Source organism: Pseudomonas sp. 13B_2.1_Bac1 (assembly GCF_025466155.1).
Classification (GTDB): domain Bacteria; phylum Pseudomonadota; class Gammaproteobacteria; order Pseudomonadales; family Pseudomonadaceae; genus Aquipseudomonas; species Aquipseudomonas aylmerensis.
Window position 1 is genome coordinate 1 of sequence record NZ_JANLOH010000023.1, and the last position, 55624, is coordinate 55624.

General features: G+C 62.0%; 56 protein-coding genes and 2 pseudogenes (1 of these 58 cut by a window edge). 36 read left to right on the forward strand and 22 right to left on the reverse strand.

All coding sequences use genetic code 11. From position 1 onward, the window contains the following. Positions 1-73 precede the first annotated feature (73 nt). Entirely contained in the window at positions 74-547 is a 474-nt protein-coding gene (locus NTD80_RS04940; RefSeq protein ID WP_003176072.1) for an Lrp/AsnC family transcriptional regulator, read from the reverse strand. A gap of 143 nt (positions 548-690) precedes the next feature. On the opposite strand from NTD80_RS04940, the gene kynU reads away from it, so the two are divergent. Together kynU and NTD80_RS04950 are read left to right on the forward strand one after the other, a co-directional pair. Further along, positions 691-1941, forward strand: a complete 1251-nt coding sequence (gene kynU / locus NTD80_RS04945; protein ID WP_262132402.1) for a kynureninase — start codon at positions 691-693, stop codon at positions 1939-1941. 136 nt (positions 1942-2077) lie between these two features. Continuing rightward, entirely contained in the window at positions 2078-3484 is a 1407-nt protein-coding gene (locus NTD80_RS04950) for an amino acid permease (RefSeq protein WP_106802638.1), read from the forward strand. Here the strand turns inward: NTD80_RS04950 and NTD80_RS04955 are convergent. Further along, positions 3430-4320: a LysR substrate-binding domain-containing protein gene (locus tag NTD80_RS04955; RefSeq protein WP_262132403.1), complete on the reverse strand. Its 891-nt coding sequence runs from the start codon at positions 4318-4320 to the stop codon at positions 3430-3432. The two genes, NTD80_RS04950 and NTD80_RS04955, sit on opposite strands and share 55 nt — an antisense overlap. A 120-nt stretch (positions 4321-4440) precedes the next feature. Here NTD80_RS04955 and NTD80_RS04960 point away from each other — a divergent pair, with 120 nt between their 5' ends. The 5 genes from NTD80_RS04960 (at position 4441) to NTD80_RS04980 (ending at position 9662) form a co-directional block, all read left to right on the forward strand. After that, entirely contained in the window at positions 4441-5205 is a 765-nt protein-coding gene (locus NTD80_RS04960; protein WP_262132405.1) for a sulfite exporter TauE/SafE family protein, read from the forward strand. A 122-nt stretch (positions 5206-5327) separates the two neighbouring features. Then, on the forward strand, positions 5328-5918 hold the full coding sequence (locus tag NTD80_RS04965) for an NAD(P)H-dependent oxidoreductase (RefSeq protein ID WP_262132408.1): 591 nt from the start codon (positions 5328-5330) through the stop codon (positions 5916-5918). 30 nt (positions 5919-5948) lie between these two features. Next, on the forward strand, positions 5949-6845 hold the full coding sequence (locus NTD80_RS04970) for a LysR family transcriptional regulator (RefSeq protein ID WP_262132414.1): 897 nt from the start codon (positions 5949-5951) through the stop codon (positions 6843-6845). A 103-nt stretch (positions 6846-6948) separates the two neighbouring features. After that, the gene (locus NTD80_RS04975; RefSeq protein ID WP_262132416.1) at positions 6949-7842 is read left to right on the forward strand and encodes an NAD-dependent epimerase/dehydratase family protein; all 894 of its coding nucleotides are present in this window, start codon (positions 6949-6951) and stop codon (positions 7840-7842) included. Positions 7843-8216: 374 nt separating this feature from the next. Then, positions 8217-9662, forward strand: coding sequence for a SulP family inorganic anion transporter (locus NTD80_RS04980; protein WP_262132417.1), 1446 nt, complete (start codon positions 8217-8219; stop codon positions 9660-9662). Positions 9663-9685: 23 nt separating this feature from the next. Here the strand turns inward: NTD80_RS04980 and NTD80_RS04985 are convergent, their stop codons facing one another. Beyond that, complete coding sequence (locus NTD80_RS04985; protein WP_262132418.1) at positions 9686-10066, reverse strand: lysozyme inhibitor LprI family protein; 381 nt, start codon at positions 10064-10066, stop codon at positions 9686-9688. Positions 10067-10314: 248 nt separating this feature from the next. Between NTD80_RS04985 and NTD80_RS04990 the strand changes: the two genes are divergently transcribed. From NTD80_RS04990 to NTD80_RS05005, 4 genes are read left to right on the forward strand one after another with little or no spacing between them, the layout of a single operon-like run. Continuing rightward, on the forward strand, positions 10315-11664 hold the full coding sequence (locus NTD80_RS04990; protein ID WP_106802642.1) for a gluconate:H+ symporter: 1350 nt from the start codon (positions 10315-10317) through the stop codon (positions 11662-11664). 12 nt (positions 11665-11676) lie between these two features. Beyond that, entirely contained in the window at positions 11677-12537 is an 861-nt protein-coding gene (locus tag NTD80_RS04995) for a MurR/RpiR family transcriptional regulator (RefSeq protein ID WP_065908458.1), read from the forward strand. A 1-nt stretch (position 12538) separates the two neighbouring features. Further along, positions 12539-14002 carry an N-acyl-D-amino-acid deacylase family protein gene (locus NTD80_RS05000; RefSeq protein WP_262132421.1) on the forward strand — a complete coding sequence of 488 codons (1464 nt, stop codon included), beginning with the start codon at positions 12539-12541 and terminating at the stop codon, positions 14000-14002. A gap of 29 nt (positions 14003-14031) precedes the next feature. Beyond that, positions 14032-14400: a glyoxalase superfamily protein gene (locus tag NTD80_RS05005; RefSeq protein ID WP_213552604.1), complete on the forward strand. Its 369-nt coding sequence runs from the start codon at positions 14032-14034 to the stop codon at positions 14398-14400. 233 nt (positions 14401-14633) lie between these two features. Here the strand turns inward: NTD80_RS05005 and NTD80_RS31295 are convergent, their stop codons facing one another. Beyond that, entirely contained in the window at positions 14634-15497 is an 864-nt protein-coding gene (locus NTD80_RS31295; protein ID WP_371920688.1) for a methyl-accepting chemotaxis protein, read from the reverse strand. Positions 15498-15536: 39 nt separating this feature from the next. Beyond that, a pseudogene (locus NTD80_RS31300) lies at positions 15537-16553 on the reverse strand (methyl-accepting chemotaxis protein); the annotation flags it as partial. 276 nt (positions 16554-16829) lie between these two features. Here NTD80_RS31300 and NTD80_RS05015 point away from each other — a divergent pair. Continuing rightward, positions 16830-17447 (forward strand): FKBP-type peptidyl-prolyl cis-trans isomerase, encoded by a 618-nt coding sequence (locus NTD80_RS05015; protein ID WP_065908463.1) that lies wholly within the window; start codon positions 16830-16832, stop codon positions 17445-17447. Positions 17448-17567: 120 nt separating this feature from the next. On the opposite strand, the gene NTD80_RS05020 is transcribed toward NTD80_RS05015, so the two are convergent. The 3 genes from NTD80_RS05020 to NTD80_RS05030 all read right to left on the reverse strand — a co-directional run bounded on the left by NTD80_RS05020 (position 17568) and on the right by NTD80_RS05030 (position 19465). Then, positions 17568-17825, reverse strand: coding sequence for a hypothetical protein (locus NTD80_RS05020; RefSeq protein ID WP_003194088.1), 258 nt, complete (start codon positions 17823-17825; stop codon positions 17568-17570). A gap of 159 nt (positions 17826-17984) precedes the next feature. Further along, positions 17985-18326 (reverse strand): zinc ribbon domain-containing protein YjdM, encoded by a 342-nt coding sequence (locus tag NTD80_RS05025; protein ID WP_065908466.1) that lies wholly within the window; start codon positions 18324-18326, stop codon positions 17985-17987. A 170-nt stretch (positions 18327-18496) separates the two neighbouring features. Further along, a complete protein-coding gene (locus NTD80_RS05030) occupies positions 18497-19465 on the reverse strand; it encodes a polyprenyl synthetase family protein (protein WP_065908467.1) in 969 nt (322 codons plus the stop codon). 239 nt (positions 19466-19704) lie between these two features. On the opposite strand from NTD80_RS05030, the gene rplU reads away from it, so the two are divergent. From rplU to NTD80_RS05065, 7 genes are all read left to right on the forward strand, one after another. Next, the gene (gene rplU / locus NTD80_RS05035; RefSeq protein ID WP_007950961.1) at positions 19705-20019 is read left to right on the forward strand and encodes a 50S ribosomal protein L21; all 315 of its coding nucleotides are present in this window, start codon (positions 19705-19707) and stop codon (positions 20017-20019) included. 34 nt (positions 20020-20053) lie between these two features. Beyond that, positions 20054-20311, forward strand: coding sequence for a 50S ribosomal protein L27 (gene rpmA / locus NTD80_RS05040; RefSeq protein ID WP_003205738.1), 258 nt, complete (start codon positions 20054-20056; stop codon positions 20309-20311). 194 nt (positions 20312-20505) lie between these two features. Beyond that, positions 20506-21729 (forward strand): Obg family GTPase CgtA, encoded by a 1224-nt coding sequence (cgtA, locus tag NTD80_RS05045; RefSeq protein ID WP_010206489.1) that lies wholly within the window; start codon positions 20506-20508, stop codon positions 21727-21729. A gap of 111 nt (positions 21730-21840) precedes the next feature. Further along, positions 21841-22959: a glutamate 5-kinase gene (proB, locus tag NTD80_RS05050; RefSeq protein ID WP_005791305.1), complete on the forward strand. Its 1119-nt coding sequence runs from the start codon at positions 21841-21843 to the stop codon at positions 22957-22959. Positions 22960-22974: 15 nt separating this feature from the next. Beyond that, positions 22975-23439: a CreA family protein gene (locus NTD80_RS05055; RefSeq protein ID WP_048722903.1), complete on the forward strand. Its 465-nt coding sequence runs from the start codon at positions 22975-22977 to the stop codon at positions 23437-23439. Between the two features lie 101 nt (positions 23440-23540). Next, on the forward strand, positions 23541-24023 hold the full coding sequence (locus NTD80_RS05060) for a glutathione peroxidase (protein ID WP_262132429.1): 483 nt from the start codon (positions 23541-23543) through the stop codon (positions 24021-24023). A gap of 484 nt (positions 24024-24507) precedes the next feature. Then, on the forward strand, positions 24508-25611 hold the full coding sequence (locus NTD80_RS05065; RefSeq protein ID WP_262132431.1) for an NADH:flavin oxidoreductase: 1104 nt from the start codon (positions 24508-24510) through the stop codon (positions 25609-25611). Here the strand turns inward: NTD80_RS05065 and NTD80_RS05070 are convergent. Together NTD80_RS05070 and cysZ are read right to left on the reverse strand one after the other, a co-directional pair. Then, a complete protein-coding gene (locus NTD80_RS05070) occupies positions 25580-26782 on the reverse strand; it encodes a glycosyltransferase family 4 protein (protein ID WP_262132513.1) in 1203 nt (400 codons plus the stop codon). The two genes, NTD80_RS05065 and NTD80_RS05070, sit on opposite strands and share 32 nt — an antisense overlap. Before the next feature lie 54 nt (positions 26783-26836). Further along, the gene (gene cysZ, locus NTD80_RS05075) at positions 26837-27601 is read right to left on the reverse strand and encodes a sulfate transporter CysZ (RefSeq protein WP_065908480.1); all 765 of its coding nucleotides are present in this window, start codon (positions 27599-27601) and stop codon (positions 26837-26839) included. Positions 27602-27895: 294 nt separating this feature from the next. Between cysZ and trxB the strand changes: the two genes are divergently transcribed. After that, positions 27896-28858 carry a thioredoxin-disulfide reductase gene (gene trxB, locus NTD80_RS05080; RefSeq protein ID WP_262132433.1) on the forward strand — a complete coding sequence of 321 codons (963 nt, stop codon included), beginning with the start codon at positions 27896-27898 and terminating at the stop codon, positions 28856-28858. A 188-nt stretch (positions 28859-29046) separates the two neighbouring features. Here trxB and NTD80_RS05085 read toward each other — a convergent pair whose 3' ends face one another. The 6 genes from NTD80_RS05085 to NTD80_RS05110 all read right to left on the reverse strand — a co-directional run bounded on the left by NTD80_RS05085 (position 29047) and on the right by NTD80_RS05110 (position 32056). Beyond that, positions 29047-29385 carry a HopJ type III effector protein gene (locus tag NTD80_RS05085; protein ID WP_262132435.1) on the reverse strand — a complete coding sequence of 113 codons (339 nt, stop codon included), beginning with the start codon at positions 29383-29385 and terminating at the stop codon, positions 29047-29049. Beyond that, positions 29378-29674, reverse strand: a complete 297-nt coding sequence (locus tag NTD80_RS05090; protein ID WP_065908484.1) for a DUF1244 domain-containing protein — start codon at positions 29672-29674, stop codon at positions 29378-29380. Before NTD80_RS05090 ends, NTD80_RS05085 begins: the two co-directional genes overlap by 8 nt. A 65-nt stretch (positions 29675-29739) precedes the next feature. Beyond that, entirely contained in the window at positions 29740-30144 is a 405-nt protein-coding gene (gene folX / locus NTD80_RS05095) for a dihydroneopterin triphosphate 2'-epimerase (RefSeq protein ID WP_065908486.1), read from the reverse strand. A gap of 2 nt (positions 30145-30146) precedes the next feature. Further along, on the reverse strand, positions 30147-30707 hold the full coding sequence (gene folE / locus NTD80_RS05100; protein WP_025858052.1) for a GTP cyclohydrolase I FolE: 561 nt from the start codon (positions 30705-30707) through the stop codon (positions 30147-30149). 20 nt (positions 30708-30727) lie between these two features. Then, the gene (gene folM, locus NTD80_RS05105) at positions 30728-31438 is read right to left on the reverse strand and encodes a dihydromonapterin reductase (protein ID WP_262132439.1); all 711 of its coding nucleotides are present in this window, start codon (positions 31436-31438) and stop codon (positions 30728-30730) included. 57 nt (positions 31439-31495) lie between these two features. After that, on the reverse strand, positions 31496-32056 hold the full coding sequence (locus NTD80_RS05110) for an antibiotic biosynthesis monooxygenase (RefSeq protein WP_262132440.1): 561 nt from the start codon (positions 32054-32056) through the stop codon (positions 31496-31498). 212 nt (positions 32057-32268) lie between these two features. Between NTD80_RS05110 and NTD80_RS05115 the strand changes: the two genes are divergently transcribed. Beyond that, positions 32269-33225, forward strand: coding sequence for a MerR family transcriptional regulator (locus NTD80_RS05115; protein WP_262132441.1), 957 nt, complete (start codon positions 32269-32271; stop codon positions 33223-33225). A gap of 2 nt (positions 33226-33227) precedes the next feature. On the opposite strand, the gene NTD80_RS05120 is transcribed toward NTD80_RS05115, so the two are convergent. Continuing rightward, positions 33228-33833, reverse strand: a complete 606-nt coding sequence (locus NTD80_RS05120; protein ID WP_065908496.1) for a hypothetical protein — start codon at positions 33831-33833, stop codon at positions 33228-33230. Between the two features lie 57 nt (positions 33834-33890). After that, complete coding sequence (locus NTD80_RS05125; protein ID WP_262132444.1) at positions 33891-34358, reverse strand: PAS domain-containing protein; 468 nt, start codon at positions 34356-34358, stop codon at positions 33891-33893. A gap of 128 nt (positions 34359-34486) precedes the next feature. Here NTD80_RS05125 and NTD80_RS05130 point away from each other — a divergent pair, with 128 nt between their 5' ends. After that, positions 34487-34942 carry a flavodoxin gene (locus tag NTD80_RS05130; protein ID WP_065908500.1) on the forward strand — a complete coding sequence of 152 codons (456 nt, stop codon included), beginning with the start codon at positions 34487-34489 and terminating at the stop codon, positions 34940-34942. Here NTD80_RS05130 and NTD80_RS05135 read toward each other — a convergent pair. Further along, entirely contained in the window at positions 34923-35819 is an 897-nt protein-coding gene (locus tag NTD80_RS05135; RefSeq protein WP_201145859.1) for a LysR substrate-binding domain-containing protein, read from the reverse strand. The two genes, NTD80_RS05130 and NTD80_RS05135, sit on opposite strands and share 20 nt — an antisense overlap. Positions 35820-35931: 112 nt before the next feature. Here NTD80_RS05135 and NTD80_RS05140 point away from each other — a divergent pair, with 112 nt between their 5' ends. From NTD80_RS05140 to NTD80_RS05175, 8 genes are all read left to right on the forward strand, one after another. Further along, positions 35932-36318, forward strand: a complete 387-nt coding sequence (locus NTD80_RS05140) for a CidA/LrgA family protein (RefSeq protein ID WP_262132448.1) — start codon at positions 35932-35934, stop codon at positions 36316-36318. Then, positions 36308-36994: an LrgB family protein gene (locus NTD80_RS05145; protein ID WP_065908506.1), complete on the forward strand. Its 687-nt coding sequence runs from the start codon at positions 36308-36310 to the stop codon at positions 36992-36994. The genes NTD80_RS05140 and NTD80_RS05145 overlap by 11 nt, the downstream gene beginning before the upstream one ends. A 150-nt stretch (positions 36995-37144) precedes the next feature. After that, positions 37145-37927 carry a class II aldolase/adducin family protein gene (locus NTD80_RS05150; RefSeq protein ID WP_262132449.1) on the forward strand — a complete coding sequence of 261 codons (783 nt, stop codon included), beginning with the start codon at positions 37145-37147 and terminating at the stop codon, positions 37925-37927. Next, positions 37927-38832 carry an alpha/beta fold hydrolase gene (locus NTD80_RS05155; RefSeq protein ID WP_065908510.1) on the forward strand — a complete coding sequence of 302 codons (906 nt, stop codon included), beginning with the start codon at positions 37927-37929 and terminating at the stop codon, positions 38830-38832. Before NTD80_RS05150 ends, NTD80_RS05155 begins: the two co-directional genes overlap by 1 nt. A gap of 148 nt (positions 38833-38980) precedes the next feature. After that, positions 38981-39892, forward strand: coding sequence for an SDR family oxidoreductase (locus NTD80_RS05160; protein WP_065908512.1), 912 nt, complete (start codon positions 38981-38983; stop codon positions 39890-39892). Between the two features lie 497 nt (positions 39893-40389). Continuing rightward, positions 40390-42156 carry a DUF1302 domain-containing protein gene (locus NTD80_RS05165; protein ID WP_065908514.1) on the forward strand — a complete coding sequence of 589 codons (1767 nt, stop codon included), beginning with the start codon at positions 40390-40392 and terminating at the stop codon, positions 42154-42156. 24 nt (positions 42157-42180) lie between these two features. Next, the gene (locus NTD80_RS05170) at positions 42181-43548 is read left to right on the forward strand and encodes a DUF1329 domain-containing protein (RefSeq protein WP_213552614.1); all 1368 of its coding nucleotides are present in this window, start codon (positions 42181-42183) and stop codon (positions 43546-43548) included. Positions 43549-43770: 222 nt separating this feature from the next. After that, complete coding sequence (locus NTD80_RS05175) at positions 43771-46272, forward strand: LuxR C-terminal-related transcriptional regulator (RefSeq protein WP_262132453.1); 2502 nt, start codon at positions 43771-43773, stop codon at positions 46270-46272. On the opposite strand, the gene NTD80_RS05180 is transcribed toward NTD80_RS05175, so the two are convergent. Next, on the reverse strand, positions 46269-47144 hold the full coding sequence (locus tag NTD80_RS05180) for a helix-turn-helix domain-containing protein (protein ID WP_106802656.1): 876 nt from the start codon (positions 47142-47144) through the stop codon (positions 46269-46271). The two genes, NTD80_RS05175 and NTD80_RS05180, sit on opposite strands and share 4 nt — an antisense overlap. Before the next feature lie 138 nt (positions 47145-47282). Between NTD80_RS05180 and NTD80_RS05185 the strand changes: the two genes are divergently transcribed. Continuing rightward, positions 47283-48185: a DMT family transporter gene (locus NTD80_RS05185; protein WP_262132455.1), complete on the forward strand. Its 903-nt coding sequence runs from the start codon at positions 47283-47285 to the stop codon at positions 48183-48185. A 37-nt stretch (positions 48186-48222) separates the two neighbouring features. Here the strand turns inward: NTD80_RS05185 and norR are convergent, their stop codons facing one another. Continuing rightward, positions 48223-49767, reverse strand: a complete 1545-nt coding sequence (gene norR / locus NTD80_RS05190) for a nitric oxide reductase transcriptional regulator NorR (protein WP_262132457.1) — start codon at positions 49765-49767, stop codon at positions 48223-48225. Between the two features lie 146 nt (positions 49768-49913). On the opposite strand from norR, the gene hmpA reads away from it, so the two are divergent. Together hmpA and NTD80_RS05200 are read left to right on the forward strand one after the other, a co-directional pair. After that, positions 49914-51095 (forward strand): NO-inducible flavohemoprotein, encoded by a 1182-nt coding sequence (gene hmpA, locus NTD80_RS05195; RefSeq protein ID WP_262132458.1) that lies wholly within the window; start codon positions 49914-49916, stop codon positions 51093-51095. A gap of 213 nt (positions 51096-51308) precedes the next feature. After that, positions 51309-51815: a disulfide bond formation protein B gene (locus tag NTD80_RS05200; RefSeq protein ID WP_065908531.1), complete on the forward strand. Its 507-nt coding sequence runs from the start codon at positions 51309-51311 to the stop codon at positions 51813-51815. Positions 51816-52287: 472 nt separating this feature from the next. Here the strand turns inward: NTD80_RS05200 and NTD80_RS31230 are convergent. Beyond that, positions 52288-52578: pseudogene (locus NTD80_RS31230) on the reverse strand (hypothetical protein). Positions 52579-52605: 27 nt separating this feature from the next. On the opposite strand from NTD80_RS31230, the gene cyoA reads away from it, so the two are divergent. The 3 genes in view from cyoA to NTD80_RS05215 are tightly spaced (at most 3 nt apart) and all read left to right on the forward strand, a layout consistent with a single transcriptional unit that may run on beyond the window. Continuing rightward, complete coding sequence (gene cyoA, locus NTD80_RS05205) at positions 52606-53547, forward strand: ubiquinol oxidase subunit II (protein WP_053132079.1); 942 nt, start codon at positions 52606-52608, stop codon at positions 53545-53547. Between the two features lie 3 nt (positions 53548-53550). Next, a complete protein-coding gene (gene cyoB / locus NTD80_RS05210) occupies positions 53551-55569 on the forward strand; it encodes a cytochrome o ubiquinol oxidase subunit I (protein WP_065908533.1) in 2019 nt (672 codons plus the stop codon). Positions 55570-55572: 3 nt separating this feature from the next. Next, positions 55573-55624, forward strand: the 5' end (the start) of a protein-coding gene (locus tag NTD80_RS05215) for a cytochrome o ubiquinol oxidase subunit III (protein WP_010206435.1). It continues 575 nt past the right edge of the window; only the first 52 of its 627 coding nucleotides appear in the window; the start codon lies at positions 55573-55575; its stop codon lies off the right edge, out of view.

The following is a 55624-nucleotide window of genomic DNA, read 5'->3' on the forward strand; positions in this document are numbered from 1 at the left end:
GGGGGGGGGGGGGGCGGCCGCCCCCCCCCCCCCCCCCCACCCCAGCTCCCACAGTTGATGTGGGGTGTTCGTGCTATTTGCGCACTACCAAATCCAGCACCTCATCCCGGTCCTTGATCTTCTGCAACACGATCTCCGAGCGAATATCCATCACCCCCGCCGTGCGGTTCAGGTGGTTCACGATGAAGTCCGAAAAATGCTTGAGGTTGCGTGCCTGCACCCGCAGCACATAGTTGCTGGCGCCGGTGATCACATAGGCACTGGCGACCTCCGGCCAGCCTTGCACCTTCTTGATGAACGTCTCGTGCCAATCCTCCACATCCTGGCGCAATGACAGGTGGACGATGGCCTCCAGTTCAATCCCCAACTGCTCGGCATTCAGGACCGCGCGGTAGCCGCTGATGATTCCCTCGCTCTCCAGCAGGCGCAACCGGCGCAGGCAGGCGGAGGGCGACAGGGCGACCTTTTCCGCCAGTTCCTGGTTGCTGATACGCCCATCCTGTTGCAGAAAATGCAGGAGGCGAAGGTCGGTGGCGTCAAGAATCATGGTTAGAATAAATCCGCGTATTTGGAGGTTAAATTCGAATTTCCTACAGCTTAATTAGCCTGTTACCTACCACTTTGCACGAAAATTCTCTAAAGCTTCGTTCATTATTTGGTCCATATTCCCTATAAAAACCAGGACAGCCCATGACCCTTCGAAGCCATTGCCAAGCCCTAGACGCCCAGGACCCCCTGGCGCCGCTGCGTCAACAGTTCGCCTTGCCGGCGGGCGTGATCTATCTCGACGGCAACTCCCTCGGTGCACGCCCGGTGGCCGCGTTGGCGCGGGCGCAGGCGGTGATCGCCGAAGAGTGGGGCAACGGCTTGATTCGCAGTTGGAACAGCGCGAGCTGGGCGGATCTGTCGCAGCGCCTGGGCAATCGCCTGGCACCGCTGATCGGTGCGCGCGACGGCGAAGTGGTGATCACCGATACCACTTCGATCAACCTGTTCAAAGTGCTCAGCGCGGCGCTGAGCGTGCAGCGCCAGCGCACGCCGGCGCGCAAGGTGATTGTCAGCGAAGCGAGCAACTTTCCCACCGACCTGTATATCGCCGAAGGCCTTGCCGAACTGCTGCAACAAGGCTATTCGCTGCGGCTGGTCAACAGCCCCGAGGAGCTGCCCGAAGCCATCGACCAGGACGTGGCAGTGGTGATGCTCACCCACGTCAACTACAAGACGGGCTACATGTACGACATGCAGGCACTCACCGCCTTGAGCCATGAGTGCGGCGCGTTGAGTATCTGGGACCTGGCGCACTCGGCGGGCGCGGTGCCCATCGACCTGCACGCGGCGGGGGCTGATTACGCGATTGGCTGCACCTACAAATACCTGAACGGCGGCCCGGGCTCCCAGGCGTTTGTGTGGGTGAATCCGGAGTTGGTGGATGTGGTGCGCCAGCCATTGTCGGGCTGGTTCGGGCACACTCGGCAGTTCGCCATGGAGTCGACCTACGCGCCCAGCAGCGGCATTGCACGCTACCTGTGCGGCACGCAGCCGATCACTTCATTGGCCATGGTGGAATGCGGCCTGGAAATTTTTGCCCAGACCGACATGGCCAGCCTGCGCGCCAAGTCGCTGGCCCTGACCGACCTGTTTATCGACCTGGTCGAAGCCCGTTGCGCCGCCCACGACCTGGTGCTGATCACCCCGCGTGACCACGCCCGGCGAGGCAGCCATGTGAGCTTCGAACACCCTGAAGGCTACGCGGTGATCCAGGCGTTGATCGCCCGTGGCGTGATCGGCGATTATCGCGAGCCGCGCATCATGCGCTTTGGCTTTACCCCGCTGTACACCAGCTTTACCGAGGTGTGGGACGCCGTGGAGATTCTCGGTGAAATCCTCGACAACGCCACATGGGACCAGGCGCAATTCAAAGTCCGCAACAGCGTTACTTAAGGGCAACACCTTTCACATGTGGGAGCTGGCTGGCCTGCGATGGCGATGGTGAATTCACCGACGTCATCGCAGGCCAGCCCGCTCCCCCAGGGTCCAACACGGCAGTAACCATCACAATAATAAAGGGGCACCCCACGTGACCACGCCAGACAACGGCTTTGCAGAGATTACCCACCGCGAACTGGGCCTCAGGCGCCAGCTCACTTCCGGCCAGATGAGCATGATCGCCATCGGTGGCGCGATCGGTACCGGGCTGTTCATGGGCAGCGCCTATGCCATCGGCTATGCCGGGCCGAGTGTGCTGATCAGCTACGCCATCGGCGCGCTGATCACCTTGCTGCTGATGGGCTGCCTGGCCGAGATGACGGTGGCCCATTCCACCTCCGGCTCGTTTGGCGCCTACGCCGAGTTCTACGTCAGCCCGCTGGCCGGATTCCTGGTGCGGTATGCCTACTGGGCGGCGATTGTGCTGGCGGTGGGCGCCGAGGTCACGGCGGTGGCGATGTACATGAAGTACTGGTTCGCCAACGTACCGGAGTGGGTATGGATCGTGTCGTTTTCCAGCGTGCTGATCCTGCTCAATGCGATCAGCGTGAAGACTTTCGGCACCTTCGAATACTGGTTCTCGACTATCAAGATCAGCGCCATCGTCGCCTTCATCCTCCTCGCCGTCTACGTCGTGTTCGGTTCCGGCAACCCGGAATATGGCGTACAGAACTACACGGCTCACGACGGCTTTTTCCCGCATGGCCTGAGCGGCATGTGGATCGCGGTGATCGTGTCGATCTTCAGCTACCTCAGCGTGGAGATGATCGCCGTCGCCGCCGGTGAAGCGGCTGACCCGGAACAGGCGGTGAAAAAGGCCTTTCGCGCGACCATCGTGCGGCTGGTGGTGTTCTACCTGCTGACCCTGGCGCTGATGCTCGCCATCGTGCCGTGGAACCAGGCGGGCCAGACCCAGAGCCCATTCGTCACGGTGATGCAGACCATCGGCATTCCCGGGGCGACCGGGGTGATGAATTTCGTGATCCTGATCGCGGCGCTGTCGGCGATGAACAGCCAGCTCTACATCACCACGCGGATGATGTTCAGCCTGTCTCGCGCAGGTTTTGCGCCCAAGTCAATGGGCGCCCTGAGCAAGAGCGGTATTCCGTTGAATGCGCTGTTGCTGTCCAGCTCGGGCATCGCGCTGGCGACCTTGCTTAACGTGGTGTACCCGGAAAGCTCGTTCACCCTGATGATGGCGATCTCGATGTTTGGCGCGATCTTCACCTGGTTCATGATCTTCCTCACGCACCTGTTCTTCCGGCGCTATCGCCAGCGCCATGGCGGCGCGAAGCTGTCGTTCGAACTGCGCCTGTTTCCCTACAGCACCTTGCTGGGCCTGGTGCTGATGGGCGCGGTGATGATCACCACGTACTTCACCGACGCATTCAAGATGACCCTGGTGTTTGGCGTGCCGTTCCTGCTGATCCTGTCGGCGGTGTATTACGGGTTTTTCCGCAAGGGCAGGGCCAAGGCATCGAACAAGGCCCTGGCGTAACCCGGCAGTTGTTCGAACGAGCGTGCGCATAACAGCAATCGACGACAGGCCCAGTCCTCCTTGAGCGGCTGGGCCTTGAAGCGGCGCTCCAGCGGCCAGCGTTCCAGCGCAGCCTGGGGCACGATACCCAGCCCGGCGCCGCCGGCGACCATGCGAATCAGCCCATCAAAGCCATCGGCGCGAATGCGCGTCTGCAAGCGAAAACCCGCGTGCAGCGCCTGCTCCTCCAGGTACACCGCGAGTGCGCTGTTGGCGGCCAGGCCTACGTAGTCGTATTGCAGGCTGTCGATGAAACTCGCCGTGGTCAACGGATGATCGAGGGGCATGATCAGCACCAGCGGGTCGTCGCGAAACGCCAGCGTCTGCAAACCGTGGGTGTCGACCGCATCAGAGATGATTCCCAGGTCGGCCGTGCCTTGGCGCAAGGCCTGGGTGATGCGCAGGCTCGGCAGCTCCTGCAGGTCGATATCCAGGTTGGCGTGTTCGCGCAGGAAACCCGCCAGCAGTTCCGGCAGGTATTCGCTGAGCGCGGTGGTGTTGCACAACAGGCGCACCTGGCCTTTGACGCCATTGGCGTATTCCGCGAGGTCCTGTTGCAGGTGGTCGGCTTGTTGCAACAGCAGGCGCGCGTGGCGGGCCAGGGCTTTGCCGGCCGGCGTTGGGGTGACGCCACGGCGGCCGCGCTCGAGAAAGGCGATGCCCAGCGAGGCCTCCATCGCCCGGATGCGCGCGCTGGCCGCCGCCAGCGACAGATGACTGCGCACGGCGCCGGCGGTGATGTTGCCGGTGTCGAGGATGTGCAGGTAAAGGCGCAGGTCGACCAAATCAAAGTGCATGGCGGGTATTCTCGGGTGATTGGCTTGCCAGCGATGGCGTCATCAGCCTCCTTCAAAACAAGAGGCTGCCTCAGTATATGGCGAATTTTCCGTCGCATCGAAACCCCTCACAATCGCCCCATGAATACCTTCCTGACCTTCTACCAAAACCTCGGCCCAGCCCTGACGCTGCTGGTGATCGGCACTTTCGTGCTGGCCGGCACCGTCAAGGGGGTGATCGGCCTCGGCCTGCCCACCGTCGCCATGGGCATGCTCGGCCTGGCTATGCTGCCGGCGCAGGCTGCGGCATTGCTGATCATTCCCTCGACAGTCACCAATCTCTGGCAACTGGCCTTCGGCGGGCACCTGAGCGCGTTGCTCAAGCGTCTGTGGCCGATGCTGTTGCTGATTTTTCTCGGTACCGGGCTCGGCAGCGTGTGGCTGGGCATGGACGGCGGCCATTGGGTGGTGCGTGCGCTCGGCGGGGCCTTGCTGGTGTACGCATTGAGCGGGCTGTTTTTGCCCACGCTCAAGGTCAAGCCCGAGACCGAACGATGGCTTGGCCCGCTGTGTGGGCTGATCACGGGGGTGATCACCTCGGCCACCGGTGTGTTTGTGATTCCGGCTGTGCCGTACCTGCAGGCATTGGGTTTGAACCGCGATGAGTTGGTGCAGGCGCTGGGCCTGTCGTTCACGGTTTCGACGCTGGCGCTGGCCGCCGGTTTGGCTTGGCGCGGCAGCCTAGGTGGGGGCGAAATCAACGCCTCGATGTTGGCGTTGTTCCCGGCGCTGCTGGGGATGTGGTTGGGCCAGACGCTGCGCCAGCGCATCAGCGCGGTGGTTTTCAAACGCGTATTTTTCATCGGCATGGCGCTGTTGGGAGGCCACCTGCTGATTAGCGGATAATTCACGAGTACGCAGTTATTCGTGCGCATGGGTCAAATGTATTTTGCTGCACCACCGCTTATTCCCAGGGTTGCGAGTCGCTAGTCTGCCGCCAGACATTTCTAACCCCTTGGATCCCTACGATGAAAAAAGTCCTCCTGCTCAACGGCGGTAAAAAGTTCGCCCACTCCGATGGTCGCTACAACACCACCCTGCACGACGCCGCCGTGGCCGTGCTGGACCGTGGCGGTATCGACGTCAAGGTCACCCACATCGACGAAGGCTACGATGTCGCCGAAGAAGTGGCCAAATTCCTCTGGGCCGACGTGATCATCTACCAGATGCCCGGCTGGTGGATGGGCGCACCGTGGATCGTCAAAAAGTACATCGACGAGGTCTTCACCGAAGGCCACGGCAGCCTGTACGCCAGCGACGGCCGCACCCGTTCCGATTCGTCGCAGAAATACGGCAGCGGCGGCCTGATCCAGGGCAAGCAGTACATGCTCTCGCTGACCTGGAACGCGCCGCAGCAAGCCTTTGACGACCCGAGCGATTTCTTTGAGGCCAAGGGTGTCGACGCGGTGTACTTTGCGTTCCACAAGGCCAACGAGTTCCTCGGCATGACTGGCCTGCCGACCTTTCTGTGCGTAGACGTGATGAAACGCCCGGCCATCGAGGCCGACGTGGCGCGCTACGAGCAGCACCTGGCGCAGGTGTTCAACCTCTCGGTGTAAGCTGGCAGGAATCGATAAAGAGGACAGCCTGTGAAAGCCCGATCCGATGAGCTCCAGATCTTTGTCAGCGTGATTGAATGCGGTTCGATTTCCGCCGCGGCGGAGCAGGTCGGGCAGACGCCCTCGGCGGTCAGCCGCACCCTGTCGCGCCTGGAAGCCAAGCTCGACACCACGTTGATCAACCGCACCACGCGGCGCATGGACCTGACCGAGGAAGGTAAGTACTTCTTCGAGCAGGCCAAGGTGATCCTGGCGCAGATGGAGGAGCTGGAAGAGCGCTTGTCATCACGTCAGAAAAACCCGGCCGGGCGCCTGCGCATCAATGCTGCCGTACCGTTCATGCTGCATGGGATTGTGCCGTACATCGACGAGTTTCGCCGTTTGTACCCGGATATCCAGTTGGAGCTGAACAGCGATGACTTGATCATCGACCTGCTGGAACAGAGCACCGACATCGCCATTCGCATCGGCGTGCTGGCCGATTCGACCCTGCATGCGCGCGCCCTCGGCTGGTCGCCGCTGCATATCCTCGCCAGCCCTGAATACCTCAAGCAGCACGGTGCTCCGGCGACGGTGGCCGAGCTGGCCAACCACACGTTGCTGGGGTTCACCCAGACCGAAACCCTCAACCACTGGCCTTTGCGCCATGTGGAGGGCGACCGCTGGCTGATCCAGCCGGGGATTGCTGCGTCGAGTGGTGAAACCCTGCGTCACCTGGCGTTGGCAGGGCAGGGGATTTGCTGCCTGTCGAATTTCATGACCCTGGAAGACATCAGCGCCGGGCGCCTGGTGCCGGTGCTGGAAGCGTTCAATACCGGTTATCGCCAGCCGATCCACGCGGTGTTCTACCGCAACTCGCAACTGGCGCTGCGCATCCAGTGCTTCCTGGACTTCATCCAGGCCAAATTGGCGCGCTATGCCCGTTGATTCGTGACCTGCGCGCAAGAGTGAATTGGGCATCAGGGGCTTATTCGCCAGGGAGGGGTCCGTAACAATGGGCCCATCACTTACCCAGTCAGGAGCACACTCCATGAACGTATTCATCACCGGCGCTGCAGGTTTTATCGGCGGCTCCATCGCCACGGGCCTGGTCAAGGCCTGCCATCACGTTACCGGCCTGGTGCGCAGCGCCGAGCAAGCGGCTGAAATGAGCGCCCTGGGCATTACCCCAGTCATCGGCACCCTGGATGACGCCGGCGTATTGACCGAGCAGGCCAAGCGCGCCGATGCGGTGATCAACGCCGCGAGCAGCGACCATCGTGCTGCCGTGGAAACCTTGCTGGCCGCGTTGAAAGGTTCGAACAAGCCATTCCTGCACACCAGCGGTTCGAGCATCGTCGGTGATGCATCCGGCGGCAAGGCCAGTGATGTCATCTACTTTGAAGACAACCTGCCGGCGCCGACGATCGACAAGGCCGCGCGCGTGGCCATCGACAACCTGATCCTGGCGGCCGCCAACGACGGCGTGAACTCGGCGGTGATCTGTAACACCTTGATCTACGGGCACAGCCTGGGTGTGAAGCGTGACAGCGTGCAATTGCCACGCTTGCTCAAGCAGGCCCGCAAGAGCGGCGTGGTGCGCCACGTGGGGACCGGGCAGAACATCTGGTCCAACGTGCACATTGACGACGTGGTGGCCCTGTATTTGCTGGCGCTGACCAAGAACGTGCCGGGCACCTTCTACTTTGTGGAAAGCGGCGAGGCGGCGTTTATCGACATGACCACCGCGATCGCCGCCGCCCTGAACCTGGGCCAGCCGCAGGATTGGCCATTGGCCGAGGCTGAAGCCGAGTGGGGCTATGAAATGGCCAACTATGGCCTGGGCTCCAACAGCCGCGTGCGCGGCAAACACGCGCGTGAACTGCTGGGCTGGGCGCCGAAGCGTACGTCGGTGGTGGAGTGGATTCGCCACGAGATGGTCTGAGTTTTCTGCCGCTCAACTTGTGGCTGTAGCTGTAGTTGGGCGGGCGGCCGGGCTTTTTTGTGGCGAGCGGGCTTGCCCCGCGTTGGGCTGCGAAGCGGCCCCATCCCAGCCACCGCCTATATTCCGACAGATATGCGCTGAATGGCTTGGGGGGCTGCTTCGCAGCCCGACGCGGGGCAAGCCCGCTCGCCACATCCACACGAAATTGCCTATCACAACAAGCCCGTCTGCCATACAGGCGTGCTTGTCAGAACGACTCTGTTTGTCACAACCGGCCCGTTCCCCTCCGGGGATTGCCTGCCTGAAAAATCTGGTTCTGCCGCGTTCAATTCCGTACCATTCCCGGCCTTATCCCCGCAATGCCCTGGTACCTCATGAACCTCACCCGTCTGCGCGCCGATGCCCTGGCCGGCCTCACCACGTCTTTTGCGTTGCTGCCCGAATGCATCGCCTTTGCCCTGGTCGCCCACCTCAACCCGCTGATGGGCCTCTACGGCGCCTTTATCATCTGCACCCTCACGGCGCTGTTTGGCGGCCGGCCCGGCATGGTGTCGGGGGCGGCGGGCTCGATGGCGGTGGTGATCGTCGCGCTGGTGGTGCAGCACGGCGTGGAGTACCTGCTGGCGACGGTGCTGCTGGGTGGGCTGATCATGGTCGCGTTCGGCCTGTTGCGCCTGGGCAAGCTGGTGCGCATGGTGCCGCACCCGGTGATGCTGGGGTTCGTCAACGGCCTGGCGATCATTATTGCGCTGGCGCAACTGGAACACTTCAAAAGCGGTGACACCTGGCTCAGCGGTACGCCGTTGTATGTGATGACCGGCCTGGTGCTGGTGACCATGGCCATCGTCTACCTGCTGCCGCGCCTCACGCGCGCCGTGCCGCCGGCCCTGGTGGCGATTCTCGGCGTTGGCCTGGCGGTGTACCTGCTCGGCCTGCCGACCCGCACCCTCGGCGACATGGCCCACATCGCCGGCGGCCTGCCGACCTTTGCCCTGCCGCAGATCCCCTGGACCCTGGAAACCCTCGGCATCATCGCGCCCTACGCGTTCCTGATGGCCATGGTCGGCCTGCTGGAAACCCTGCTGACCTTGAACCTCACCGACGAAATCACCGAAAGCCGTGGCTACCCCGACCGCGAAAGCGTGGCCCTGGGGGCGGCGAATATGGTCTCGGGCCTGTTCGGTGGCATGGGCGGTTGCGCGATGATCGGGCAAACCGTAATCAACCTCAGTTCTGGCGGGCGCGGGCGTTTTTCCGGGGTGTTCGCCGGGGTGATGATCCTGTTGTTCATTCTGTTTCTGTCGCCGCTGATCGAGCGGATCCCGCTGGCGGCGCTGGTGGGGGTGATGTTTGTGGTGTCCCAGCAGACCTTCGCCTGGGCGTCGCTGCGGGTCATCAACAAAGTGCCGTTCAATGACGTGCTGGTGATTCTCGCGGTGACGGTGATCACCGTGTTCACCGACCTGGCCACCGCCGTGCTGTGCGGCATCGTGATTGCCGCGCTGAATTTTGCCTGGCAACAGGCGCGGGAGTTGTATGCCGATGAGCACCTGGAGGCCGACGGCAGCAAGCTCTATCGCCTGCACGGCACCTTGTTCTTCGCCTCGACTACGCCATTCCTGAACCAATTCGATCCAGCCAACGACCCGGCCCAGGTGACGCTGGACTGCCGTCACCTGAGCTTTGTCGACTATTCAGCGATTGCCGCGCTGATGACCCTGCGCGAGCGCTACACCAAGGCCGGCAAGCACCTGCGAGTGCTGCATTTGTCCGAGCGCTGCAAGAAGCTGCTCAAGCGCGCCAAGGTCCATCACGATTAACCTGCCGGCTTCTAAAAGGGGAGTTATGGCCCGACCAGGTCTTCGAGTTCCTGGGCGCGGGTCTGGGTCATGTCCAGCACACAGCCGGAACCATTGACCTGGTCGATCGTGCCGCCGGTGGCACTGCCCGCGAAGGCGCAATTGGCGTCGCGGTATTTTATCCACAGGCGCTGCACGTCCTGCAGTTGCTGTTGGCGCGCGCCTTCCTGGGCGGCGAGGGCGGTCTTGTAGGCGCGGTTCAGGCGATCGTCCTGCACCTTGGCTTCCTTGGCGTTGCAACCGACCATGTCGGCGGTCGTGTTGGCGCCGTCCATGCATTTTTTCAGCGCCGCGTTATCGGCGGCCGAGGCAGCGCCGCACAAGGTCAGAAACAGCGCGCCGGCGGCGAGGGAGGTGCGAATCATGGTCGATTTTCCTGGGCATGAGTGGATGCGCATTCTATGACTCAACGCCCGCCCCTGAGTTTCCGGCAGTTGCTGATCTTCATGTAAGAACACACCTTGAATTTTCATGCGTGCGTGTCGGGCATATCCCAACGCGACAGCACGTGTCTGTGGGCGAAAATTACTTTCATAAAATTTGAAAATGCTCTTCGGTAATGATTTATGAGTTTCACAACCAATTCGACGTGACCCTTTCCGAGGAGTACCGCATGGCCGCATTACCGGGCTTCGGGCTATTGGCATACGCTGCCATTGCCATCATTGCCTTGATCGTGCTGATTGCACGTTACCGACTCAACCCGTTTATCGTCATCACCCTGGTGTCCATCGGCCTCGCGCTGATGGCCGGGATGCCGGCGGACACCATCATGGGGTCTTATGAGGCGGGTGTCGGCAAAACGCTGGGGCACATCGCCCTGGTGGTGGCGCTCGGCACCATGCTCGGCAAGATGATGGCCGAATCCGGCGGCGCCGAGCAGGTGGCGCGCACGCTGATCAACCGTTTCGGCGAGCGCAATGCCCACTGGGCCATGGTGTGCATCGCCTTCCTGGTGGGGCTGCCGCTGTTTTTCGAGGTCGGTTTTGTGTTGCTGGTGCCGATCGCCTTTACCGTGGCGCGGCGGGTGGGGGTGTCGATCCTGATGGTCGGGCTGCCGATGGTCGCCGGCTTGTCGGTGGTGCATGCGCTGGTGCCGCCGCACCCGGCGGCGATGATGGCGGTGCTGGCCTATAACGCATCGGTGGGGCAGACCGTGCTCTACGCGATCCTCATCGGCATCCCGACGGCGATCATCGCCGGTCCTGTGTATGCCAAATTCATCGTGCCGCGTATTCACCTGCCGGCGGAAAACCCGCTGGAACGCCAGTTCATCGAGCGCGAGCCTCGCGAGCGTTTGCCGAGTTTTGCACTGACCATGGGCACCATCCTGTTGCCGGTGGTGCTGATGATGATCGGCGGTTGGGCCAACGTCATTTCCACCCCTGGCACCGGGTTCAACCAATTCCTGCTGTTTATCGGCAACTCGGTGATCGCCCTGCTGGTGGCGACCCTGGTGAGCTTCTGGACCCTGGGCCTGGCGCAAGGCTTCAACCGCGAGTCGATCCTCAAGTTCACCAATGAATGCCTGGCGCCGACCGCGAGCATCACCTTGCTGGTGGGCGCGGGCGGTGGCCTGAACCGGATCCTCGTGGATGCGGGCGTCACCAATGAAATCCTTGGCCTGGCCCATGCGTTCCAGTTGTCGCCGCTGGTGATGGGGTGGCTGTTTGCAGCCCTGATGCGCATTGCCACGGGTTCGGCCACGGTGGCCATGACCACCGCATCCGGTGTGGTTGCGCCGGTTGCCCTGGGAATGGGTTATCCACACCCTGAATTGCTGGTGCTGGCCACCGGTGCGGGTTCGGTAATCTTTTCCCACGTCAACGACGGCGGCTTCTGGCTGATCAAGGAATACTTCAATATGACGGTGATCCAGACCTTCAAGACCTGGACCGTATTGGAGACCCTGATATCGGTGGTCGCCTTCGGTCTCACGTATGGTCTGTCCTGCATTTTGTAACCCGGAGACCCCATGGACATCCTCTACCAGATCCGCGCCCGCCAGGATTCCTTCAGCGCCGGCGAAGGGCGTATCGCCAGGCTGATGCTTGAGGATGTGGCATTTGCCGCGTCGGCCAGCCTGGAAGAGTTGTCCCAGCGGGCCGAAGTCAGCACCGCAACCTTGTCGCGGTTTGCGCGCAGTGTCGGCTGTCGCGACTTGCGCGATCTGCGCCTGCAGCTGGCCCAGGCCAGTGGTGTCGGCAGTCGCTTTCTGGACCCGGCGGGGCTGCCCGAGCAGTCGGCGTTTCATCGGCAGATACTCGGCGATATCGAAACGACGTTGCGTCAGCATTTGTCGGGGTTCAACCAGGCGAGTTTTGTCGATGCGGTCAACCTGCTCGGCAAGGCGCGGATGATTCACGCCTTCGGCATGGGCGGCCCGTCGAGCCTGTGCAGCGACGAGTTGCAGGTGCGCCTGGTGCGCCTGGGGTACCCGATTGCTGCCAGCCATGACCCGGTGATGATGCGGGTCACGGCCGCGACGCTGGGGCCCGAACAGGCACTGATCGTCTGCTCGCTGACCGGCCTCACGCCCGAGTTGCTGGAAGTGGTGAAGCTGGCGCGCAACTATGACGCGCGCATCGTCGCTATCACCCTGGCCGATTCTCCGCTGGCCGAGTTGGCGGATGTCCTGCTGCCGCTGCAACCGGCCGAAACCAGTTTTATCTACAAACCCACGGCGGCGCGCTACGGAATGCTGCTGGCCATCGACCTGCTCGCCACCGAGCTGGCGCTGGCCATGCCGGACGACAACCAGGAACGCCTGCGCCGGATCAAGCTGGCCCTGGACGATTATCGCGGCGGCCCTGACAGCCTGCCGCTTGGAGACTGATATGAAGTACGACACGCTGATTCGCCAGGCGCTGATCATCGATGGCAGCAACACCGAAGGCTATGTTGCCGATGTGGGGCTGCGCGACGGGCGCATCGAAACGATCGGCGATTTGTCGGCAGCATACGCCGAGCATGAAATCGAGGCCGCGGGCCGGGTGCTGGCACCGGGTTTCATCGACGTGCACACCCACGATGACACGGTGGTGATCCGCCATCCGCAGATGCTGCCCAAGCTCAGCCAGGGTGTGACCACGGTGATCGTCGGCAACTGTGGCATCAGTGCGTCGCCGGTGAGCCTGCGCGGCGCGCCGCCGGACCCGATGAACCTGTTGGGCACGCGTGAAGCCTTCGCCTATCCGCGTTTTATCGATTACCGCCTGGCGGTGGAAAACGCTCACCCGGCCGTCAACGTCGCTGCGCTGATCGGCCACACGGCGCTGCGCAGCAACCATATGGACGATCTGCACCGCACCGCCACGTCCGGTGAAATCGCGCACATGCGGGCGCAGTTGCAGGAAAGTCTCGAAGCCGGCGCGCTGGGCTTATCCACAGGCCTGGCCTACGCCAGTGCGTTCAATGCCGAGACCGATGAAGTGCTGCAACTGAGTGAAGAACTGACGGCCTTCGGTGCGGTGTACACCACCCATCTGCGCAGCGAATTCGAGCCGGTGCTGGAGGCGATGGACGAGGCTTTCCTGATCGGCCGGCATGCCAAGGCGCCGGTGATCATTTCCCACCTCAAATGCGCCGGTGCCGGTAACTGGGGGCGTAGTCCACAGCTGTTGGCGGCGCTGGAGCTGGCGGCGAAAACCCATCCGGTGGGCTGTGATTGTTATCCCTATGCGGCGAGTTCTTCGACCCTGGACCTCAAGCAAGTCACCGATGCGTTTCGCATCACCATCACCTGGTCCACGCCGCATCCGGAGATGGGCGGGCGTGACTTGCAGGACATCGCTGCCGAGTGGGACGTTTCGCTGATGGACGCGGCGCGTCGCCTGCAACCGGCAGGGGCGGTGTACTACGGGATGGATGAAGCGGATGTACGACGCATCCTCGCGCATCCGCTGTCGATGGTGGGGTCGGACGGCTTGCCCGAAGACCCGTTTCCGCACCCGCGTTTATGGGGCGCGTTTCCACGGGTGCTGGGGCATTTCAGCCGCGACGTGGGGTTGTTTCCACTGCACACGGCGGTGCACAAAATGACCGGCTTGTCGGCGGCGCGTTTTGGCCTGGCTGAGCGCGGTGAAATCCGTGAAGGGTATTGGGCTGACCTGGTGTTGTTCGATCCCTTGCGAGTGCGCGATGTGGCGGACTTCAAAGCCCCGCAACGTGCCGCCGAGGGCATTGACGGTGTGTGGGTCAATGGCGTGCTGAGCTACAGCGACGGGCAGGCCAATGGTCAGCGGCCGGGACGGTTTTTGGCGCGCAGCGGGGATTTGCGTGGCGGGTTTTCGTCTCTATAGTGGTCGATCTCATACACGGAGCGAGCGCAATGCACTTAGGAAAAGTCACCCCCATCCTGCGGATCTTCGACGAGGCCAAGGCGTTGGAGTTCTACGTCGATTTCCTCGGGTTCAAGGTGGATTGGCAGCATCGCTTCGAAGCGAATTTCCCGCTGTATTTGCAGGTGTCGTTGGGCGACTGCGTGCTGCATCTGTCCGAACACCACGGCGATGCTTCGCCCGGCTCGGCGGTGCGGATTCAGGCGCAGGGCGTGGACGCGTACCAGCAGCAATTGCTGGCCAAGGATTATCGGTATGCCAAGCCTGGGGTTGAAGCAACGCCTTGGGGCTCGCGGGAGATGAGCATCAGTGACCCATTTGGCAATCGGCTGGTGTTTGTCGAGGAAGGCGAGGGCTGATCGGTCAATCGCAGGCAATAAAAACCGCCTGGGTAGGCGGTTTTTTTTGCAATCCCAGTGAGTGGCCGGGGTTGCTATCTAAAAAGACGCAATCGACCCGCAGACGGATACTAGGCCGGTTATGTATTCACGCCACTAATCACGTGTGGACATTCCTGCGGGACAGCTTCGATGACCTGTAAGGTCTGAGAAGTGGAGCCGCCTCGGCTTAAACCGAGGCGGCTTTTTGTTGCTTAAACCCGGAAGTGACTGACCATCTGCTGCAATTGGCTGCCCAAACGCGCCAGCTCGACGCTGGACTTGGCCGTCTCGTCGCTCGCCGTTGCAGTCTGTTCCGACACATCACGCACGTTGACAATGCTGCGGCTGATCTCTTCCGCAACGGCGCTCTGCTGTTCGGCGGCGGCGGCGATCTGCTGGTTCATCGACTGGATATTCGACACCGTGCGGGTGATGTTCTCCAGCGATACGCCGGCCTTGCGCGTCAGCTCGACGCTGCTGTCGGTGAGGCTGCGGCTGTTGTTCATCACATTGGCGACTTGCTGGGTGCCGTTCTGCAAACCGGCCACCAGGCCTTCGATTTCCTCGGTGGATTTCTGTGTGCGCTGGGCCAGGCCACGCACTTCATCGGCCACCACGGCAAAGCCGCGACCGGCTTCACCGGCACGCGCCGCTTCAATCGCGGCGTTGAGGGCGAGCAGGTTGGTTTGTTCGGCTACGGCCTTGATCACGTCCATCACGCTGCCAATCTTGTTGCTCTCTTGCTGCAGGTGCGTCATCGCGTCGGTGGAGCGCGCCACTTCGGTGGCCAGGCGCTCGATCTGGGCGATGGCTTCCGCCACGACCTTGTCGCCTTCGCGGGCCTGGCCGTCGGCTTCGGAAGCCGCCTGGGAGGCTTGCTCGGCGTTGCGCGCCACTTCCTGCACGGTGGCAGTCATTTCATGCATCGCGGTGGCGACCTGGTCGGTCTCGATCTTCTGGCTGTTGACGCCGGCGCTGGTCTGCTCGGTCACGGCCGACAGCTCTTCGGCGGCGCTGGCGATCTGGGTGACGCCATCACGAATGCCGCTGATCAGCTCGCGCAGGGTCGTGCCCATGCGCTGGATGCCTTGTTGCAACACGCCCAGTTCATCGCGGCGGGTCACCTGGATGTTGTGGCTCAGGTCGCCGGAAGCGATGCGCTCCACCACGGCCAGGGTTTCCTGCAAGGGGCGGGTGATCTGGCGGGTGATCACCAGGGCGGCAATGACACCGACCAGCAGCGCCAGCAACGTGCTGATCAATTGCAGGCTGCGGGCCTGGGCGCTTTCGGCGTCACGGCGATCCAGCTGGATGTCGTACAGCTTGTCGCTGATGGTGACAATGTCGGCGCCTTGGGTGGTCATTTCGGCGCGGGCGGCAACGATGTTGGCGTTGGCAGCCTTGTAGTTCTGCACGGCGCTGCGGTAGTCGCCCAGGGCGGTTTCTAGCGCGCTCAACGCGCTTTGCTGGCCGGCCCCGAAAACGGCGCTGAGGCCCTTCAGGCCGTTGATGGCTTTTTCGATTTGTGCGGCGGCGCGGGCTTCGGTCTCCGCGTTGACGTTGCCGGTATAGCCGCGCACTTCATAGCGGGCCAACTGGAATTGCATCTTGGCATCGGCGACGGCCTGGAACTGGGCCAGGTGCTCGGAGCTGTCCGGGGCTTGCTTCACGCTGGTTTCCAGCGCGTTGATTTGTGCATTGGCGATGTCGGCCTTTTCGCCCATCAGCTGGCGAGAGGCATTGCCGTTACGGTAGGCCTCGCGCATTTTGTTCAACGACTGCTGGTAGGCGGTGATGATGTTTTTCTGCTCGGTGAGCAGCTTGCGGTTTTCCGGGCTCTTGAAGCTGTCCAGCAGTTTCTGCTGCTGAGCCGTGAACGCGTCCAGGTTGGTCTGTACGTTCTGGGCCACGGCTTCGTCGCCGTTGGCGAGCATGTACTGCAGGCGCACGATCCGCAGTTTGGTCAGCGACGCATTGAGCTGGGTGATGTCGCTCATCCAGTTGCTGCGGTCGATCAGGCCGCCCAGGCTGGTCCAGCCGGTCAGGGCCAGGATCGACGTGAGGACCAGCACCAGGCCGAAGCCCAGGCCGAGTTTGAGATTGACGCTAATGTTGCCGAACCAGCTGTTCATCGAATGCTCCGCAAAAATTGATGTCTGTCTGCTGGACGGTGTTGTTCTTTGAGCCAGCCAAGTTGTGTAGGGCTGTATCGGCGGGGGGCAAGGAATCTGAACCTTTATTCGTAAGCCGATAGGCACCGCCGCCGCATAACCGACCAGCGGCGCTCGGTCGGCGGGCTGCGCGCGGCTGATCCCGGACTGACATCTGTGCTAGTCTGCTGGCCCTTTTAGTTTCGGGCAGTGCAGGAAAACAGTGTTTTCAGCCCTGCCCTACAGCGGAGCCTCTTCATGTCCGAAGTTAATCTGTCCACCGACGAAACCCGCGTCAGCTACGGTATCGGCCGTCAGTTGGGCGACCAACTGCGCGACAACCCGCCACCGGGCGTCAGCCTGGACGCAATCCTGGCTGGCCTGACCGACGCGTTCGCCGGCAAGCCAAGCCGCGTTGACCAGGAGCAAATGGCTGCGAGCTTCAAAGTCATCCGCGAAATCATGCAAGCCGAAGCCGCTGCCAAGGCTGAAGCCGCTGCAGGTGCCGGCCTGGCATTCCTGGCGGAAAACGCCAAGCGTGACGGCATCACCACCCTGGCTTCCGGCCTGCAATTTGAAGTGTTGACCCAAGGTGACGGCGCCAAGCCGACCCGTGAAGACCAAGTGCGTACCCACTACCACGGCACGCTGATCGACGGCACGGTGTTCGACAGCTCCTACGAGCGCGGCCAGCCTGCAGAATTCCCGGTGGGTGGCGTGATCGCCGGCTGGACCGAAGCCCTGCAACTGATGAATGCCGGCAGCAAATGGCGCCTGTACGTGCCGAGCGAACTGGCTTACGGCGCTCAAGGCGTTGGCAGCATCCCGCCGCACAGCGTTCTGGTGTTCGACGTCGAGCTGCTCGACGTTCTGTAAGACCTGCTTTATGTGGGAGCCGGGCTTGCCCGCGATGCAGACGACTCGATCCGAGCTGTTATCGAGTGGATGCTATCGCAGGCAACCCAGCTGCCACACAGGGCCTGTGTGTTGGCTGGTTCATGGATGGAACTTGCCATTGAGTTCCGTGGCCGGGCGCAACGCTCGGGCATAGCAGAACAGAAACAGATTGCGCACCACTTCCTTGAGTACACCGGGTTCACTCGAACTCAGGCCATTCACGTCCAGGTCGCCCTGGTCCTGCAGTTCATTGAGTGCCTCTTCTTCCAGCACCGCACAGACTTCGCCGGTTTCCCGATGCAGGATCCGCAGGTAAGGGTGTGGACGATCCAGCCAGGCATCTATCAAATAAGTCATGGTCGTTCTCCTTGATGAGTTTCAATGAGAATAATTCTTATTCGTAGAATAGCAAGTGCCTATTGGCGGTTTCCGTTTTTTTCTGTGTGGATATTGCGTTCGATCAACGCAGAGGGCGAAACGCCATCCCGCGGCGGGCGCGGGATGGGGGCAGCAGATTCAGACTTTGCGCACGAACTCGGACTTGAGTTTCATCGGGCCAATGCCGTCGATCTTGCAATCGATATCGTGATCGCCGTCGCACAGGCGGATGTTCTTGACCTTGGTGCCGACCTTGACCACCAGGGACGTGCCCTTGACCTTGAGGTCCTTGATCACGGTGATGGTGTCGCCGTCCTGCAGGACGTTGCCCACAGAGTCTTTCTTCACGGTTTCATCGCCCGCCACTTCGGCCTCGCCACTGGCGGACCATTCATGGGCGCATTCCGGGCAGACCAGCTGGGCGCCGTCTTCGTAGGTGTATTCGGAATTGCATTTCGGGCAGGGTGGCAACGTGCTCACTAAAGCTCCTTGAAAGTCAGGGATGGCTAAAAGTCGCACATTATATAGGGATTTGTAGGGGGGAGGGGACGATGTGGTCTTAATGTGGGAACTGGCTTGCCTGCGATGACTGCAGTGAATTCACTACCGCTATCGCAGGCAAGCCAGTTCCCACATCAAGTGCGGCGCAATCAGTGCGTCCGCGCGACCGCGAACTCACTCAGCTCAACCAGGGCATCCCGGTATTCGCTGGCCGGAAGGGCTTCCAGGCATTTGATCGCACGGGCCACGTAGTCACGCGCCAATTGCGCGGTGTACTCGAGGGAGCCGGAGGCTTCCACGGCGACGCGGATGGCCTCCAGGTCCTCGATCCCGCCTTTCTGGATCGCCTTGCGCACCAGGGCGGCCTGTTCCGGCGTGCCTTCGCGCATGGTGTAGATCAGCGGCAAGGTCGGCTTGCCCTCGGCCAGGTCGTCACCGACGTTCTTGCCCAGGGTCTCGGCGTCGCCCTTGTAGTCGAGCAGGTCGTCGACCAGCTGGAACGCCACGCCCAAGTGATCCCCGAAGGTGCGCAGGGCTTCGGCCTGTTCGGCCGTCGCGCCACACAGGGCGGCGGCGCTGTGGGTCGAGGCTTCGAAGAGCATCGCGGTCTTGCCGCGAATCACTTCCATATAGGTTTCTTCGGTGGTGCTGGCGTCGCGGACCTTGGACAGCTGCAACACTTCGCCTTCGGCGATGATGCGCGTGGCCTGTGAAAGAATCTTCATCACCGGCATCGAGCCCAGCTCGACCATCATTTCGAACGAGCGCGAGTACAGGAAGTCGCCCACCAGCACGCTCGGGGCGTTGCCCCACATCGCATTGGCGGTCTCACGGCCACGGCGCATGCCGGACATGTCGACCACGTCGTCATGCAGCAGGGTGGCGGTGTGCAGGAACTCGATAGTGGCGGCCAGCAGGCGCACGTCATCGCCTTCGCGACCCAGGGCCTTGCCGCACAGCAACACTAATAAAGGACGCAGGCGCTTACCGCCCGCCGACGTAATATAGTCGCCAATTTTGGAGACCAGCGGCACTTTAGACGTCAGCTGCTGCTTGATGATGCCGTCGACGGCGCTAAAATCGTCCGCGACCGCGCGGTAGAAAGCTTGGGGTTGCATCAGCGACAGTCGCTCCAGAAGGGTTGCGCGGCATGCTAGGACCCTGACCCCCGGGTGTCAAGGCGCGATAGGCGGCCACTTGCAACGTATCAAAGCCTTGCGTACAATCGCGCACCCTGAACTTCCTGGGCAGCACCTGCCTTACGCAATTGCATTCGGGACGTCCATCCCATGCAGCCATGCCAGCCAATACCTCTTCTTATAAAGCGCTGGGTGAGCAGGATTATCGGAGAAATACCATGTCGTACGCAGTAATTGTTACTGGTGGCAAGCAATACAAGGTCGCCCCAGGTGAATACCTGAAGATCGAAAAACTGGAAGTCGCTACCGGCGAATCCGTTACTTTTGATCGCGTTCTGTTGGTCGCCAATGGCGATGACGTGAACATCGGCGCTCCAGTTGTTGCTGGCGCTACCGTTGTGGCTGAAGTGATCTCCCAAGGTCGTCACGATAAAGTCCGCATCATCAAGTTCCGTCGTCGTAAGCACCACATGAAGCGTATGGGCCACCGCCAGTGGTACACCGAGATCAAAATCACCGGTATTCAGGCTTAATTTCAGCCTAATTCCTCACTAGGAGAATTGACTCATGGCACACAAAAAAGCTGGTGGTAGTACCCGTAACGGTCGCGACTCAGAAGCCAAACGCCTTGGCGTGAAGATGTATGGCGGCCAGGCTATCAAAGCGGGCAACATCATCGTGCGTCAGCGCGGCACCCAATTCCACGCTGGCTACGGCGTTGGTATGGGTAAAGATCACACCCTCTTCGCTAAAGTCGAAGGCGTGATCAAGTTCGAAGTAAAAGGCGCCTTCGGTCGTCGTTACGTAAGCGTTATCGCAGCTTAATTGCGAGACCGCTGGAAAAGCCCTGTCTTGCGACGGGGCTTTTTCGTTTGTGGGGTGAGTCTCTTGCAAAGCTGTTTGTAATGGGCGAGAGCAGCTGGATGTGTGGTCGTTGCTTGAGGTCGCTGCGCTCATTTTTGCAAGAGTCTTATGTCTTGGTTTTTTAAGCTCGTCCGTGCGGCGAGAGGCGTTTTGTTATGAAGTTCGTTGATGAAGTTTCCATCCGAGTAAAAGCAGGCGACGGCGGTAACGGTTGCATGAGTTTCCGTCGCGAAAAATTCATCGAAAACGGTGGTCCAAACGGCGGTGACGGCGGTGACGGCGGTTCCATCTACATGATGGCCGACGAAAACCTCAACACCCTGGTCGACTACCGTTACACCCGGCACTTCGATGCCGAGCGTGGCTCCAACGGCGGCAGCACCGACTGCACCGGCAAGAAAGGCGAAGACCTGGTACTGCGCGTACCGGTCGGCACCACCATTATCGACTCCGCGACCCAGGAAGTGATTGGCGACCTGACCAAGGCCGGCCAGAAGTTGATGGTAGTGCAGGGCGGCTGGCACGGTCTGGGTAACACCCGATTCAAGTCCAGTACCAACCGTGCACCGCGCCAGACCACGCCGGGCAAGCCAGGTGAGCAGCGTGACCTCAAGCTGGAAATGAAAGTACTCGCCGACGTGGGCCTGCTGGGCCTGCCGAATGCCGGCAAGAGTACCTTCATCCGCTCGGTCTCGGCCGCCAAGCCGAAAGTCGCCGACTACCCGTTCACCACCCTGGTGCCGAACCTGGGTGTGGTCAGCGTCGACCGCTGGAAAAGCTTCGTGATCGCCGACATTCCCGGCCTGATCGAAGGCGCTTCCGATGGTGCTGGCCTGGGGATTCGCTTCCTCAAGCACTTGTCGCGTACCCGTTTGCTGCTGCACCTCGTCGACATGGCGCCGCTGGATGACACCAGCGCACCGGACGCCGCCGAAGTGATCGTCAGCGAGCTGACCAAGTTCAGCCCGTCCCTGGCTGAGCGTGATCGCTGGCTGGTGCTGAACAAGTGCGACCAGATCCTCGAAGAAGAACACGAGGAGCGCGTCAAGGAAATCGTCGATCGCCTGGAGTGGGAAGGTCCGGTCTACGTAATCTCGGCCATCGCCAAAGAAGGCACCGAGCGCCTGACCCGCGACATCATGCGCTACCTCGAAGACCGTGCCGACCGTCTGGCGGCCGATCCGGTGTTCAAGGCCGAACTGGCCGAACTCGACCAGCGCATCGAAGACGAAGCCCGCGCCCAGCTGCAGGCCCTGGATGACCAGCGTGCCCTGCGCCGCAGTGGCGTGAAGTCGGTCCATGACATCGGCGACGATGATTGGGACGAAGAAGACGTGGATGATGAAGACGGTCCGGAAATCATTTACGTGCGTGACTGATCCGTTGCGATAAACTTGAACGCCGCTCCCTGGAGCGGCGTTTTGGTATCCGGGTATAACGTTATGGGCGGCGCTGGGTCGCGTGCAGCCCTCACTCTAAGGTTGAAGAAGATGCGGAGCAAAGTGACAGGTGCGCAGCGCTGGGTCGTAAAGATCGGAAGTGCGCTGCTGACGGCAGACGGCAAGGGGCTGGATCGCGCAGCCATGAGCGTCTGGGTCGAGCAGATGGTGGCCTTGCATGAGGCGGGCGTGGAATTGGTGCTGGTGTCGTCCGGGGCGGTTGCCGCCGGGATGAGCCGCCTCGGCTGGACCGCGCGACCCAGCGCGATGCACGAACTGCAAGCCGCCGCCGCTATCGGCCAGATGGGCCTGGTGCAAGCCTGGGAATCCAGCTTTGCCGAGCACGGCCGCCACACGGCGCAGATCCTGCTGACCCACGACGACCTGTCCGACCGCAAGCGCTATCTCAATGCCCGCAGCACCCTGCGCGCGCTGGTGGAGCTCAAGGTCATCCCGGTGATCAACGAAAACGACACCGTGGTCACCGACGAAATCCGCTTCGGCGACAACGACACCCTGGCCGCCCTGGTGGCCAACCTGGTGGAAGCCGACCTGCTGGTGATCCTCACCGACCGCGACGGCATGTTCGACGCCGACCCACGCAACAACCCCGATGCCCAGCTTATTTATGAAGCGCGTGCCGATGACCCGGCGCTGGACGCCGTGGCCGGCAGCGTCGGCGGTGCATTGGGCCGTGGCGGCATGCAGACCAAGCTGCGCGCAGCCCGTTTGGCCGCACGCTCCGGCGCCCACACGATTATCGTCGGCGGGCGCCTGGAGCGCGTGCTGGATCGCCTCAAGGCTGGTGAGCGCATCGGTACGCTGCTGTCGCCGGAACGCGGCATGCTGGCGGCGCGCAAACAGTGGCTGGCCGGTCATCTGCAAACCCGTGGCACCCTGGTGCTGGATGAAGGCGCGGTATCGGCGTTGTCCCAAGGCAACAAGAGCCTGCTGCCAGTCGGCGTCAAGTTGGTCCAGGGCAGCTTCCGCCGTGGCGAAATGGTGGTGTGCGTGGCGCCGGATGGTCGTGAGATCGCCCGTGGCCTGGCCAACTACAGCGCCCTGGAAGCGCAGAAAATTATCGGACAATCGTCTGATGCGATTGTCGGACTTCTGGGTTACATGGCGGAACCGGAACTGGTGCACCGCGATAACCTGATCCTGGTTTAACCAAAGGAATACACGATGCGTTTAATGAAGGGATTGCTCGGCCTGCTGCTGGCCATGCCGTTGCTGGCTTCGGCTGAAGAGATCGGCCAGGTGTCGACGGTGTTCAAGTTTGTCGGCCCCAATGATCGAATCGTGGTCGAAGCGTTTGATGACCCCAAGGTCGACGGCGTGACCTGCTACCTGTCGCGTGCCAAGACCGGCGGCGTCAAGGGCGGCCTGGGCCTGGCCGAAGACCGCGCCGAAGCTTCGATTGCCTGCCGCCAGGTCGGCCCGATCCGCTTCAAGGGCGAACTCAAGGACGGCGACGAGGTCTTCAAGGAACGCACCTCGTTGGTGTTCAAGACCATGCAGGTCGTGCGCTTTCTCGACAAGAAGCGCAACACCCTGGTGTACCTGGTCTACAGTGACCGCCTGATCGAAGGCAGCCCGCAGAACGCGGTCACGGCGATTCCAATTCTGCCGTGGCCGACCGCTCAGTAATCCGCAGGCGAGTTTTGTAATCGGCGTCTATGATTGCAGGCTTGCGGGTTGTAATCTCGATACGTCGCAATGCGAAGAACATGGGATATCTGGAGTTCGTCATGAGTGCTTTCCACGACCTGAAACTCAAAGCGTTGGACGGACAAGAGCTGCCGCTGGCGCCCTTCAAGGGGCAAGTCGTGCTGGTGGTCAACGTCGCCTCCAAATGTGGCTTGACCCCGCAATACGCGGCGTTGGAGAACCTCTACCTGCAGTACAAGGACCAGGGGTTCACCGTGCTGGGCTTGCCTTGCAACCAGTTTGCAGGCCAGGAACCGGGCACCGAGGATGAAATCCGCGAGTTCTGCAGCCTCAACTATGGCGTGACGTTCCCGCTGGGCAGCAAGCTCGATGTGAATGGCCCTGAGCGTCACCAGCTGTACCGCCTGCTGGCGGGCGAGGGCGCCGAGTTTCCTGGGGATATCACCTGGAATTTCGAGAAATTCCTGCTTGGTAAAGACGGCCGGGTCCTGGCGCGTTTCTCGCCGCGTACCCCACCGGAAGACCCGTCGATCATCCAGGCCATCGAAAAAGCCCTGGCTTGAATACCGGGCTGGATATAAAGAGCGGCTTTTTTGTTGTGAGCAGGCTTGTCGTGCCCGGCAGGCTTGATGGAGTGAGCCGGCTTGTTGTGCTAGCAGGCTTGCCCCAGCCCAACAGCTACCACGCTCCCCCGCTTTTACCCCTTAATCACCCCCATCAATTTTGTGGTGAGCAGGCTTGTTGTAGCTAGCCTGCTTCATGTGGTGAGCGGGCTTGCCCCGCGTTGGGCTGCGCAGCAGCCCCAAACCCTCCACCTCGGAGTCTCTGAAAAACTGCGCTGACCTGATTGGGGCTGCTGCGCAGCCCAACGCGGGGCAAGCCCGCTCGCCACAAGGTGCCTGCGCAATAGGCGGGCTCACCCCAGCCCAACAGCTACCACGCTCCCCTGCTTTTACCCCTTAATCACCCCCATCAATAGTGCTACCCAGCGCGGCGCGCTGCTCATATTATCCACATCATAAACCCCGTCTTTCGTGGAGTGCTCCCATGCCTGTCCAAGCCTTGTTCAAACCGTTCCAGCTCGGCGCACTGCAGCTGTCGACCCGCGTGGTCATGGCGCCGATGACCCGCTCGTTTTCCCCCGGTGGCGTGCCCAATTCCAAAGTGATCGAGTACTACCGTCGCCGTGCCGCTGCCGGCGTGGGCCTGATCATCACCGAAGGCACTGTGGTCGGCCACAAGGCTTCCAATGGCTATCCCAATGTCCCGCATTTCTATGGCGAAGCGGCACTCGCCGGCTGGAAGAAAGTGGTCGACGCCGTGCACGCCGAGGGCGGCAAGATCGTCCCGCAGCTGTGGCACGTGGGCAGCGTACGTCGCATCGGCACCGAGCCTGACGCCAGCGTGCCGGCTTACGGCCCGATGGAAAAACTCAAGGACGGCAACGTGGTCGTGCATGGCATGACCGTCGAGGACATCCAGGATGTCATTGCCGCCTTCGCCCAAGCCGCCAAGGATGCCCAGGGCATCGGCATGGACGGCGTGGAAATCCACGGCGCCCACGGTTACCTGATCGACCAGTTCTTCTGGGAAGGCAGCAACCAGCGCACTGACGAATACGGTGGCAGCCTGGCCAACCGTTCGCGCTTTGCCATCGAGCTGATCCAGGCCACCCGCGCCGCCGTGGGCCCGGATTTCCCGATCATCTTCCGTTTCTCGCAGTGGAAGCAGCAGGACTACACCGCGCGCCTGGTGCAAACCCCCGAGGCATTGGGGGCGTTCCTCAAGCCTTTGTCCGACGCCGGCGTGGATATTTTCCACTGCTCTACTCGCCGTTTCTGGGAGCCGGAGTTCGAAGGTTCCGACCTCAACCTGGCCGGCTGGACGCGCAAGCTGACCGGCAAGCCAACCATCACCGTCGGCAGCGTCGGCCTGGATGGCGAGTTCCTGCAGTTCATGGTCAATACCGACAAGGTCGCGCAACCGGCAAGCCTGGAAAAGCTGCTGGAGCGTCTGAACAACGACGAGTTCGACCTGGTGGCCGTCGGCCGTGCATTGCTGGTCGATCCGGATTGGGCGCTGAAAGTGCGCGAAGGTCGTGAAGGCGACATCCTGCCGTTCAGTCGTGAGGCGTTGACGACGTTGGTTTAAGCGGCGACAGGACGGGCAGCGGATGCCCGTCCTCGCACACCCCGCGCAACTGACGCTCGAACTGCTCGATAATCGCCGGCCAGCCCTGGCGGCTCGCGTGTTGGCGCGCATTCAGTCGGGCCCTGCGCAAGGTCTCGCGTTCTTCCAGCAGCCAGATCGCGGCATCGCAAAATGCATCCTCATCCCCGGGCATCGCCAGCACGCCGTTGTAGCCATGGCGGATATGCTGGGTGGCGGCCGCCTGGTCGTAGGCGACCACGCCGAGCCCGGAGGCCATGGCTTCCAGCACCACGTTGCCGAAGGTTTCGGTCAGGCTGGGGAACAGGAACAGATCCCCTGAGGCGTAATGCCGGGCCAACTCTTCGCCACGCTGGGTGCCGCAGAACACGGCGTCAGGGAGCTCCCTCTCGAGCAGCGCGCGTTGCGGACCGTCACCGACGATGACCAGCTTCAAGCGGCGCCACGGGTAGGTCGCCTGCACTGCATCAAAGCAGCGCTTGAGCAGGCCGAGGTTTTTCTCCTGGGCCAGGCGCCCCACGTGCAGCACTGCGATATCGTCGTTTTCCAGGCCCCAGCTTTCGCGCAGGGCACTGTCGCGCCTGGCCGGATGGAACAGCTGGCTGTCGACGCCGCGCGACAACATCCCCAGTCGCTCGAAATGCCGGCGCTCCAGTTCCAGGCGCTGGCTGGCGCTGGGGACCAGGGTCAGGGTCGAACGGTTGTGAAACCAGCGCAGGTAGTGAGTGACCATGCGGCTCAGCAGGCTCAAGCCGTACTGGTTCGAGTACTGCTGGAAATTGGTGTGAAAGCCGCTGACCACGCTGATCCCCAGGCGCCGCGCGGCACGCAATGCCGACAGTCCCAGCGGGCCTTCGGTGGCGATGTACAGCACGTCCGGGCGCTGGCGCGTCCAGCGGCGCAGCAATTTGTGCATCGACGACTGGCCCCATTGCAGCCCTGGATACCCCGGCAACGGCCAGCCGCGGCACAGCAGCAGGCCATCGTCGCTGGGACGGCTCTGGTCCGCGCCCTGGCGCGGGCGCACCAGTTCGACCTGATGGCCGCGCGCGCGCAAACCGTCGCACAGGCGGCCAAGGGTATTGGCCACCCCGTTGATCTCTGGCGGGAAGGTTTCGGTGATCAGGGTGATGTGGAGCGAGGCTGTCGTCATGACCCACAGTGTCGCCGTGGGCCATGTCGTCATTGTGTCATCCAGATGATGGATTTATGACTTGGCGATCTGCTGCGCCGCCATTGCCTCGGCGCCTTGCTCACGCACCCAGAACAACGTGGCGCCGGCCACTGCTGCCGGCATCATCAGCAGGTTGACCACCGGCACCAGCAGCACCAGGTAGACGATGCCGCCGAAGCTCATGCTCTGCCAGCGTTTCTGGCGCAGCCAGGCGAGCATTTCGTTCCAGCCCAGCTTGTGGTTGTCGGCCGGGTAGTCGATGTACTGGATCGCCATCATCCACACGCCGAACAGCAGCCACAGCGGCGCCGCGATCAGGTTGACCACCGGGATGAACGACAGGATAAACAGGCCGATGGCCCGTGGCAGGAAATAGCCCAACTTGCGCATTTCCCGGGCCAGGGTACGTGGGACCATCGCCACCAGCTCGCCCCAACTGAACGGGGGGAAGTCATCGGTACCGCGCACCACCACCTCGACCTTCTCGGCCAGGAAGCCGTTGAACGGCGCGGCGATGATATTGGCGAGCATGGTGAAGGTGAAGAACACCATCAGCACCACCAGCACCACGAACAGCGGCCACAGGATATAGCTGAGGAAGCTCAGCCAGCCGGGCAGCGTCGGCATCAGCGTGTCGACCCACAGGCTGAACTGATGGCCGGCAAAATAGATCAGGCCGACGAACAGCACCAGGTTGATCGCCAGGGGCAGCAGCACAAACAGGCGCAGGCCGGGGCTCAGGACCAGTTTGAGGCCTTCACGCAGGTATTGCGGGCCGGAAAGAGCGGGGGCGGGCATGGAGAACTCCGAGCAGGATGACGAACGCGCCGACCTTACCGGCTTTGCATCGGCGGCGAAAGCGTGGCCGGTTTGACGACATCAACGGTAACAAAGGCGTCGATTAATCGATCTGACTGCATAGAGACCCGCTATGAGCTGGATTGTTATTGCGTATTTCCTTAATCTTGCCCCCCTCGATACGCTGCACCCATTATTTTTCAGGGCCTGCGAGTTCAAGCCTTCCCCAAGTGCTTCGTGGTCCCTTTTTTATTCCAGCTGCCTTGTTGTCCGGGCGGTCGATAGGAGTGAGTCATGTCTGATACCCGTCATTCGCGAGTGATTATTCTCGGTTCCGGCCCTGCCGGTTACAGCGCTGCCGTCTACGCTGCCCGCGCCAACCTCAAGCCGCTGCTGATCACCGGCATGCAGGCGGGCGGTCAGTTGACCACCACCACCGAAGTCGACAACTGGCCGGGCGATGTCCACGGCCTGACCGGCCCGGTGCTGATGGAGCGGATGAAAGAGCACGCCGAGCGTTTTGAGACCGAGATCGTCTTCGATCACATCAACCAGGTCGACTTCTCGAAAAAGCCTTATAGCCTGACCGGCGACAGCGGCGTGTACACCTGTGACGCGCTGATTATCGCCACCGGCGCCAGCGCCCGTTACCTGGGCCTGCAGTCGGAAGAAGCGTTCATGGGCAAGGGCGTTTCCGCCTGCGCGACCTGCGACGGTTTCTTCTACCGCAACAAGCCGGTCGCCGTGGTCGGTGGTGGCAACACTGCCGTCGAAGAGGCGCTGTACCTGGCCAACATCGCCAGCACCGTGACCCTGGTTCACCGTCGCGAGACCTTCCGCGCCGAGAAGATCCTGATCGACAAGCTGCACGCCCGTGTCGCTGAAGGCAAGATCATCCTCAAGCTCAATGCCACCCTGGACGAAGTCCTCGGTGACAACATGGGCGTGACCGGTGCCCGCCTGAAAAACAACGACGGCAGCTTCGACGAGCTGAAAGTCGACGGCGTGTTCATCGCCATCGGCCACACCCCGAACACCTCGCTGTTCGAAGGCGTGCTGGAGGCCAAGGACGGTTACCTGGTCGTGCAGGGCGGCCGTGAAGGCAACGCCACGGCGACCAACATCGAAGGCATCTTCGCCGCCGGTGACGTGGCTGACCACGTGTACCGCCAGGCCATCACCTCGGCTGGCGCCGGTTGCATGGCCGCCCTGGACGCCGAGCGTTACCTCGACGGCCTGCAGAACGCTTCGTTCTGAACCCGTTGAAATGAAAAAACCGGCTGCGAGGCCGGTTTTTTTATGCGCGGGATTTGATGATCCAGCGCTATCTCAACGTGATAATCCAATCACTGTGGGAGCTGGCTTGCCTGCGATAGCGGTGTGTCAGTCACCGACGTCATCGCAGGCAAGCCTGCTCCCAGATTAAATCGGGTTTGCAAATTGAATCAGCGGCGCGTCAATGGCTGCTGAGTGAACTTCACACCGGCCAATCCATGCTCGATCAGTGCACGAATGTTGCCGTGGTCACTGCCCTCTGGCGTCGCCACCACCGAGCGGTAGTGCTCACCAAACGCGAGCAACGCTTCCTGATCGCTGAAGCCTTCCAGCAGGGCCAGGCCCAGGGTCTTGCACGAGCCTTCGTTCTGGCCGGCGGCGTTTTCCACAGGGCCGTTGGTGAAGGCCTGCGGTTGGTAGTCGTAGCCAGCGGCGACAAAAGCCAGGGTATCGGCGAAGACGTGTTCGCCACTGTTGAGGCTGGCGCGCAGGGTGTTCAGGTCAGTCATGGGTTTTTCCTTTGGCGAACGCCGCCTGTTGGTCGGCGCTGGCTTCTTTCTGGTATTGGGCTTTCCACTCGGCGTACGGCATGCCGTACACCACTTCACGCGCGTCATCGAGGCTCAGCTCGATGTGGCGCTCATCGGCCTCGGCCTTGTACCACTTGGACAAGCAGTTGCGGCAGAAACCGGAGAGGTTCATCAGGTCGATGTTCTGCACATCCTTGCGGCTGTCCAGGTGCGCCACCAGCCGGCGGAAGGCGGCGGCTTCGAGTTCGAGGCGTTGTTGGTCGTTCATGACGGTCTCTTCGAGACAGCTTCAAGCGGGTTAGCTTCAAGCTGCAAGTGGGAATGAGGTTGGCTTTAACGTGTGGCTTGAAGCTTATCGCTCGAGGCCGGGCGGCTCGCCGCGAGCGTTATCGAAACCGACTCGGCAAAGCGCAGCGCATGCGGCTTGTCGACTTCGACTTCGGCGTACAACACCGATTCGTTGCTCATCACCAGGTCCAGCAGCTCCTGGGTCAGGCGCTCCAGCAGGGCAAAACGATTGCCTTCGACGTGGGCGATGATCGCCTTGGTGATGGTGCGGTAGTTCAGGGCATGGTCGATGTCGTTGTCGCGCACGGCTTCCTGGGCGGCATACAGGATGGTGAGGTTGATCAGCACGTCCTGCTTGTTGAGGATTTCGTCCTCGTTGATGCCGATGAAAGTGCGCAGGCACAGGTCCTTGACCCGGATGCGCGCCATGCCTGGTTGAAGTTGTGGCATTGCTACTTGCTCCGTCCAATCAGTTGCAGGAACTCCATGCGCGTGGTGTTCGACTCGCGGAACGCGCCGAGCATCACCGAGGTGTTCATGGTTGAATTCTGTTTTTCCACACCGCGCATCATCATGCACATGTGCTTGGCCTCGATGACCACGGCCACGCCGGCGGCCTGGGTCACGTCCTGGATGGCGTCGGCGATCTGCCGCGTGAGGTTTTCCTGGATCTGCAGGCGCCGGGCGAACATGTCGACGATGCGCGCCAGCTTCGACAGGCCGAGCACCTTTCCGGTTGGAATGTAGGCCACGTGGGCCTTGCCGATAAAGGGCAGCAAGTGATGCTCGCACAGCGAGTACAGCTCGATGTCCTTGAGGATCACCATCTCGTCGTTGTCGGAGGCGAACAGGGCGCCGTTGACGATTTCTTCCAGGTTCTGCTCGTAGCCATGACACAGGTACTGCATGGCTTTGGCGGCACGCTTGGGGGTGTCGAGCAAGCCTTCGCGTTCCGGGTCTTCGCCCAGGCCCTTGAGGATCTCGCGGTAGTGGTGGGGCAGGGACAAGGTCATACAACATCCTCACAAACGGCTTACTTGATATGCCGCCCGCCGTTGACGGTCAGGGTGGTACCGGTGACATAGGGGTTGTCCAGCAGGTAACGCAGGCTCTGGTAAATCACTTCGGGCCCGGGCTCGATGCCCAGTGCCGACTTGGCCAGGACCTTGGTGCGGTAGGCCGCGTCGTCGTGCTCGTTGAACATCACCATCGCCGGGGCGATGCCGTTGACCTTGATCAGCGGCGCGAACTGCGCGGCAAACGACAGCGTAAGGCTGTCGAGCCCGGCCTTGGTGGCGCAATAGGCGATGTGCTGGCGGCTGCCCTTGCGCACCACATCGTCGCTGATGTGCACGATGTCGGCGGGCGAAGAGCGTTGCAGCAAAGGTGAACAATGCAGGTTGATCAGGTACGGCGCAAGCATGTGCACGCTGAACATGTCGGTAAAGGCGCGGCTTTCGTCGCCGGGTGCTTCCGCGACCCAGGCCGAGGCGTTATGCACGATCGCACGCAGGCACTGGGTATGCGTGTTCAATTCATCGATGAACGCCAGGATCCCCGCTTCGCTGGAGAGGTCGGCAAACACGCCGATCGCACCGCGTTCGCGCAAGGCCTGCACGCCGGGGCGTTCGCTGCGGTAGCTGAAAATCACCGCGTGGCCTTCGTCCAGCAGGCGCTGGGCACAATGCAGGCCGACACGCTGGCCGGCGCCGGTGATCAGGATCGGGGCGGGGGTGGATGTCATGGGAGGCTCGAGTCGCTGGCAGAGTGAAACTATACCAGCGACCGACCGCCCCTGTACTCACGCGGCGGCTTCAGTCGCCTTGCGCGGAGTGGGCGCAGGATGCAGCCAGTTGGCCAGCAGATGCGTGGACAACGGGATGAACCAGTAAACCATCAGTGGCGTCAGCGCCATCGTGCTCACCAGTATGCGCGGCGCCAGCTCCAGCTCGCTGAGCAACGGCCCGAGCACGAAGTTGAACAGCAGCGACACCGGGAAAAACGCCAGCCAGATCGCCACCGCCTGTTTCCAGCGCGGCGGTCGTGCGCCAACCGCACCGAACCAGCCATCGATACCGCTGACGCGATGTTCGGACGGGTCGGCAAACAGTTCGCTGCCACGGCTCAGCCAGGCACTGCGCGAGGCCGAAAACTCCCAGGCATGCAGGGTTTTCTCGTCGGCGAAGCGGAAAATAATCTGGAATTCATCGTCATTGGGCGGCGGTGCGAGCACGCCGGAACCCAGGTAACCGGGGAAGTCGGTCGCCAATTGCTCGCCTTCGCGCAGCCAGGCCATCAATTCTTCATAGCGACCTTTGGCCACGCGGCGCGCAACCATCAGGGTGACGGGTGAGGTAGACATTGTGTATCTCCAAGTAATCAGGTGCGCTGGGCCGGGTAGGCGGCGCACAAACGTAGCGCCCGGGTAGGGCGGCTACGTAAAAACAGGCAAGGATTATTCCTGTTTCCGCGAAATACGCCAGATACTTTGGTCGGCTCGCGGCACAGCTTGAATCAGAGGCTTGAATCAGCGTTAAATGAGGTCCACATCGACACGGATGTTTTTCAACGCTGATGCCCGAAATTACTGCTCCTCACGCCGAAATGGCGCACGCCAGCGTCATCGATCCCGCTGATCTTTTTCCGATTCGCGAAGTCGCCCGGCTGACCGGCGTCAACCCGGTCACCCTGCGTGCCTGGGAACGTCGCTACGGTCTTATCCAGCCAACCCGCACTGAAAGCGGGCATCGGCTGTACTCAAGCACCGATATCGACACCGTGCACCGCATTCTCGACTGGATCGAGCGCGGTGTCGCCGTGAGCAAAGTAGGCAAGATCCTCGCGCGTGACACCCTGTGCAGCGAACACGCCACGCCTTCGCGCGTCGATACCGAACGCGAATGGAGCCAATGGCAGGTGCAGCTGCGTCTGGCAATCAGCGCCTTTGACGACCGCCAGCTCGACCGCCTGTACGCCCAGATTTTCGCAGCCTACCCGGTCGCGGTGGTGTTCCAGAGCATCATCATGCCGCTGTGGCAGCAATTGCTGCGGCATCAGGGGCACTTCGGCCAAGCCAGTGAGTGGCTGTTCTTCGACGCCTTCCTGCGCGCCCGTGTCGCGCAACGCCTGCACCTGGCCAGCGCCTCGGCAACGCCGCGGATCCTGCTGTCGGCGATTGTCGGTGAGTGTCGGGAGCTGGAGCTGTTGGTGGCTGGGGCATTGATCGGCTCCGATGACCTGGCGGTAAAGGTGTTTGCCGTTGGCCAGCCGTTCGACGAGTTGACCCTGGTTTGCGAGAAGACCCGGCCGCAGGCGTTGGTGCTGTTTTCCAATCGCTCGCCCGGCGCCGATTTGCCGCTGCGGCTGCAGCGCCTGGCGCTGACCCTCGATTGCCCGCTGCTGCTTGCCGGTGACGCCTCGGACCTGGCCGAAGCCAGCCTGGCGGGCTCTTCCATCGGCTGCCTGGGCAATGAAGGGCGCTCGATGCAGCACCGCCTGCAGCAATTTCTGCGTGGCAGCCTGGACACCTGATCTCAGGCGTGGACTTCGGGGTGGATCAAGCGATGCTGGTGCAGGATGAACTGGCGCAGGCGCTCGGTTTCACTCACGTCGCTCTGGTCCAGGCGGTAGGCAAACAGGCCACGCGCGGTTTCGCGTTCCAGCGTGCCGCGCAGTGCGATTCGCTCATAACCCGAAGGGCTGAACCACAGGGAAAAGGTTTTCGGCGGCTTGATCCGCCCGCGGATCTCCACCAGCACGCCTTTGAATGACACTTCATGCACCCATAAGGCGCTCAGGTTGCCCCTGATGTTCTCCAGCGCCACCGGAGTTTCCAGGGCCAGGCGCCAAGGCCGGATCATCGGCCCGTCCTCGAAAATCGTCGGCACGCCCAGGCGCAGATGCAGCGCATGAAATTCGTCTTCCACCAGGTGCAGGGGGAAGGTGAGTTGCTGGTTGTCGAACTGCGCTTGAATAGTCAGTTGATCATGGGCGGCCAGTCGCGTGAGCAAGTCGCGAATCTGCGCGCCGCCGTTGACGGTCAGGCTCGACGATGCGTCCCGCAGGTTGAGCTGCGGGTTGTGTTGCATCATCTGAATAAAATCCAGCTCGTCCTGCGTCAGAAGTGTGTCGCGGTGCATGAGGCGTGCTCACGGGGAGGTATTAAAACGCCATTATCCTCTTAATGGCCGGTTTTTCTAAGTTTTGTTCGATCCGCTCGTCGCTTTGAGCGTCGCCAGCTCGGCCTTGACCTGGGCCAGCTCGGCTTCCAACTGGGAAACCCGCTGCTGCGCCTTGACCTGCACGGTGACGTCCTTTTGAACGCCGACAAAATAGGTCTGCTTGTCCGCCTGGTTGCGCACCGTGGACAATGACAGCTCGTTCCAGAAGTGGCTGCCATCCTTGCGGTAATTACGCAGGGTTTCACGGCACGAACCGCCGCTCTCCAAGGCCTCGCGGATGGCCATCAGTGCCGGCTGGTCACGGTCGCCCGATTGCAGGAAGCGGCAATCCTGGTAGAGGATTTCATCGAGGGTGTAGCCGGTCATCCGTTCAAATGCCGGATTGACGTAGATCAGCGGCTTGTCCTTGCCTTCGCGTTCGGCGACGACGATGCCGTCGTTGGAGGCGTTGATCACCATTTGCATCAGGTGGGCGTTGATCATTGAGCGGTCCATGGCGTGTGGGGGTGCTGGCAGTTTATGACAGGCGCCGAATGTTGCACGGTGTGCACCGAAATATTTGCCACAGCTGCTAATATCCCACGCTTTCGCTCAACTACAGGATCAGATTGATGAAAGTCGCCATCCTTTCCGGCTCGGTGTACGGCACGGCTGAAGAAGTCGCCCGCCACGCCGCAGGCATCCTCAACGCGGCCGGTTTTGACGCCTGGCACAATCCACGCGCGAGCCTTGCGGACGTGCAGGCGTTTGCCCCCGAGGCGTTCCTGGCGGTGACCTCGACCACCGGCATGGGTGAGTTGCCGGACAACCTGCAACCGTTGTATTCGACCATTCGCGACCAATTGCCTGCTGCCTGGCGCGGCCTGCCCGGTGCGGTGATCGGCCTGGGCGACGCCAGCTACGGCGACACCTTCTGTGGCGGCGGTGAGCAAATGCGCGAGCTGTTCGCTGAGCTGGGCGTGCGCGAAGTGCTGCCGATGCTGCGCCTGGACGCCAGTGAAAGCGTGACCCCCGAAGCCGACGCCGAGCCGTGGCTGGCCGAGCTGGTCACAGCACTGCGCGCTTGACCGGAAACTCACGCAGCAACGCCAGCCAGGCTTGTGCGGCTCTCGACAGATAGGCGCCTTCACGCCAGATAAAGGCAATGTCCCAGCGCAGGAAGTCGGGCGCCTTCAGTGTCAGGCGCACGACGCCCGGTCGCACCAGCCCACGGGCGACCACGCTGGGTAACAGCACCACACCCTGGCCTGCCGCGACCAGCGCCGCAAGAAAGTCGGCCTGGCCGCTGCGCCCGATTTCCTTCGGGGTAAAGCCCAACTGGTGGCACGCCTGCATCAGCCGGTCGTTGAGGACAAAGCTGCGTTGGTACATCAGGAACGGCGTGTCGGCCAATTCCTCCAGGCGTACCTGGGCGTTGTCCGCCAGCGGGTGATCAATCGGCAGCAGTGCATCCAGCGGCTCATCGCAGAAGGCTTGCCAGGCGAACGCCGGGTCGCTGGGCTTCAAGCTGCCGCCGACTTCCAGTTCACCGCTGAGAATCGCCTGCTCGATATTGCGGCTGCCGCCTTCCAGCAACTGGATGGTGACGTTCGGGTAGCGCCGCCGATACTCGGCAAACAGCCCGGCAAACAATGTATCTCCCGCCAGCAGCGGCAGACCCAGGCGCAACTCGCCGCGGGTGAGCTGGTGCATATCGTCCAGCTCGCTCAGCAGTTCGGTCTGCAGGCGCAGCATGGCCTCGGCGCGTTGCAGCACCACCTGGCCGGCGGCGGTCAGGCGCACCTGCGAGCCGATGCGGTCGAGCAGCGGCGTACCGAGGCTTTGCTCCAGCTGCGCCACTTGCTTGCTGACGGCGGACTGACTGATGTGCAGGGTTTTCCCGGCCTGGGTAAACCCGCCACGGTGGATCACTTCGACAAAGCTGCGCAGCTGTTTGAATTCCATGGGTGTGCATCCCGCTCGCTATTCCAGGGTGGAATAGCTGGCAGTCTAACAATTCGCTGTGGGGATGGAAGGCGGCTCTCTAAAATGGGCGTACTGCGAGGATCCAAAGCCCATGAAACGTTTCACCTTCAAACACCTTGGCCGTTTGTTGACCGAACTGGTTGTGTTGTTGGCTATCTACCTGCTCGGCACTCAACTGGCGGTGTGGCTGGACTGGCCAATCCCTGGTGGCGTGGTGGGGCTCGGGCTGTTGCTGGCGACCTTCGCCAGTGGCCTGGTCAAGCCGGCAGCCCTGCAACTGGGCGCCGGGGTGTTGATGGCGGAAATGCTGCTGTTCTTCATTCCGGCGCTGATGAGCCTGCTCGATTACGGCGGCCTGCTGCGCAACGACGGCTGGCGCATCCTGCTGGTGATCGGCTTCAGCACGCTGGCGGTGATGCTGGTGACGGCCTTTACGGTGGAAGCCGTGTGCCGCTGGAGGCTGCGCCATGAAGCTTGAGCTGATGCCGGTGTTCTGGCTCGCACTGACCCTGGGCGCGTACGTGTTCAGCCGCTGGATCTATCGGCGTACCGGTCGCTACCTGTTGTCGCCGCTGATCCTGGTCCCGGTGCTGTTGCTGGCGGTGGCCGTGCCCATGAAGACCGCCTACGCCGAATACGCCACCGACACCCACTGGCTGATGCTGGTGCTGGGCCCGGTGACCGTGGCGTTCGCCGTGCCGATCTGGCAACAGCGGCGCTTGCTGGCGCGGCACTGGTCGGCGTTGCTGCTGGGCATGGTGGCAGGCAGCGCGGCCTCCATCGGCACCTCGTTCGGGTTGGCCAAGGCGCTGGCGCTGGACAGCTCGGTGACGATGTCGCTGGTGCCGCGCTCGATCACGACGCCGTTCGCCATGCCGGTGTCGTCCGACCTGGGCGGCGTACCGGAGCTTACCGCCGTGTTTGTGATGTTCACCGGTGTCTTCGGCGCAATGCTCGGCGGCGTGCTGCTCAAGTGGTTGCCGCTGCGCACGCCGCTGGCGCGTGGTGCGTTGTTTGGCGTGGGCGCCCACGGCGCCGGCGTGAGCCGCGCCCATGAAGTGGGCGGTGAAGAAGGCTCGGTGGCGGGTCTGGTGATGGTGTTGACGGGCTTGCTCAACCTGTTCGCCGTGCCTTTGTTGGCGGCACTTCTCTGACGCGACACGGGCTACTTTCAACTATTCTGCGTAGTGACTCGCTCGGTCATCAAGCTGGCTGCGAAGGCAACTACGCCTGCCATGAGGTCTGACTAGACTGGCCCTTCACCCAAAAAAACAATAAGAAAGCGCGCCAAGGAGGTCATTGCCGTGAGCCTAGCCCCCGTTCTATCGCCACAGAATGTCAAAGACCAGGTCAGTGCTGCCGAATGGCAAGCGCGTGTCGACCTGGCCGCCTGCTATCGCCTGGTGGCGCTGCATGGCTGGGATGACCTGATCTTCACTCATATCTCGGCCAAGGTGCCGGGCACCGATGATTTCCTGATCAACCCGTACGGGCTGATGTTCCACGAGATCACGGCGTCGAGCCTGGTCAAGGTCGACCAGGCCGGCAACAAGCTGATGGACAGCCCCTACGAAATCAACCCGGCGGGCTACACCATCCACAGTGCCATCCATGAAGTTCGCCACGATGTCACCTGCGTGCTGCACACCCATACCGCCGCCGGTGTAGCGGTGGCCGCGCAGAAACAGGGCGTGCTGCCGATCAGCCAGCAATCGATCTTCGTGCTGTCGAGCCTGGCCTATCACGCTTACGAAGGCGTGGCGCTGAACCACGAAGAAAAGGCCCGCCTGCAGGCCGACCTTGGCGACAACAATTTCCTGATGCTGCACAACCACGGTCTGCTGACCTGTGGCAGTACCATCGCCGACACTTTCCTGATGATGTTCACCTTCCAGCGCGCCTGCGATATCCAGGTGCTGGCACAAAACGGTGGCGCCGAGTTGATCCCTATCGGGCCGCAGATTCTCGCCGGTGCCAAGGCGATGGTGGCTGCTGTCACCAAGAGTGCACAAGGTATGGGGGGCGCGCTGGCCTGGCCGGCGCTGCTGCGTAAGTTGGATGCTCAAGACCCTGGATATAAAAGCTGATGCCACTCGCCGAGATCCCGCTGAGAGCCTGGCGCAAGCGCGGGCAGGAATTCGTCTTTCGTGGCCGCACCATCCGTTACTGGGTGGCGGGGCAGGGCGAGCCGCTGCTGCTGATCCATGGTTTCCCCACCGCCAGTTGGGACTGGCATTACCTGTGGCAACCACTGGCCCAGCGCAACCTGGTGATCGCCTGCGACATGCTCGGCTTCGGCGACTCGGCCAAGCCTTTGAACCACACCTATTGCCTGCTCGAGCAGGCTGACGTGCAACAGGCCTTGCTCGAACACCTGCGGGTGGAGCAGCCGGTTCACGTGCTGGCCCACGACTACGGGGACAGCGTGGCCCAGGAACTCCTGGCGCGGCACTATGAAGGTCGGTTTCACATGGCCAGCTGCGTGTTCCTCAACGGTGGGCTGTTCCCCGAAACCCATCGCCCGGCGCTGGTGCAAAAACTCTTGCTCAGCCCCCTGGGCTGGATGATCGGCCGCGCCTTCGGGCGCAACGCCTTGTCCGACAGCTTCAGCCAGATCTTCGGCCCCGACACGCGCCCCAGTGAAAGCGCCCTGGATGATTTCTGGAGCCTGATCAACTGCAACGACGGCACGCGCATCCTGCACAAACTGATTGCCTACATCCCCCAGCGCCGACGCCTGCGTGAGCGTTGGGTGGATGCCATGCAACGCGGCGAAGTGCCGCTGCGTGTGATCGATGGCGAGGTAGACCCGATCTCCGGCGCGCACATGGTCGAGCGCTACCACCAATTGGTGCCCCACGCCGACACCGTGCTGCTGGCCAATATCGGCCACTACCCGCAGATCGAGGCGCCCGTGCAGGTGCTCAAGCATTACCAGGCGTTTCGGGACCAGGTCGGGCATCCGGTGTTGGAGCTGGCTTGCCTGCGCTAGCGGCATTGTCCCAGGCCAGTCATCGCCCAGAACCCGCAATCATCCCGCTGCCTTATCGAGCACCATTCAGCCCTGGCCGTATTTATTGTGACCAGGCGCGCCTTGCCGGACACTCGACTCATTCCCATTGTCGCCTTTGGAGTTCGGTATGAGTGAGTCAGTGCAGTTCCAGGATAAGGTCGTGATCGTCACCGGCGCCGGCGGCGGATTGGGCCGCGCCCATGCGCTGCTGTTCGCCCGGCACGGGGCCAAGGTGCTGGTCAACGACCTGGGCGGTTCGACCCAGGGCGAGGGCGCCAATGCCTCCGCTGCCGATCGCGTGGTCGCCGAAATCCGCGCCGCCGGCGGTATCGCCGAGGCCAACCATGACTCTGTCACCGAAGGTGACAAGATCGTACAGAACGCCCTCGACGCGTTTGGCCGCATCGATGTGGTGGTCAACAACGCGGGCATCCTGCGTGACAAAACCTTCCATAAAATGGACGACAGCGACTGGGACCTGGTTTACCGGGTGCATGTCGAAGGCGCCTACAAAGTCACCCGCGCCGCCTGGCCGCACCTGCGTGAGCAAGGCTATGGCCGGGTGATCTTCACTGCGTCCACCTCGGGCATCTACGGCAACTTCGGCCAGTCCAACTACGGCATGGCCAAGCTCGGGCTGTATGGCCTCACCCGTACCCTGGCCCTGGAAGGGCGCAAGAACAATATCCTGGTCAATGCCATCGCTCCCACCGGTGGCACGCGCATGACTGAAGGCCTGATCCCGCCGCAGGTGTTCGAGCGCCTCAAGCCTGAATTGGTCAGCCCGCTGGTGGTGTACCTGGGCAGCGAGGCGTGCCAGGAAACCTCAGGGCTGTTTGAAGTGGGCGGCGGCTGGATCGGCAAGACTCGCTGGGAGCGCAGCCTGGGTGTGGGCTTTGATCCCGAAGCCGGTTTTTCGCCGGACGATGTGGCGGCGCATTGGGCGCAGATCTGCGACTTCGAAGGTGCGGCCCACCCCAAGGACAATATCGAGGCCTTGAAGGAGATGATGGCCAATTTGCAGAAGTACAGCCTCTGATCATTGCCTGAAAAAGATTGAATCCCACGGGGCGCTGATGGCGCCCCGTTTTATTTCGGACAAAAAAAAGCCGCTGCAAACGCAGCGGCTGAAGTCAGACGTTGGATCAAGGAGCGACAAATCAACGTCAGTGAACACGGGTAACGGATTGAAAACAGGCATCAATCCATTTAAAGCTGGCTGTTCTTCCTGTCGAGGAAGCGGGCCGTTTGCCCTGAAAGCCCGGTAAGAATAGTCGCTTGTTACAAAATGAGTAATGCCGGTTCATGACAAGGACTGTTACCGAAGCGGCAATAATCAGTGCCCGTGCCATCCATGCGCCTGATAAGCCGCCATCCACCGCGATCATGGCCCGGCCAGGACCCCGGCCAGAGCGCCTCGTCATCCTTTCGAGCGACAACACGAATCCCTCCTTGGTGCGCTTATCGCTCCTGACAGGCGGCAGTAGGGTGGGGCCTTCTGTCACTCACCGGGGAAGACGCATGACAAGAACAACAATGCGCGCCATCTTCAGGCCACAGGCGCTGGCCGCTGCGGTTGCGTTGGGGTGCTGTGCCCAGGCACAGGCTGTTTCGTTCAACATTGGCGAGATCGAAGGGCAATTCGATTCCTCGCTGTCGGTCGGCGCGAGCTGGGGCATGCGCGATGCCGACAAGAAGCTGGTAGGCGTGGCCAACGGCGGTACGGGCCAGGCGTCGACCGGGGATGACGGGCGGCTGAACTTCAAGAAGGGCGAGACCTTCTCGAAAATCTTCAAGGGCATCCACGATCTCGAACTCAAATACGGTGATAGCGGCGTGTTCGTGCGTGGCAAGTACTGGTACGACTTCGAACTGCAGGACGAAGACCGCGAGTTCAAGCAGATCAGCAATCACCATCGCGACGAGGGCGCGCGCTCTTCCGGCTACGAATTGCTCGATGCCTTCGTCTATCACAACTATTCCATCGCCGACCTGCCGGGCAACGTGCGGGTGGGCAAGCAGGTGGTCAGTTGGGGCGAGAGCACCTTTATCGGTAACTCCATCAACAGTATCAACCCGATCGACGTTTCCGCTTTCCGTCGCCCCGGCGCGGAGATCAAGGAAGGCCTGATCCCGGTGAACATGCTCTTCGCCTCGCAGAGCCTGACCAACCAGCTGACGGTGGAAGGGTTCTACCAGCTGAACTGGGAAAACACCGTGGTGGATAACTGCGGCACGTTCTTTGGCAACGATGTGGTCGCGCACGGGTGCAACAATAACTACACCGTGGGCAGCGCGGCGGCGGCGGGCTTTCAGCCGGCGGCCAATCTGGTCGGGCAGGGTTTTGAAGTCACCCGGGAAGGGATCGTGGTGCAGCGTGGCAAGGACCGTGAAGCCCGCGACGGCGGCCAGTTTGGTGCAGCGTTGCGCTGGCTGGGGGACGACACCGAGTACGCGTTGTACTTCATGAACTACCACAGCCGTACGCCCACCGTGGGCACCACCAGCGCCGGGCAGGCCACGCTCAATGGCTTGGGCGCCTTGCTGCCCGGCACGCCGGCAGCCCTGCGTCCGTCACTGGTTTCCGCGCTGATGCTCGGCCGCGGCCAGTACTACCTCGATTACCCGGAAGACATTCGCCTGTACGGCGCCAGCTTCTCCACCACCCTGCCCACCGGCACGGCCTGGAGCGGCGAGATCAGCTACCGGCCCAATGCGCCGGTGCAGTTGAACACCACCGACCTGACCCTGGCGCTGGTCAACCCTGCCGTGCCGGGTACCTCGGTGATCAGCTCTTCGGCCGGCGCCGACAACAAAGGTTATCGCCGCAAGCAAGTCACCCAGGCGCAGACCACCTTCACGCAGTTTTTCGACCAGGTCATGGGCGCCGACCGCCTGACCCTGGTGGGCGAAGCGGGCGTCACCTACGTGGCGGGCCTGGAGTCCAAGAGCAAACTGCGCTACGGGCGTGATTCGGTCTATGGCGTCTACGGCTACCAGGGCGATACCGATGGGTTTGTGACAGCGACCTCGTGGGGCTACCGCGCCCGGGCGATCCTCGACTACAGCAACGTGTTCGCCGGGGTCAACCTCAAGCCCAACCTGTCCTGGTCCCATGACGTGAAGGGCTACGGCCCCAATGGCCTGTTCAACGAAGGCGCCAAGGCGGTGAGCATCGGCGTCGATGCCGACTACCGCAACACCTACACCGCCAGCCTCAGCTACACCGACTTTTTCGGCGGCCATTACAACACCCTGACCGACCGCGACTTCCTCGCCTTCAGCGTCGGCGCGAACTTCTGATCACGGCTTGAAAAGGATGCTTTTATGCGCAAGATGATTCTGCAATGCGGCGTGTTGGCCCTCAGCCTGCTGGCCGCCAACGTGATGGCGGCGGTGTCGCCGGAAGAAGCGGCGAAGCTCGGCACCACCCTGACCCCGGTCGGTGCCGAAAAGGCCGGGAATGCCGATGGCTCGATTCCGGCCTGGACCGGCGGCATCCCGAAAAACGCCGGCGCGGTGGACAGCAAGGGCTTTCTCGCCGACCCGTTTGCCAGTGAAAAACCCCTGTTCGTGATCACCGCCGCCACCGTCGACAAGTACAAGGACAAGCTCTCCGACGGCCAGGTCGCGATGTTCAAGCGCTACCCCGAGACCTACAAGATCCCGGTGTACCCGAGCCACCGCACGGTCAATCTGCCGCCGGAGATCTACGAGTCGATCAAGCGCAGCGCGTTGAACGTGCATGCGATCAACGACGGCAACGGCCTGGAAGGTTTTACCGGCAACCGCTACTACGCGTTCCCGATTCCCAAGAATGGCGTGGAAGTGCTGTGGAACCACATCACTCGCTACCACGGCGGCAACCTGCGCCGCATCATCACCCAGGCCACCCCGCAGACCAACGGCAGCTACACGCCGATCCGCTTCGAGGAAGAAGTGGCGGTGCCGCAACTGATCCCGGACATGGACCCGGCCAAGGGCGCCAACGTGCTGACCTTCTTCAAGCAGTCGGTCACGGCGCCGGCGCGCCTGGCGGGTAACGTGCTGCTGGTGCATGAAACCCTCGACCAGGTGAAGGAGCCGCGCCTGGCCTGGATCTACAACGCCGGCCAGCGCCGAGTGCGCCGCGCGCCGCAAGTGGCCTACGACGGGCCGGGCACCGCCGCCGACGGTTTGCGCACCTCCGACAACTTCGACATGTTCTCCGGCGCGCCCGACCGCTACGACTGGAAACTGGTGGGCAAGAAGGAGATGTACATCCCCTACAACAGCTACAAGCTCGATTCGCCGTCACTCAAGTACGACGACATCATCAAGGCCGGGCACATCAACCAGGACCTGACCCGCTATGAGCTGCACCGCGTGTGGGAAGTGGTCGGCACCGTCAAGCCGAGCGAGCGGCACATCTATGCCAAGCGCCACATGTACATCGATGAAGACAGCTGGCAGGTGGCGCTGGTGGATCACTACGACGGTCGCGGCCAGCTGTGGCGTGTCGCCGAAGGCCATGCGCAGTTCTACTACAACCACCAGACCCCGGCCTACACCGTGGAAACCCTGTACGACATCATTGCCGGGCGCTACATCGCCCTGGGCATGAAGAACGAGGAGAAGAGCAGCTTCGTGTTCGGCTTCGATGCCAAGGCGGCGGATTACACGCCAGCGGCATTGCGCGCCTCAGGCGTGCGCTGACCGACACCTTCATCTGCAGGAGCCGGCTTGCCGGCGATAGCGGTCTGTCAGCTGCCGATGGGGTGGCTGATCTACCGCAATCGCCGGCACGCCGGCTCCTGCAGGTTTTCGGCGCTTTTTTATGCTTGCCAATCACCCCGCTGAATACTTCTTCAACAACCGCCGGCCACAGGACTAGGGTAGGCGCCAGGTTGCACAACAATAAAAACGCAGGATGCAGCTATGACCGCCATGACACGCTGCCTGGACCGTCCTGGATTCATGCCTCGGCTGTCCGCCCACCATCTGCTGCGCCCCCGCCTGGCCGAGCCTTTGCTGGCGGCGCAGGCCCGGGTCAGATTGCTTTGCGCGCCGGGCGGCAGCGGCAAGAGCGCGTTGCTCGGCGAGTGCGCGTTGCAGGCACCACCGGGGTGCCAGGTGTATTGGCTGCCGCTCAATGGCGCGCCCCTCAGCCCATTCGAGTTGTGCCAGCGCCTGGCACAAAACCTCGGCCTGGCGTTCAGCGATGAAGCCACGTTGCTGCTGGACCTCAGCCGCTGGCAATCCCCTGCGTGGTTGTTCCTCGATGATTTTTGCCGCCTGCCCACGCCCGACACCGACGCCTTGCTCGACCGCCTGCTCACGGCCAGCAGCCCCGCGCTGACCTGGTGGCTGGGCGCGCGACGTCGCCCGGTGTGCAACTGGCCGCGCCTGCTGCTCGACGATGAGTTGCTGGAGTGTGGCGGTGAGCTGGCGTTCAGTGCGGCGGAAATCCAGCAACTGCTCTGCCAGGCGCCCGGGCAGTCGGTCGACCGCGTGCTGCAGTTCAGCGCCGGTTGGTGCGCCGGGGTGCGTATCGCCTTGCTCGGCGATGGTCACCCCGACAAGACCTTGCTCGACTACCTGCAACACGAACTCTTCAGCACCCTGCCGCCGGAACTCGCCGAAGCCTGGCGGGTGCTGGCCCATTTGCCGCGCTTCAATGCGGGGCTGTGCGAACACCTGTTCGGCTTTGGCGATGGGGTTCAGTACCTGCGGGATCTGCAGGCCCTCGGCGCCTTCATCCAGCCGTGGGAAGACACCGATTGGCTGCAGGTTTTCCCGCCGCTGGCGCAACTGCTGCGCGCCGAACCCTGGGCGGCGAAGCGCTCCTGGCATCGGCGCGCCTGCCAGTGGTTCACCGCCGAGCAGGACTGGCAGGCCGCCTTCGAACAGGCGCTGCTGGCCGAAGAATATGAAGTCGCCGTCAGCCTGTTGCAGCACTTCAGCTTCGAGGACCTGTTCCGCCAGCAGAACGCTGCGCTGTTGCTGCGCCTGCATGAACAGCATGGCGAAGAATTGATGCTGGGCTCGGCGCAGCTGGTGGGCCTGGTCACGGCGGCGTTGCTGTTCGCCGGGCGCTTCGACCAGGCCGCGCAGTGCATCGACCAATTGGCCCGCTTCGCCCCGCAACCGACGGCGGCCCAGCAGCGCTATCTGCTCGCGCGTTGGCAGGCGCAGTGGGGCTGGCTGCTGCATTTGGGCGGCGATGCCGAACGCTCGCGCGTCCATTTTCTCGAAGCCCTGCAAGCCTTGCCCGACAGCGCGTGGACCTCGCGGCTGATGTGCCTGTCGGGCCTGACCCAGCAAGCGCTGCTGCGCGGTGAGTTGGACGTGGCCCAGGCGCTGAGCCGCGAAGCCTTGTGCCTGGCACGCGCCCACGGTTCGTTATTGCTGGAGGCGCTGCTCGAGCTGGATCACGCGCAATTGCTCGAACAGCGCGGCGCGCCCTATCGCGCGCAAAGCCTGCTGGAGAATGTGCAGGCGATGTTGCTCCAGCAGCGGCTCACGGCCGGGCCTCTGGTGGGGCGTATCGCCCTGCGACGCGGGCACCTGGCGCTGCGCCAAGGGCAAGACACGCTGGCCGCCGAGTGCTTTGAAACCGGCCTGACGATGTGCCTGCACAGTCACGACAAACGCGTGCTCTACGGTTTTCTCGGCCTGGCGCTGTTGGCCGCCAACCGTGGTGATTACGCCCAGGCATTTTTCCAGCTGCGCGAGGCCGAGCGGCTGATGCAGCGGCGCCAGGTGCCGGACACGGTGTACCGCGCCGTGCTGTTGTTGGTCAGCGGGCATTTCTGGTTGCAGCAGGGCCGTGCGGAATTGACCGTCGAAGCGGTGCGCCGCGTGCTCCGTCATTTCCGAGGGCCGCAGGCCAAACAGGCGCCGCCGGCCACCCTCGAACTGATCCCGCGCCTTGAATACCTGCTGGTGCTGGCGGAGGTGAAGCTGGGGTGCTGCGACCAGCCGGTGGCGCGGTTGACGGCCTTGCTGGACACCACGCACCGGCGCGGCATGCTTTGCCTGGAAACCGAATTGCACCTGGTGCTGGGCGAGGTCGCGTGGCAGGTCGGTGATCCGGTCCTGGCGCGCCGCTCACTGCAGACCGGGTTGGAACTGGCCGCGCGTTGCCAGGTGCAGCAGGCGATTCGCGAGCTGCGTCTGCGCTCGCCGGGGCTGCTCAGCGAGCTGGGGATGGAGCCGCAGGCGTCCACGCCGGGCGCGCTGGAAAATCCGCTGAGCCAACGGGAGCTGGAAGTGCTGCAGTTAATTGCCCTGGGCAACTCCAACCTGGAGATTGCCGACCGGCTGTTTATCTCGCTGCACACGGTCAAGACCCACGCGCGGCGTATCCACAGCAAGCTCGGCGTGGAGCGGCGCACTCAGGCAGTGGCCAAGGCAAAAACGTTGGGCTTGATGGTTTAGGCGCAGAACGCCAGGCGGTATTCACCGGGCGTGGCGCCCATGGCCTGGCGAAAGCGATGGGTGAAGTGGCTGGCGCTGGAAAACCCGCACATCAATGCAATCTCGCCCAAGGGCAGGGCGCCGCTGCGCAGCAAGGCCTGTGCGCGGGTCAGGCGCCGCGCCAGCAGGTATTGATGCGGCGGCAGGCCGAAGCTCTGGCGGAACATCCGCGCGAAGTGATATTCGGACAGCGCGCACATTCCAGCCAGTTGTCCCAGGCTGATCGGGTCTTCGAGGTGCTGGTCGATGTACTCCACCAACAGCCGCCGCTGGTACGCCGCCAAGCCGCCTTTCAAACGCAATCCGTCGCGCGCGCCGACCTGGCTGAGCAGGGTGTGGCTGAGCATTTCATGCGCCAGGCTGCTGGTCAGCAGGCGCTCGGCGGGCTCGTGCCAGTTGAGCGCGATCAACTGGTGAAAGCGCCGGGCCTGGCTGGCGTCTTCCAGGAAGGTGCTTTCGCGCAGTTGCAAGGTGCGCGGCTCGCGGTCGAGCAGGGTGACGCAGCCCAAGGCAAACTGCTCCGGGCTGAAATACACATGGGCCAGGCGGATCTCGCCGTTGATCACCCATGCCGACTGGTGTTCGGCGGGCAGGATGCAGAGCTTGTCGGGCCCGCCCTTGGTGCCCGGTTGATCGCGCCGGAATGTACCGGTACCGCCGCCGATGTAGCACGACAAGGTGTGATGGCTGGGCGCCTGGTAATCCTGGGCGTCGTGGTGGTTGCTCCACAAGGCCGCGGACAAGCCGTCACCGAGCTCGGCGCAGGCTTCCAGGCGTGCGTTGGGCGAGCGGTTGAGGGCTTGAAAGACTTGCAGGGATTCCAGGTCAGGCATGGTGAGTACTCTTGGATGCCTTGCATCCTACTCCGGGAGGCTGGCGCTGTGATCCCACCGCCCGACAAAAGCGCAAGAATCTGCAAGAGCGCGACACCGGTTGAAGGCGACACTGTGGCTCAACCGATGGAGCCCGCTATGAACCTTTTCCTGTATTTACTCACCGTGCTGATCTGGGGCACCACCTGGATCGCCCTCAAGTGGCAGCTGGGCGTGGTGGCGATTCCCGTGTCGATCGTCTACCGCTTCGGTTTGGCCGCGCTGTTGTTGTTTGCGTTGTTGCTGCTCAGCCGCAAGTTGCAGGTGATGAACCGACGCGGGCATCTGATCTGCCTGGCCCAGGGCCTGTGCCTGTTTTGCGTCAACTTCATGTGCTTTCTCACGGCCAGCCAGTGGATCCCCAGCGGGCTGGTGGCGGTGGTGTTTTCCACGGCGACATTGTGGAACGCGCTGAATGCCCGAGTGTTTTTCGGCCAGCGGGTGGCGCGCAATGTATTGATGGGCGGCGGCCTCGGCTTGCTGGGCTTGGGTCTGTTGTTCTGGCCGGAGCTGGTGGGCCACACCGCCAGCCCGCAGACATTGCTGGGGTTGGGCCTGGCGTTGCTGGGGACCCTGTGTTTCTCGGCCGGCAATATGTTGTCGAGCCTGCAGCAGAAAGCCGGGCTCAAGCCGCTGACCACCAATGCCTGGGGCATGGCGTACGGGGCGACGATGCTGGCGACCTACTGTGCGGTGCGCGGGATTCCCTTCGACATGGACTGGAGCCCGCGGTACATCGGCGCGCTGTGGTACCTGGTGATTCCGGGGTCGGTGATTGGCTTTACCGCCTACCTGACACTCGTGGGACGCATGGGGCCGGAGCGTGCGGCGTATTGCACGGTGCTGTTTCCCGTGGTGGCGTTGAATGTGTCGGCGTTTGCCGAAGGCTACCAATGGACGGCGCCGGCACTGGCGGGGTTGGTGCTGGTGATGTTGGGGAATGTGTTGGTGTTTCGTAAGCCTAAGCCTGTGAGCCCGGTGCTGAAGCCGGCGCACGTGTAGGCGCCGGCAAGCCAGCACCTACAGTGGGAGTGCGGTGTTATTTGAGGTTGAGGCGCTTGGCCAGGCGGCCGAGGTTGGCGCGGTCGAGGCCGAGTTCGCGGGCGGCGCTGGCCCAATTGTGCTGGTGGCGTTCCAGGCAGGCAGTGATCAGCTCACGCTGATAGTGCTCGGTCGCCTGGCGCAGGTCGCTCGTGAGGGCGGCAGGCACCGGCGCCGGTGCTTCGATCACCGCTGCGCTGACGTCCGGCAAGTCGAGGTCGTGGGCGCTGAGGCTGAGAATCTTCGGGCGCTCGCGACAGTTACCCAGGGCTTTGAGTGCGCTGCGTCCGATCAAATGTTCCAGCTCGCGCACATTGCCCGGCCAGTTATAGGCCAGCAGCGCCGCCTGGGCATCGCTGGTCAGGCGCAGGCTGCCCAGGCCCATGCGTGAACGGTTCTGTTCGAGGAAAAAACCGGCCAACAACAGTACATCGCGTCCGCGTTCGCGCAGTGCCGGCACTTGCAGCGGATACACACTCAGGCGGTGATAGAAATCGGCGCGGTAGCGGCCATTGCGCACTTCGTCAGCCAGGTCGCGGTTGGTGGCGGCGATCAGGCGCACATCCACCTGATGCTCCTTGTCCGAGCCCAGGCGCTGCAACTGCCCGCTTTGCAGCACGCGCAGCAGCTTGGCTTGTACCGTCAGCGACAGCTCGCCGACTTCATCGAGGAACAACGTGCCGCCGTTCGCCAGTTCAAACTTGCCGCGCCGCTCGTTCAGCGCGCCGGTAAAGGCCCCGCGCACATGCCCGAACAGTTCGCTCTCGACCAGGGTTTCCGGCAGGGCCGCGCAGTTGAGGCTGATCAGCGGTTTGTCTGCACGCGATGAAGCGGCGTGGATCGCCTGGGCTACCAATTCCTTGCCCACCCCGGTTTCGCCGGTGATCAGCACGGTCAGGTCGCTGCCGCCGACCAGCTTGATTTCTTCGACCAGGCGGTTGTGGGTCTTGCTCTGGCCGATCATCTCCTTGTGCTGCTGGCCGCTGGCCTGGCGATAGATCTCGGCGCGCTGGTGTGCGTCTTCGGCGCGCAAGGCCAGGCGTTCGATGCGTTCGGCCACGTTGACGGTGGCGGCGGCGAGGCTGGCAAAGGCCTGCAGGGCGTCCAGCTCCACGCGTTCGAAGCGTTCGGTGTCGAGCGCATCCAGGGTCAGCAGGCCCCATGGCTGGTCGTCGACAAACAGTGGGCAGCCCATGCAGTCATGCACTTGCAGGTGCCCGTGCAGGCCATCGACCAGGCCGTCATAGGGGTCGGGCAGCTCGCTGTCACTGTCAAACCGCGTCGGGCCGGGGCTGCCCAGCAGCACGGCGAAGCGCGGATGCTCGCTGACCTTGAAGCGCCGACCGAGGGTGTCGGCACTCAAGCCGTCGACCGCCAGCGGCACCAGCCAGTCGCCATCCAGGCGCAGCAACGCAGCGGCATCGCAGGGCAGCAGTGCGCGCATGGCTTGCAACAGGCGGCGGTAACGCTCGCCTTCGGGCAGCTCGCGAGACAGGTCGGCGACCAGGGGGAGCAGGGTAGTGAGCAGTGATTGCGCAGTCATAATGACTCCTTGTAGTCCTTATGACTATAAGGTGTAGGAGGTCAAACTGACTACTGAATATCTAAGTCACTGAAAAATAACGATTAATAAGTTGGCATGAATACTGAGTAGAGAAGGGTAATCAGTAAAGAAGCCCAGGAGGCCCCATGCTTAGTGCCCAAGACCGTGCCATCGTCAAATCCACCGTGCCCCTGCTGGAAAGCGGCGGTGAAGCGCTGATCACCCATTTCTACCGCATGATGCTGTCCGAGTACCCCGAGGTCCGTCCGCTGTTCAACCAGGCCCACCAGGCCAGCGGCGACCAGCCTCGGGCGCTGGCCAACGGCGTGTTGATGTACGCGCGGCATATCGACCAGTTGGACCAGCTGGGCGACCTGGTGGCGAAGATCATCAACAAGCACGTGGCGTTGCAGATCCTGCCGGAACACTACCCGATTGTCGGCGCTTGCTTGCTGCGGGCGATCAGCGAAGTGCTCGGCAGCGAGATCGCCACCCCCGAGGTGATGAGTGCCTGGGGCGCGGCCTACGGTCAGCTGGCGGACATCCTGATCGGCGCCGAGGCGGCGATCTACGAGGAAAAAGCCCAGGCCCCGGGTGGCTGGCGCGGTGCGCGGCCGTTCACGTTGGTCAAGCGTGTGGAGGAGAGCGCCGAGATCATTTCGTTCTATTTTGCCCCTGTGGATAACGGCCCGATCCTCAAGGCTGCGCCAGGCCAGTACATCGGCATGAAGCTGCTGCTGGACGGTGAAGAGGTGCGCCGCAACTACTCCTTGTCGGCCTTGAGCGATGCCGGCCAGTACCGCATCAGCGTCAAGCGCGAGGCCGGTGGCCGAGTCTCCAACTACCTGCACGATCAACTGCAGGTCGGTGCGACCCTCGACCTGTTCCCGCCGTCGGGCGAGTTCACCCTGGCGGCCGGCGACAAACCGCTGGTGCTGATCAGCGGCGGTGTCGGTATCACACCGACCTTGCCGATGCTCGAAGCCGCCCTGGCCACCCAGCGCCCGGTGCATTTTATCCACTGCGCGCGCAACGGCTCGGTGCATGCGTTCCGCGACTGGGTCGACGGCCTGGCTGCCCAGCACCCGCAGCTCCAGCGCTTTTACTGCTACGCCGAGGACGACGGCGTCAGCCCGGCGGCGGATAAAGTCGGCCTGCTGAGCCAGGAACAATTGGCTGCGTGGTTGCCCGAGCAGCGCGACCTCGACGCCTACTTCCTCGGTCCCAAGGGCTTCATGGCGGCCATCAAGCGCCACTTGAGGGCCCTGGGTGTGCCTGAGAAGCAGGCGCGCTATGAGTTCTTCGGGCCGGCGGCGGCGCTGGAATAAAGGTAGGACGCTGCACCGAGTCGGCACCTTCGCGGGCAAGCCCGGCTCCCACAGGGAAATGCGATCTCCTGTGGGAGCCGGGCTTGCCCGCGATGGCGTCCCTGCACGCACAACATTTATCCCGATTAATCCCCCGTTAACCCCCCTCTGTTTAAACCACTCTCTGTGTGTAAACTTGCGGCCATTGGCACAACCAAACAAAGGGAAACGGGGATGAGTGACGAATTGCGTTTAGGCAGGGAGCGGCGCTTTCTGGTGTTGCTGGGCATCATCTGCCTGGCGCTGATCGGCGGTGCGCTGTACATGCAGGTGGTGCTGGGCGAGGCGCCGTGCCCGCTGTGTATCCTGCAACGCTATGCGCTGCTGTTGATCGCGATCTTCGCGTTCATCGGCGCGGCCATGCGCACCAAGGGGGCGATCACGTTGTTTGAAGGCCTGGTGATCCTCAGCGCCCTCGGCGGCGTGGCGGCTGCCGGCCATCACGTGTACACCCAGTTCTTTCCACAGGTCAGCTGCGGCATCGACGTGCTGCAACCGATCGTCGACGACCTGCCGCTGGCCAAGGTGTTCCCCCTGGGCTTCCAGGTGGACGGTTTCTGCAGCACCCCGTACCCGCCGATCCTCGGCCTGTCCCTGGCGCAATGGGCGCTGGTGGCGTTCGTGCTGACCGTGATCCTGGTGCCCCTGGGCATCTATCGGAATCGTCAGCGCCAGGGCTGAACCTTTACACAAACGCCCCGGTCCTTCTTGAAGGAAGGCCGGGGCGTTTTCGTATGTAGGGATTTGTGAAAGGGCTGTGACGAGGGGCAAGTTTAGGTGCGCGCAGTGTGCGACATGTTGTCACACGGACGCTGTCGCAGGACGTTTCTGACCCGCCGATCGGCCGCTTAAATTTGCACCGAGCGGTCAATTTGTGCTGTCAGTTCGTCGTTTGCAGCGGCCTCGCAAGCTTCGGTTGTTCGAGGCTTGCGGTGATGTCTGAATGCCTTGTTTTATGGGGGCTTGCATCGGTTTGCCTTGCCCTTACGACCTGTAGGGGATGCGACTCACTGACGAATAACACGGCAATTTTTGTGGTTTTTGTTGAGAATCGAACGCGATAAGATCGCGAACCGTTGCAATAATGGTGAAGGATTATTGCTGTAATCGATAAAAATTATTTCTTTATAAGACATGGTTTATACATCGCTAGCTAACTACAATCGCCCGCACTGAATGTCCGGTGCTGTTCAATATTTGAGCATTGGAGCGGTCGAGGGGCAGATGGATGGCTCTGTGCGACCCCAGGTTCCGGCAGCCTTTCAACTATCCGCACCAAATGGAATTGGTCTGTAACAAGGCCTTTAACCACGAAATCGAATAAGAACTCACCGCAGGTCCGTGAAACGTAGAGTTATGACGTGATGGGCAGGCTCTTATTCAATCGAAGAGAAATGCCAACCCTTGGCAGGGTGAAGTGTTGGCGATCAAAACCCAACTGCATTGCGCAAGCTGCTTTAGAGGTCGTGAGATGAGTAAAAACAGGTACCCCCGATTACTAGGCTTTTTGCCGCTGCTTGGCATGATGTTAATGCTGGGAGGCTGCAAGTGGACCTTGATGGACCCAAAAGGACAGATCGGTCTGGATCAACGCAACCTGATCATCACCGCGACCCTGCTGATGCTGTTGGTCGTGGTGCCTGTGATCATCATGACGTTCGCCTTCGCCTGGAAATACCGCGCGTCGAACACCAGCGCGACCTACGCGCCGAAGTGGTCGCACTCCACCAAGATTGAAATCGCGGTGTGGCTGGTTCCGATCCTCATCATCATCGCCCTGGGTTACATCACCTATAAGTCGACCCACGAGCTGGACCCGTACCGTCCGCTGGAGTCCGACGTCAAGCCGATCAACATCGAAGTGGTCGCGCTGGACTGGAAGTGGCTGTTCATCTACCCGGACCTGGGTATCGCCACGGTTAACCAGATCCGTTTCCCGGAGAACACCCCGCTTAACTTCCGGATCACCTCCGACGCCGTGATGAACTCGTTCTTCATCCCTGCCCTGGGCGGTCAGATCTACGCGATGGCAGGCATGCAGACCCGACTGCACCTGATCGCCAACGAAAAAGCTGAAATGGAAGGCATCTCCGCGAACTACAGCGGCGCTGGCTTCACCGGCATGAAATTCAAAGCGATCTCGACGAGCCAGGAAGATTTCAACGCCTGGGTAGCCGAAGTCAAGGCCGCACCTAAACAGCTTGATCAAGCTGAATACGATGCCCTGACCAAACCGAGCCAGAACAACCCAGTCGCCCTGTACTCCACGTATGAGCCGAACCTGTTTCAGAAAATCGTCGACAAGTACGAAGGTATGAAGCCAGGCAAGCCGGTCAAGCACGAGAAGAAAGAAGTGGCCGCGGTTGAAGGTTCTGACACGGGCTCGCATTCAACTGCTGGGGCAGAGGAGTAAACGATGTTTGGTAAATTAAGTTGGGATGCGGTCCCGTTCCACGAGCCGATCGTAATGGTGACTATCGCCATGATCGCGCTGGGTGGTCTGGCACTGTTTGCAGCAATCACTTATTTCAAGAAGTGGACCTACCTGTGGACCGAGTGGCTGACTTCGGTCGACCACAAGAAAATCGGCGTCATGTACGTCATCGTTGCCATGGTCATGCTGCTGCGTGGTTTTGCCGACGCCATCATGATGCGTACCCAGTTGGCCATGGCCACCGAGGGTTCGCCTGGCTACCTGCCACCTGAACACTATGACCAGATCTTCACCGCCCACGGTGTGATCATGATCATCTTCATGGCGATGCCATTCTTCACCGGCCTGATGAACCTTGCCTTGCCGCTGCAGATTGGTGCCCGTGACGTTGCCTACCCGTTCCTGAACTCCCTGAGCTTCTGGCTGCTGGTTTCCGGCGTGGTGCTGATCAACGTGTCCCTGGGCGTCGGCGAATTCGCCAAGACCGGTTGGGTTGCGTATCCGCCATTGTCGGGCATCCAGTACAGCCCTGGCGTGGGTGTGGACTACTACATCTGGGCGCTACAGTTATCAGGGCTCGGGACGACATTGACGGGGGTCAACTTCCTGGCCACCGTCCTGAAGATGCGCGCTCCTGGCATGAAACTGATGGACATGCCGATCTTCACCTGGACCTGCACCTGGGCCAACGTCCTGATCGTGGCTTCGTTCCCGATCCTGGCCGCTACCATGGCGCTGCTGTCGCTTGACCGTTACCTGGATTTCCACATTTTCACCAACGAACTTGGTGGCAATCCAATGATGTACGTGAACCTGTTCTGGGCATGGGGTCACCCTGAGGTGTACATCCTGATCCTGCCAGCGTTCGGTATCTTCTCTGAAGTGATCTCGACCTTTACCGGCAAGCGCCTGTTCGGTCACCACTCGATGGTCTACGCCTCCGGCGCGATCTCGGTACTGGGCTTCATGGTGTGGCTGCACCACTTCTTCACCATGGGTTCGGGGGCCAGCGTCAACGCCTTCTTCGGCCTGGCGACGATGCTGATTTCGATCCCGACGGGGGTGAAGCTATTCAACTGGCTGTTCACCATCTATCACGGCCGTCTGCGTATCACCAGCCAGGTCCTGTGGACCCTGGGCTTCATGGTGACCTTCGCCATCGGCGGCATGACCGGCGTACTGCTGGCCATCCCGGGTGCTGACTTCGTGCTGCACAACAGCCTGTTCGTGATCGCTCACTTCCACAACGTGATCATCGGTGGTGCGGTATTCGGCTACATCGCTGGTTTCAGCTTCTACTTCCCGAAAGCGTTCGGCTTCAAGCTGCACGAAGGTTGGGGCAAGGCTGCATTCTGGTTCTGGATCTCGGGCTTCTTCGTCGCGTTCATGCCGCTCTATGCACTGGGCTTCATGGGCATGACCCGTCGTTTGAACGCCACTACCAACCCTGAGTGGGTGCCGTACCTGTACGTCGCCATGTTCGGTGCGGTGATGATTGCTGTCGGTATCGCCTGCCAGCTGATCCAGCTGTACGTGAGTATCCGTGACCGTAAGCAGAACGCTTGCGAATCCGGCGACCCATGGAATGGCCACACCCTGGAATGGTCGACTTCGTCGCCACCACCGTTCTACAACTTCGCCGTGATCCCTACTGCGAACACCATTGATGCGTTCACCGAAGCCAAGGAAGACGGTACTGCGTACCAGCAACCGAAGCACTACGAACCGATCCACATGCCAAACAACACCGCCACTGGCGTGGTGATGGGCGGCCTGCTGACCGTGTTCGGTTTCGCGATGATCTGGCACATCTGGTGGCTGGCAATCGTGAGCCTGGTAGGCACTATCGGTTACTTCATCATCCACGCTGCCCGTGATGATCAAGGCTACATGGTGCCGGTCGAAACGATCGAACGCATCGAAGCCGAGCAGCACGCTCGCCTGGTAGCCGAGAAGAAAATCCCGGCCAACCGTGTAGAAACTTCGTTGGAACAGGCTTAAATCATGTCGAACTTAGTGACCAATGCTGGACACGCCCATGTCGATGACCATGGGC

Coding starts and splice junctions, on each gene's coding strand:
- NTD80_RS05090 (WP_065908484.1), bottom strand. CDS start 29,674: ATGAACGACCAACAACGCCTCGAACTCGAAGCCGCCGCCTTCCGCCGG.
- kynU (WP_262132402.1), top strand. CDS start 691: ATGACCCTTCGAAGCCATTGCCAAGCCCTAGACGCCCAGGACCCCCTG.
- NTD80_RS04990 (WP_106802642.1), top strand. CDS start 10,315: ATGGCCGCATTACCGGGCTTCGGGCTATTGGCATACGCTGCCATTGCC.
- NTD80_RS05110 (WP_262132440.1), bottom strand. CDS start 32,056: ATGTCTACCTCACCCGTCACCCTGATGGTTGCGCGCCGCGTGGCCAAA.
- NTD80_RS04985 (WP_262132418.1), bottom strand. CDS start 10,066: ATGATTCGCACCTCCCTCGCCGCCGGCGCGCTGTTTCTGACCTTGTGC.
- NTD80_RS05160 (WP_065908512.1), top strand. CDS start 38,981: ATGAGTGAGTCAGTGCAGTTCCAGGATAAGGTCGTGATCGTCACCGGC.
- folM (WP_262132439.1), bottom strand. CDS start 31,438: ATGACATCCACCCCCGCCCCGATCCTGATCACCGGCGCCGGCCAGCGT.
- NTD80_RS04995 (WP_065908458.1), top strand. CDS start 11,677: ATGGACATCCTCTACCAGATCCGCGCCCGCCAGGATTCCTTCAGCGCC.
- norR (WP_262132457.1), bottom strand. CDS start 49,767: ATGACTGCGCAATCACTGCTCACTACCCTGCTCCCCCTGGTCGCCGAC.
- NTD80_RS04980 (WP_262132417.1), top strand. CDS start 8,217: ATGAACCTCACCCGTCTGCGCGCCGATGCCCTGGCCGGCCTCACCACG.
- NTD80_RS05020 (WP_003194088.1), bottom strand. CDS start 17,825: ATGACTTATTTGATAGATGCCTGGCTGGATCGTCCACACCCTTACCTG.
- folX (WP_065908486.1), bottom strand. CDS start 30,144: ATGCCACAACTTCAACCAGGCATGGCGCGCATCCGGGTCAAGGACCTG.
- NTD80_RS05140 (WP_262132448.1), top strand. CDS start 35,932: ATGAAACGTTTCACCTTCAAACACCTTGGCCGTTTGTTGACCGAACTG.
- folE (WP_025858052.1), bottom strand. CDS start 30,707: ATGACCTTGTCCCTGCCCCACCACTACCGCGAGATCCTCAAGGGCCTG.
- cysZ (WP_065908480.1), bottom strand. CDS start 27,601: ATGCCCGCCCCCGCTCTTTCCGGCCCGCAATACCTGCGTGAAGGCCTC.
- NTD80_RS05170 (WP_213552614.1), top strand. CDS start 42,181: ATGCGCAAGATGATTCTGCAATGCGGCGTGTTGGCCCTCAGCCTGCTG.
- NTD80_RS05030 (WP_065908467.1), bottom strand. CDS start 19,465: ATGCAACCCCAAGCTTTCTACCGCGCGGTCGCGGACGATTTTAGCGCC.
- NTD80_RS05015 (WP_065908463.1), top strand. CDS start 16,830: ATGTCCGAAGTTAATCTGTCCACCGACGAAACCCGCGTCAGCTACGGT.
- NTD80_RS04940 (WP_003176072.1), bottom strand. CDS start 547: ATGATTCTTGACGCCACCGACCTTCGCCTCCTGCATTTTCTGCAACAG.
- NTD80_RS05060 (WP_262132429.1), top strand. CDS start 23,541: ATGAGTGCTTTCCACGACCTGAAACTCAAAGCGTTGGACGGACAAGAG.
- NTD80_RS05125 (WP_262132444.1), bottom strand. CDS start 34,358: ATGATCAACGCCCACCTGATGCAAATGGTGATCAACGCCTCCAACGAC.
- NTD80_RS05135 (WP_201145859.1), bottom strand. CDS start 35,819: ATGGAATTCAAACAGCTGCGCAGCTTTGTCGAAGTGATCCACCGTGGC.
- NTD80_RS04960 (WP_262132405.1), top strand. CDS start 4,441: ATGAATACCTTCCTGACCTTCTACCAAAACCTCGGCCCAGCCCTGACG.
- rplU (WP_007950961.1), top strand. CDS start 19,705: ATGTCGTACGCAGTAATTGTTACTGGTGGCAAGCAATACAAGGTCGCC.
- cyoA (WP_053132079.1), top strand. CDS start 52,606: ATGAGTAAAAACAGGTACCCCCGATTACTAGGCTTTTTGCCGCTGCTT.
- NTD80_RS05200 (WP_065908531.1), top strand. CDS start 51,309: ATGAGTGACGAATTGCGTTTAGGCAGGGAGCGGCGCTTTCTGGTGTTG.
- rpmA (WP_003205738.1), top strand. CDS start 20,054: ATGGCACACAAAAAAGCTGGTGGTAGTACCCGTAACGGTCGCGACTCA.
- NTD80_RS05145 (WP_065908506.1), top strand. CDS start 36,308: ATGAAGCTTGAGCTGATGCCGGTGTTCTGGCTCGCACTGACCCTGGGC.
- NTD80_RS05000 (WP_262132421.1), top strand. CDS start 12,539: ATGAAGTACGACACGCTGATTCGCCAGGCGCTGATCATCGATGGCAGC.
- NTD80_RS05085 (WP_262132435.1), bottom strand. CDS start 29,385: ATGACTGACCTGAACACCCTGCGCGCCAGCCTCAACAGTGGCGAACAC.
- cyoB (WP_065908533.1), top strand. CDS start 53,551: ATGTTTGGTAAATTAAGTTGGGATGCGGTCCCGTTCCACGAGCCGATC.
- NTD80_RS05120 (WP_065908496.1), bottom strand. CDS start 33,833: ATGCACCGCGACACACTTCTGACGCAGGACGAGCTGGATTTTATTCAG.
- NTD80_RS05185 (WP_262132455.1), top strand. CDS start 47,283: ATGAACCTTTTCCTGTATTTACTCACCGTGCTGATCTGGGGCACCACC.
- NTD80_RS05115 (WP_262132441.1), top strand. CDS start 32,269: ATGCCCGAAATTACTGCTCCTCACGCCGAAATGGCGCACGCCAGCGTC.
- NTD80_RS05180 (WP_106802656.1), bottom strand. CDS start 47,144: ATGCCTGACCTGGAATCCCTGCAAGTCTTTCAAGCCCTCAACCGCTCG.
- NTD80_RS04955 (WP_262132403.1), bottom strand. CDS start 4,320: ATGCACTTTGATTTGGTCGACCTGCGCCTTTACCTGCACATCCTCGAC.
- NTD80_RS05065 (WP_262132431.1), top strand. CDS start 24,508: ATGCCTGTCCAAGCCTTGTTCAAACCGTTCCAGCTCGGCGCACTGCAG.
- NTD80_RS05165 (WP_065908514.1), top strand. CDS start 40,390: ATGCGCGCCATCTTCAGGCCACAGGCGCTGGCCGCTGCGGTTGCGTTG.
- cgtA (WP_010206489.1), top strand. CDS start 20,506: ATGAAGTTCGTTGATGAAGTTTCCATCCGAGTAAAAGCAGGCGACGGC.
- proB (WP_005791305.1), top strand. CDS start 21,841: ATGCGGAGCAAAGTGACAGGTGCGCAGCGCTGGGTCGTAAAGATCGGA.
- NTD80_RS05130 (WP_065908500.1), top strand. CDS start 34,487: ATGAAAGTCGCCATCCTTTCCGGCTCGGTGTACGGCACGGCTGAAGAA.
- NTD80_RS05155 (WP_065908510.1), top strand. CDS start 37,927: ATGCCACTCGCCGAGATCCCGCTGAGAGCCTGGCGCAAGCGCGGGCAG.
- NTD80_RS05175 (WP_262132453.1), top strand. CDS start 43,771: ATGACCGCCATGACACGCTGCCTGGACCGTCCTGGATTCATGCCTCGG.
- NTD80_RS04965 (WP_262132408.1), top strand. CDS start 5,328: ATGAAAAAAGTCCTCCTGCTCAACGGCGGTAAAAAGTTCGCCCACTCC.
- hmpA (WP_262132458.1), top strand. CDS start 49,914: ATGCTTAGTGCCCAAGACCGTGCCATCGTCAAATCCACCGTGCCCCTG.
- NTD80_RS04975 (WP_262132416.1), top strand. CDS start 6,949: ATGAACGTATTCATCACCGGCGCTGCAGGTTTTATCGGCGGCTCCATC.
- NTD80_RS31295 (WP_371920688.1), bottom strand. CDS start 15,497: ATGGGCACGACCCTGCGCGAGCTGATCAGCGGCATTCGTGATGGCGTC.
- NTD80_RS05055 (WP_048722903.1), top strand. CDS start 22,975: ATGCGTTTAATGAAGGGATTGCTCGGCCTGCTGCTGGCCATGCCGTTG.
- trxB (WP_262132433.1), top strand. CDS start 27,896: ATGTCTGATACCCGTCATTCGCGAGTGATTATTCTCGGTTCCGGCCCT.
- NTD80_RS05005 (WP_213552604.1), top strand. CDS start 14,032: ATGCACTTAGGAAAAGTCACCCCCATCCTGCGGATCTTCGACGAGGCC.
- NTD80_RS05070 (WP_262132513.1), bottom strand. CDS start 26,782: ATGACGACAGCCTCGCTCCACATCACCCTGATCACCGAAACCTTCCCG.